The organism is Clostridium sp. CS001 (assembly GCF_020443565.1).
In the GTDB taxonomy this organism is placed as follows: domain Bacteria; phylum Bacillota; class Clostridia; order Clostridiales; family Clostridiaceae; genus Clostridium_AD.
Map to the genome: position 1 here is coordinate 115,344 of NZ_JAIZZN010000008.1, position 53,492 is coordinate 168,835.

Annotated in this window: 43 protein-coding genes (1 of these 43 only partly in view); 32 read left to right on the top strand and 11 right to left on the bottom strand. The window is 30.8% G+C overall.

Annotation, left to right across the window (positions count from 1 at the left end; all coding sequences use genetic code 11):
- From LGK97_RS07730 to LGK97_RS07765, 8 genes are all read left to right on the top strand, one after another.
- Window positions 1-43, top strand: the 3' portion of a protein-coding gene (locus LGK97_RS07730) for a DUF4177 domain-containing protein (protein WP_226259181.1). It extends 137 nt beyond the left edge of the window; the window shows 43 of its 180 coding nt (coding positions 138-180); its start codon lies off the left edge, out of view; it ends in the stop codon at window positions 41-43.
- Window positions 44-138: 95 nt separating this feature from the next.
- Window positions 139-369 (top strand): hypothetical protein, encoded by a 231-nt coding sequence (locus LGK97_RS07735; protein ID WP_226259182.1) that lies wholly within the window; start codon window positions 139-141, stop codon window positions 367-369.
- Window positions 370-554: 185 nt separating this feature from the next.
- Complete coding sequence (locus LGK97_RS07740) at window positions 555-1,307, top strand: exodeoxyribonuclease III (protein ID WP_226259183.1); 753 nt, start codon at window positions 555-557, stop codon at window positions 1,305-1,307.
- A gap of 94 nt (window positions 1,308-1,401) precedes the next feature.
- Window positions 1,402-3,003, top strand: coding sequence for a Stk1 family PASTA domain-containing Ser/Thr kinase (gene pknB / locus LGK97_RS07745; protein WP_226259184.1), 1,602 nt, complete (start codon window positions 1,402-1,404; stop codon window positions 3,001-3,003).
- Between the two features lie 61 nt (window positions 3,004-3,064).
- Window positions 3,065-3,748: a PilZ domain-containing protein gene (locus LGK97_RS07750; protein WP_226259185.1), complete on the top strand. Its 684-nt coding sequence runs from the start codon at window positions 3,065-3,067 to the stop codon at window positions 3,746-3,748.
- A gap of 200 nt (window positions 3,749-3,948) precedes the next feature.
- Entirely contained in the window at window positions 3,949-5,211 is a 1,263-nt protein-coding gene (locus LGK97_RS07755; protein WP_226259186.1) for a hypothetical protein, read from the top strand.
- 572 nt (window positions 5,212-5,783) lie between these two features.
- Window positions 5,784-7,508 carry an arginine--tRNA ligase gene (gene argS / locus LGK97_RS07760; protein WP_226259187.1) on the top strand — a complete coding sequence of 575 codons (1,725 nt, stop codon included), beginning with the start codon at window positions 5,784-5,786 and terminating at the stop codon, window positions 7,506-7,508.
- A gap of 151 nt (window positions 7,509-7,659) precedes the next feature.
- Complete coding sequence (locus LGK97_RS07765) at window positions 7,660-8,367, top strand: ribonuclease H-like domain-containing protein (protein ID WP_226259188.1); 708 nt, start codon at window positions 7,660-7,662, stop codon at window positions 8,365-8,367.
- A gap of 79 nt (window positions 8,368-8,446) precedes the next feature.
- Here the strand turns inward: LGK97_RS07765 and LGK97_RS07770 are convergent, their stop codons facing one another.
- The 3 genes from LGK97_RS07770 to LGK97_RS07780 form a co-directional block, all read right to left on the bottom strand.
- On the bottom strand, window positions 8,447-8,614 hold the full coding sequence (locus LGK97_RS07770; RefSeq protein ID WP_226259189.1) for a FeoB-associated Cys-rich membrane protein: 168 nt from the start codon (window positions 8,612-8,614) through the stop codon (window positions 8,447-8,449).
- 41 nt (window positions 8,615-8,655) lie between these two features.
- Entirely contained in the window at window positions 8,656-10,422 is a 1,767-nt protein-coding gene (feoB, locus tag LGK97_RS07775; RefSeq protein ID WP_226259190.1) for a ferrous iron transport protein B, read from the bottom strand.
- Between the two features lie 91 nt (window positions 10,423-10,513).
- Entirely contained in the window at window positions 10,514-10,738 is a 225-nt protein-coding gene (locus tag LGK97_RS07780) for a FeoA family protein (RefSeq protein WP_226259191.1), read from the bottom strand.
- 279 nt (window positions 10,739-11,017) lie between these two features.
- On the opposite strand from LGK97_RS07780, the gene LGK97_RS07785 reads away from it, so the two are divergent.
- From LGK97_RS07785 to LGK97_RS07850, 14 genes are all read left to right on the top strand, one after another.
- Complete coding sequence (locus LGK97_RS07785) at window positions 11,018-11,653, top strand: ribonuclease H-like domain-containing protein (RefSeq protein ID WP_264174987.1); 636 nt, start codon at window positions 11,018-11,020, stop codon at window positions 11,651-11,653.
- A gap of 590 nt (window positions 11,654-12,243) precedes the next feature.
- Window positions 12,244-13,932: a GspE/PulE family protein gene (locus LGK97_RS07790; protein ID WP_226259193.1), complete on the top strand. Its 1,689-nt coding sequence runs from the start codon at window positions 12,244-12,246 to the stop codon at window positions 13,930-13,932.
- 13 nt (window positions 13,933-13,945) lie between these two features.
- A complete protein-coding gene (locus tag LGK97_RS07795; protein ID WP_226259194.1) occupies window positions 13,946-15,154 on the top strand; it encodes a type II secretion system F family protein in 1,209 nt (402 codons plus the stop codon).
- A 117-nt stretch (window positions 15,155-15,271) separates the two neighbouring features.
- Window positions 15,272-15,658: a type II secretion system protein gene (locus LGK97_RS19770; protein ID WP_264174988.1), complete on the top strand. Its 387-nt coding sequence runs from the start codon at window positions 15,272-15,274 to the stop codon at window positions 15,656-15,658.
- 186 nt (window positions 15,659-15,844) lie between these two features.
- Window positions 15,845-16,966, top strand: a complete 1,122-nt coding sequence (gene pilM, locus LGK97_RS07805; RefSeq protein ID WP_226259195.1) for a pilus assembly protein PilM — start codon at window positions 15,845-15,847, stop codon at window positions 16,964-16,966.
- A gap of 9 nt (window positions 16,967-16,975) precedes the next feature.
- Window positions 16,976-17,548, top strand: a complete 573-nt coding sequence (locus LGK97_RS07810; RefSeq protein ID WP_226259196.1) for a PilN domain-containing protein — start codon at window positions 16,976-16,978, stop codon at window positions 17,546-17,548.
- Complete coding sequence (locus tag LGK97_RS07815) at window positions 17,535-18,800, top strand: coiled-coil domain-containing protein (RefSeq protein ID WP_226259197.1); 1,266 nt, start codon at window positions 17,535-17,537, stop codon at window positions 18,798-18,800. The genes LGK97_RS07810 and LGK97_RS07815 overlap by 14 nt, the downstream gene beginning before the upstream one ends.
- A gap of 16 nt (window positions 18,801-18,816) precedes the next feature.
- Entirely contained in the window at window positions 18,817-19,626 is an 810-nt protein-coding gene (locus LGK97_RS07820; protein WP_226259198.1) for a prepilin-type N-terminal cleavage/methylation domain-containing protein, read from the top strand.
- Between the two features lie 27 nt (window positions 19,627-19,653).
- The gene (locus LGK97_RS07825; protein WP_226259199.1) at window positions 19,654-21,927 is read left to right on the top strand and encodes a pilus assembly PilX N-terminal domain-containing protein; all 2,274 of its coding nucleotides are present in this window, start codon (window positions 19,654-19,656) and stop codon (window positions 21,925-21,927) included.
- 14 nt (window positions 21,928-21,941) lie between these two features.
- Entirely contained in the window at window positions 21,942-22,457 is a 516-nt protein-coding gene (locus LGK97_RS07830; RefSeq protein ID WP_226259200.1) for a PilW family protein, read from the top strand.
- A gap of 48 nt (window positions 22,458-22,505) precedes the next feature.
- Window positions 22,506-26,048, top strand: coding sequence for an Ig-like domain-containing protein (locus tag LGK97_RS07835; RefSeq protein ID WP_226259201.1), 3,543 nt, complete (start codon window positions 22,506-22,508; stop codon window positions 26,046-26,048).
- 448 nt (window positions 26,049-26,496) lie between these two features.
- Window positions 26,497-26,934: a prepilin-type N-terminal cleavage/methylation domain-containing protein gene (locus LGK97_RS19775; RefSeq protein ID WP_264174989.1), complete on the top strand. Its 438-nt coding sequence runs from the start codon at window positions 26,497-26,499 to the stop codon at window positions 26,932-26,934.
- A gap of 303 nt (window positions 26,935-27,237) precedes the next feature.
- The gene (locus tag LGK97_RS07845) at window positions 27,238-28,020 is read left to right on the top strand and encodes a prepilin peptidase (RefSeq protein WP_226259202.1); all 783 of its coding nucleotides are present in this window, start codon (window positions 27,238-27,240) and stop codon (window positions 28,018-28,020) included.
- A gap of 171 nt (window positions 28,021-28,191) precedes the next feature.
- Window positions 28,192-28,830 (top strand): hypothetical protein, encoded by a 639-nt coding sequence (locus LGK97_RS07850; RefSeq protein WP_226259203.1) that lies wholly within the window; start codon window positions 28,192-28,194, stop codon window positions 28,828-28,830.
- Window positions 28,831-28,918: 88 nt separating this feature from the next.
- On the opposite strand, the gene gltX is transcribed toward LGK97_RS07850, so the two are convergent.
- Both gltX and LGK97_RS07860 read right to left on the bottom strand, forming a co-directional pair.
- Window positions 28,919-30,379: a glutamate--tRNA ligase gene (gltX, locus tag LGK97_RS07855; RefSeq protein WP_226259204.1), complete on the bottom strand. Its 1,461-nt coding sequence runs from the start codon at window positions 30,377-30,379 to the stop codon at window positions 28,919-28,921.
- 111 nt (window positions 30,380-30,490) lie between these two features.
- On the bottom strand, window positions 30,491-31,720 hold the full coding sequence (locus tag LGK97_RS07860; RefSeq protein WP_226259205.1) for a 6-phosphofructokinase: 1,230 nt from the start codon (window positions 31,718-31,720) through the stop codon (window positions 30,491-30,493).
- A 331-nt stretch (window positions 31,721-32,051) separates the two neighbouring features.
- Here LGK97_RS07860 and LGK97_RS07865 point away from each other — a divergent pair, with 331 nt between their 5' ends.
- Together LGK97_RS07865 and LGK97_RS07870 are read left to right on the top strand one after the other, a co-directional pair.
- Window positions 32,052-34,376, top strand: coding sequence for a VIT and vWA domain-containing protein (locus LGK97_RS07865; protein WP_226259206.1), 2,325 nt, complete (start codon window positions 32,052-32,054; stop codon window positions 34,374-34,376).
- 97 nt (window positions 34,377-34,473) lie between these two features.
- Window positions 34,474-35,226, top strand: coding sequence for a hypothetical protein (locus tag LGK97_RS07870; RefSeq protein ID WP_226259207.1), 753 nt, complete (start codon window positions 34,474-34,476; stop codon window positions 35,224-35,226).
- A gap of 262 nt (window positions 35,227-35,488) precedes the next feature.
- Here the strand turns inward: LGK97_RS07870 and ltaE are convergent, their stop codons facing one another.
- Entirely contained in the window at window positions 35,489-36,526 is a 1,038-nt protein-coding gene (ltaE, locus tag LGK97_RS07875; protein WP_226259208.1) for a low-specificity L-threonine aldolase, read from the bottom strand.
- Between the two features lie 193 nt (window positions 36,527-36,719).
- On the opposite strand from ltaE, the gene LGK97_RS07880 reads away from it, so the two are divergent.
- Both LGK97_RS07880 and LGK97_RS07885 read left to right on the top strand, forming a co-directional pair.
- A complete protein-coding gene (locus LGK97_RS07880) occupies window positions 36,720-38,015 on the top strand; it encodes a metallophosphoesterase family protein (RefSeq protein ID WP_226259209.1) in 1,296 nt (431 codons plus the stop codon).
- A gap of 57 nt (window positions 38,016-38,072) precedes the next feature.
- The gene (locus LGK97_RS07885) at window positions 38,073-40,925 is read left to right on the top strand and encodes an AAA family ATPase (RefSeq protein WP_226259210.1); all 2,853 of its coding nucleotides are present in this window, start codon (window positions 38,073-38,075) and stop codon (window positions 40,923-40,925) included.
- Window positions 40,926-40,994: 69 nt separating this feature from the next.
- On the opposite strand, the gene LGK97_RS07890 is transcribed toward LGK97_RS07885, so the two are convergent.
- From LGK97_RS07890 to LGK97_RS07900, 3 genes are read right to left on the bottom strand one after another with little or no spacing between them, the layout of a single operon-like run.
- Window positions 40,995-41,387 (bottom strand): hypothetical protein, encoded by a 393-nt coding sequence (locus LGK97_RS07890; RefSeq protein ID WP_226259211.1) that lies wholly within the window; start codon window positions 41,385-41,387, stop codon window positions 40,995-40,997.
- 22 nt (window positions 41,388-41,409) lie between these two features.
- Entirely contained in the window at window positions 41,410-43,077 is a 1,668-nt protein-coding gene (locus LGK97_RS07895; protein WP_226259212.1) for a thiamine pyrophosphate-binding protein, read from the bottom strand.
- A gap of 16 nt (window positions 43,078-43,093) precedes the next feature.
- The gene (locus LGK97_RS07900) at window positions 43,094-43,522 is read right to left on the bottom strand and encodes a hypothetical protein (protein WP_226259213.1); all 429 of its coding nucleotides are present in this window, start codon (window positions 43,520-43,522) and stop codon (window positions 43,094-43,096) included.
- Window positions 43,523-43,845: 323 nt separating this feature from the next.
- Here LGK97_RS07900 and LGK97_RS07905 point away from each other — a divergent pair, with 323 nt between their 5' ends.
- The 5 genes from LGK97_RS07905 (at window position 43,846) to LGK97_RS07925 (ending at window position 48,851) form a co-directional block, all read left to right on the top strand.
- Window positions 43,846-45,843, top strand: coding sequence for a DNA topoisomerase (locus LGK97_RS07905; RefSeq protein ID WP_226259222.1), 1,998 nt, complete (start codon window positions 43,846-43,848; stop codon window positions 45,841-45,843).
- 219 nt (window positions 45,844-46,062) lie between these two features.
- On the top strand, window positions 46,063-46,626 hold the full coding sequence (locus LGK97_RS07910; protein ID WP_226259214.1) for a CD3072 family TudS-related putative desulfidase: 564 nt from the start codon (window positions 46,063-46,065) through the stop codon (window positions 46,624-46,626).
- On the top strand, window positions 46,627-47,457 hold the full coding sequence (locus LGK97_RS07915; RefSeq protein ID WP_226259215.1) for an ABC transporter substrate-binding protein: 831 nt from the start codon (window positions 46,627-46,629) through the stop codon (window positions 47,455-47,457).
- Between the two features lie 3 nt (window positions 47,458-47,460).
- The gene (locus tag LGK97_RS07920; protein ID WP_226259216.1) at window positions 47,461-48,123 is read left to right on the top strand and encodes an amino acid ABC transporter permease; all 663 of its coding nucleotides are present in this window, start codon (window positions 47,461-47,463) and stop codon (window positions 48,121-48,123) included.
- Window positions 48,111-48,851 carry an amino acid ABC transporter ATP-binding protein gene (locus LGK97_RS07925; protein WP_226259217.1) on the top strand — a complete coding sequence of 247 codons (741 nt, stop codon included), beginning with the start codon at window positions 48,111-48,113 and terminating at the stop codon, window positions 48,849-48,851. Before LGK97_RS07920 ends, LGK97_RS07925 begins: the two co-directional genes overlap by 13 nt.
- A gap of 114 nt (window positions 48,852-48,965) precedes the next feature.
- Here LGK97_RS07925 and LGK97_RS07930 read toward each other — a convergent pair whose 3' ends face one another.
- Window positions 48,966-50,708, bottom strand: a complete 1,743-nt coding sequence (locus tag LGK97_RS07930; RefSeq protein WP_226259218.1) for a phosphoenolpyruvate carboxykinase — start codon at window positions 50,706-50,708, stop codon at window positions 48,966-48,968.
- A 345-nt stretch (window positions 50,709-51,053) separates the two neighbouring features.
- Between LGK97_RS07930 and LGK97_RS07935 the strand changes: the two genes are divergently transcribed.
- The gene (locus LGK97_RS07935) at window positions 51,054-51,965 is read left to right on the top strand and encodes a DMT family transporter (protein ID WP_226259219.1); all 912 of its coding nucleotides are present in this window, start codon (window positions 51,054-51,056) and stop codon (window positions 51,963-51,965) included.
- A 37-nt stretch (window positions 51,966-52,002) separates the two neighbouring features.
- Here LGK97_RS07935 and LGK97_RS07940 read toward each other — a convergent pair whose 3' ends face one another.
- A complete protein-coding gene (locus LGK97_RS07940) occupies window positions 52,003-53,253 on the bottom strand; it encodes a D-alanyl-D-alanine carboxypeptidase family protein (RefSeq protein ID WP_226259220.1) in 1,251 nt (416 codons plus the stop codon).
- Window positions 53,254-53,492: the final 239 nt, after the last annotated feature.

Consider the following 53,492-nt stretch of genomic DNA (forward strand, 5'->3'; position numbering starts at 1 on the left):
TGGTTCTATGATGATATTTGTATTTAAGAGAGAAAGGAAGTAAGAATAATTTATGAGCGTAATGTGAAGCACCATTAATTCGCTTTTTTTATAAATTCTGAACTAATTAATATCTAACAAAGAGAGGGAGAGGTTGAAATGAAGAATAAGATAATTGGATTAATTATTGTTGTTATATCTTTATTATTTCACAGCATAAATATTTCTTTAGCAAATATTGCTCTTTATGATAGTGGTGTTCCACATTCTATTACTTTTATTACTGTTATTTCGGTTGTAATTGGTATATATATTATGTTCAGTACAGATGAAAAAGGTATGTTTAAAAGAATAATAGAATCGGTGAAAAAGTGGAGTATAAAAAATTAAATGATATGTAGAAAGTAAATGTTTATGAGAACATAAAAACAAGTATTACTTCGGAATTTTCTTTTAATCCGAACTATCAACAAAGTCATTAACATGTTATACACAGAAAAGAGTATAAAAAGAAAGGAAGTGAGAGTTTAGTGGGCTTACACACTTATTATACAGTGGCCTACTAAACATAAATTATGAAATTAATATCATGGAATGTTAACGGACTTAGAGCCTGTGTTACTAAAGGATTTTTAGAATTCTTCAAAGAAGTTGACGCAGATGTTTTTTGTATACAAGAGAGTAAATTACAAGAAGGTCAGATAAGTTTAGATCTTGAAGGGTATTATGATTATTGGAATTATGCAGAGAAAAAAGGGTATTCGGGCACTGCTATATTTACAAAGAAAGAGCCATTAAGCGTTTCCTATGGAATTAACATTGAGGAGCATGATAAAGAGGGTAGGGTTATTACCTTGGAGTTTGAGGACTTTTATGTGATAACTGTTTATACTCCAAATTCTCAAAATGAGCTTGCTAGATTATCTTATAGAATGAGATGGGAAGATGATTTTAGAGATTATTTAAAGAATCTAGAAAAAACCAAACCAGTAATTGTTTGTGGAGATTTAAATGTAGCCCACAGGGAAATTGATTTAAAGAACCCAAAAGCAAATAGAAAAAATGCCGGATTTTCAGATGAAGAAAGGGAAAAGTTTAATGAGCTGTTGGGTGTAGGATTTATTGATACATATCGCTATTTCAATCCAGACAAAGAAGGAGCGTATTCTTGGTGGTCTTATAGATTTAGTGCAAGGAAAAATAATGCGGGGTGGCGCATTGATTATTTTTGTGTTTCAGATATATTAAAAGACAGATTGCTTAGTGCAAATATTCACTCGGAAATTTTAGGATCAGATCATTGCCCTGTGGAACTTGTAATTGGGTAATGCTTATACATTTGCTAAAGAATTAAAAGTAATGGGGTGCTAAATCTCAGCTATGATATAATAGTGATATGACTATTTTTCATGGGAGGCCAATATGGTAGGAAAGTTATTTTTAAATAGATATGAGTTATTAGAAAAAATTGGTGAAGGTGGCATGGGAGTTGTTTATAAAGCAAAGTGCCATTTGTTAAATAGATTTGTGGCTGTAAAGATATTAAAAGCAGAATTAAATAATGATGAAGAATTTGTAGCTAGGTTCAAAAGGGAAGGTATTTCAGTTGCAAAGTTATCCCATCCAAACATAGTGAATGTCCATGATGTGGGCATAGAAAATAATATTAATTTTATGGTTATGGAATATATAAAGGGAAAAACATTAAAACAAGTAATCAAGGAAGATATTAGACTTAGCGCTGATAGAACCTTAGAAATAACCTTGCAAATAGCAAAAGCACTTGAGTGTGCTCATAAAAACAATATAATTCATCGAGATATAAAACCTGACAATATTTTGATCACAGAAGATAATGTAGTTAAGGTAATGGATTTTGGAATTGCTAAAGTGTTAGATAGTCAAACTGTAACTAATTCCAATAAGGTTATAGGTACAGCACATTATTTCTCTCCAGAGCAGGCTAAAGGAAACTTTGTGGATGGTAGAACAGACATTTACTCCTTAGGTATTGTGATGTATGAGATGGTGACAGGAAAGGTGCCTTATAATGCAGATAGCGCTATTTCCATAGCAATGATGCATATTCAAAAACCTGCAATTCCACCAAAAGAAGTTATTTTAGATTTGCCTCAAAATATAAATCAGTTGATTTTAAAGGCTTTGGATAAAGAACCTATTAATAGATTCCAAACGGCTACGGAAATGGTTGAGATTTTGAATTTAATCAAAGTAGATCCTGATTTTATGTCAAACAATATAGTTTCTGATGCTACAAAACTCATGGATAAAGTAGTGGCGTCTGATGTAGCAAGTGAATTCACAACAGTTATGAGTGAAGCTGCTGGAGCACCAAAAGAACCAGTAATTAAAAATTATAAAAAAATATTAAAAGGGAAGAAGGGGCCAAGTAACAACAAAAGGATAATGATAGTTATGGCGTCAATTATTTTAGTTATGATTATCGGTGGTTTAGGTAAATACATTTCCAAAATCACAACTGACAATACACCGACTATTGTTGCAAAAACTACTCTTCCAAAGGTAAGTGAAAAGTTACCAATAGATGAAAAGAAGCTTGTACCCTCACTTATTGGAAATACTCAAGATATTGCAACGCAGACGATAACTGATAATGGATTTTTACTTGGGAATATTTCAAGTGAATATAGTGATATCAAAGCTAAGGGATTGGTTATTAGTCAGTTACCTAAGGTAAATACACCATATGAAAAGCATGGCAAAGTTGATTTAATTATAAGTCAAGGGAAAAAGATAGTTCAAGTTGCAGTGCCACAATTAAATGAAAAAAACCTAGATGAGGCTGAGATTATTTTAAATGGCCTTAAATTGAAGCTTGGAGTGGCAAGGCCTGTAGATCAAGACAAGAAAGACTTCAAAGGAAAAAAATCTAAAGGTAAAAAATCAAAAGATTACGAAGGTCAAATATTCATGCAAGATATAGAGGCTGGTACTCTTGTAGATGTAGGCACAGAAATCAATGTTTCATATTATGAGGATTGATGAAAGACAGGCAATAAAGTAGTAAATTTACTATACCAAAGTAAGTAAAGGGGTGATACTTATGGATGTTATTGATGTAGAAAATATAAAGGAAAATGATATAATAAAGATCATTAATTCTAATAAAACACTAGCTGTTGCAGTTATTAAAAAGGTGTCAAATGATTGCTTAGGTATTACGATAAATGTAAAACAAGACGCATATGTTGATTTACATACAAAACAGGTTATTGAACTGATTTTAATTTATCGTAATGAAGCTATGAAATGTAGTTCAGTTATTCTTGGGATTAAACAAAACGGTTTTGAACAAGTTATAATAATCACTATACCTGAATTGATTTTTAGGATTCAAAGAAGAAAATTCGAAAGAATAGCTACCATTTTAGATATAGAGTATTCAACGTTGCCAGATGTAGGGATTGAATATAGCAGTTTGAAAAATGTTGAACGAAGATATTTTAGATGCTTTAGAAACTCTTATACAATAGATATTAGTGCTGGGGGAATACAAATTGTTATTCCTAAGGAGGAAATGAATAGTAAGTTTGCGTTAATTAATCTATCAATAAAAGGTGAGAAGATTATAATTCTATGTAGGAAGATGAGATCAGAGGCTATGAATGATTTTAAACATAATAAGGTTGCATTTAAGTATGAAGACATAACAGAACAGCATAGACAGCTAATTTGTGACTTTGTTTCAGAAAAGACTAAAGAAATTAATAAAGATGAAATGGCATAAAGTGAAATCTAATAGAAAAATGCGTAATAAAGCAAAAGCTGAATGATGCATTTTTTTATTAGAAAAGTATTGTAGGTATATAGTATTATGTAAAATAATGTTATAATCTTAGCAAGAGTTATTTGGAAATCATAATTTGTATTACTAATTAATGAGAATTTCAAAGGTAGAGATTTTTAGAAGAAAAGAGAGGCGAAGTTATGAAAAGAGAGTATTTGGAATTAAAAACATGCCGCACAGAAAAAGCTGAATTTATAAGAGGAAAAGAATACATTGTACTTGATAAAACAACTGAATATACATATGAATATGATTTTAAAGTATTGCCTTGCTATATTGTTATAAACGAAAAGGGTGGTGTGGAAATAGTTGAGCCTGAACAAATATTTTATCCAACCAATAGGCTATTGCAATCAATAAAGCACGTAGTATATTCAGGTGTTTTAGATATAGATAGTCTAACGGAGGGTGAAGTATATTCTGTGTTTAAAATGTTTGAAGAAGAAGGTGAATCTGTTTACACAATATTTGATGATTCAAATAAACTAAAAACCTATTCTGTATCTTTGTTTGTTTCAGAAAATCAATATCTTAAAATGACTAAAGAAGAACTTTTTGATTTTAAGAAAGTTAAAAAAGATGAAATATTAGAATTTGAAGATTTGAGAAAAAAAGAAGCACAAAAAGCTTTAGATAAGCAACTAGAAGTTGAGAATGCTAAAAAAAGGGATGCTGAAAAGTCTTTAGATGATCAAAGCAGGCTACAAAATATAAAGGATTTCAATAAGCTTGAAATTGAAAAGGTTAAAGAATTTATAAAAGTTTTAAGACCCAATATTGTGGATAATACTACTCCTGTTATTAATGAGATCTTAAAAATTAAAAATAAAGTTAATAAACTTGCAGTATTTTTTATACTTGGATGTATCATAACAGTTATTTCTTCACTATTTGGTAAGAGTTTACTAAGTTCAATAGTTAATATAATATGTTTAGTTACCGGTGTGTTAAATTACTTGTATTTTAAAAATAAGTTATATGAAAGTGTAATTAAAGATATTCCTGTAAGTAAAAAAACCGATAAAGAAGCATTAAGTCTAATGATTTCCCTGGGTGATGACATATTATTAAAATTAAAAAAGATTGAATTGAATTTATTAATATTAGAAGGTAGCTCTACTGTAAGTAGTGGAACTATCTCACTAATAAGGGAATCGGTATCCTTTTGCTTAGAAAGCTATAAGATTAAAGACACTAATTTGCTAAAAGATATTTGCGTATTTTTAGATAAAACCCTTGAATATATATATAGCTTAATAGATGGAGATAATTTAGAAGAGTTATATATAGAAAAGCAAATCTATAAAAATGTATCTTCTATTATAAGTAGAAACACTGATATTTTCGACCTTATGATTTCTGACAATAAAAAGATTCAAGAAATATTAAGGAAAGAGGAGTAAGATTATTAATAAAGGCTTTTACTATATTTATATATGCATGATTAAATTTAACTAAAGAAATGAGGGATCGGATGTTGATATAGCTATACCAGCAGATGATAAGTACTTGAAATAATTCATAAAATATATTGACAACCATATACTAATAGTAATATAATACAATGTATTATTAAATAAATATATATAATCAAATTCTATGAAGAGGACAGTACTTTCTTATTAATCTTGAAGCGAGCAAGGGCAGAGTGTAAGCCTTGTAAGAAATAAGAAGCTAAACAGGTAACTGTTTGGCAAAATTAACCCAATTAATTTTAGGAAAAGAACCTTGGAGAAGCTGCCTGAACTAGTTGAAAATAATAAATTTTTGACTCTCATAGGGTAAGTCGCTAACTAGCGTTAAAATATTGAGTGGACTTTATAGTCAACTAGAGTGGTACCGCGGAAATATAACCCGTCTCTTTATTTAGAGATGGGCTTTTTGTTATATAATAACATACATGAGTTTCAAGTTAGAAATATAGGAGGCATAATAATTGTTATATGCCCCAGAGAGAAACAGGAGGGAAATTTTTATGGATTATAAAAAGGTAGTTGCGCAGAGAATTAAACAATTGGTGGAGTTAGATATAGAAACTATAGAAAATTTAATTGAGATACCACCAAAACCTGAAATGGGGGATTTTGCTTTTCCTTGTTTTCAATTAGCTAAGTCTATGAAAAAGGCACCAAACATGATAGCAAACGATTTAAAAGAAAAACTTAACAATGAAGGTTTTGAGAAAATAGAGTGTTTTGGTCCCTATTTAAACTTCTTTTTAGACAAAGGTGCATTTATTAAAAATACTTTAGAGAAAGTACTAGAAGAAGGCGACAACTATGGGTCCTCTAAAATTGGGGAAGGTAAGAATATAGTGGTAGAGTATTCATCGCCTAATATAGCAAAGCCATTTCATGTAGGACATTTATTTACAACAGTTATTGGTAGCTCTTTATATAAACTGCTTTCTTTCGAAGGATATAATTGTATTGGAGTTAATCATCTAGGAGACTGGGGAACTCAGTTTGGTAAGCTTATTTATGCTTATAAAAATTGGGGAGATGAAGTTGCTCTAGAAAAGGAACCTATAAAAGAACTATTGAGGATTTATGTTAAGTTCCATGATGAAGCTGAAATTGATCCAACTCTTAATGACCAAGGGAGAATGTACTTTAAGAGACTGGAAGATGGTTGCGAGGAGGAAGTTGCCCTTTGGACTAGATTTAAAGACTTAAGCTTAGTTGAGTTCAAAAAGCTTTACGAAACTTTAAATGTTAAATTTGATTCTTATGCTGGTGAAAGTTTTTACTGCGACAAAATGGATGACGTAGTTAATGATATAACTGAGAAAGGTTTACTTGTAGAAAGTAATGGAGCAAAGGTTGTAATGCTAGATGAGTACAACATGCCGCCGTGCATTATTAAAAAAGCTGATGGAGCTACAATTTATGCAACGCGTGATTTAGCTGCAGCAACTTACAGAAAGAAAACCTATGATTTTTATAAGAATATTTACGTAGTTGGAAAAGATCAAGCTCTTCATTTTAAACAGGTATTTACTACTTTAAAACTTATGGGTAATGAATGGGCAGATGATTGTGAGCACGTAGGCTTTGGTACAGTAAGATTTGCAGATAAGAAGTTATCTACAAGAAAAGGTGATGTTATTTTCCTAGATGAGCTATTAAATGAAGCAGTGGCTAAAACTCTTCAAATAATTAATGAGAAAAATCCTGACCTAGAAAATAAAGAAGAGGTAGCTAAAAAGGTTGGTATAGGTGCAATTATATTCACTTATTTAAAAAACCACAGAGAAAGAGATATTGTCTTCAATTGGGAAGAAATGCTTAGCTTTGAAGGAGAAACAGGTCCATATGTTCAATATACTTATGCTAGAGCTAAGAGCATACTAAGAAAGATTCAAGCAAATACTACTGTAGAGAACGATAATAACATTAATACTAATGCAGAAATTGACTATAATAAGTTAAATTCTAAAGAAGAGTTTGAACTTGTAAAACAATTAGAAGGATTCCAAAATTCAATAATGTACGCTATTGATAAATTAGAGCCATCTATGGTTACAAGGTATGTTATTGAGGTAGCTAAGGCATTTAATAAATTCTACAATCAGCACAACATAGCTAATTTAGAAGATAAAGCTATTAAAAATGCAAGGGTTAAAATGGTAGAAGCTACTTGCGTGGTAATTAAGAATGCATTAAGTCTTATAGGCATAGAAGTTGTCGATAGAATGTAAACATGTACCTTTTTCTGTGAGTTGCAATAACCATGTTTTTAATGTATTATTATGATATAGAAAAATGTAGAACATATTAAAAATTATTATACAAATAAAAACACGGTTATTGTAATATGTACTTTTCGTTTTTTATAGATTAGGGGGAACTATGTTTATCAAAGAATATGAAATTGAAGTTATTTTACCTAGTGAGATTTTTAAAAAATTTAAAATGGATACTATCGCATATATAGATGTTGAAGCTACAGGTTTTGATTTGGAAAATGATAAGATAGTACTGATATCTTTGGGATACTACCTAAAGGAAAATCAATTTAAAGTTATTCAATATTTTGGAGAGACACCTTGTGAAGAAGAAAGTCTTTTAAAAGAGTTTAAAAAAGCAATGGGCAATTTTAGAACATGGTGTTCTTTTAATGGTACATCCTTTGATGAACCTTTCATAATTAAAAAGATGAATAAGTTTAATCTTAATTTTAGGATGCCTAGTCACCACATAGATTTATTTAAGATCATAAGACCATTTTACAAAAGAATGGGAATGAAGGGCTGTAGTTTGAAAAGTGTTGAACAGTTTGCTGGAATTAAGAGGGATGATGAAATAAGTGGAGCTAAGAGTGTTGAGCTATATAATGAATATCTAGTAAAACATGATGAAAAGCTAAAGGAAATTCTTATGCTTCATAATTACGAAGATGTTGCAAACTTACCTAAGATTTTCAAGGTGATTAACACTATTGAGAATGATTTGGATGTTAAAAGGCAAGAAAAGCTTGCGAAAAAGCAAATGTTGCTTTCAAAAAATAATAAAAATATAAATGAGCCACTAAAAATAGTTAATAGTCTGTTATCATAATGGAATGCTAATTTTAGTAGTGAAGTTACAAAAATATAAAAGAAGTGGTATAGTCTATTTACAGACTATACCACTTCTTTTATTGAATTTTGTTATTATCCTTAACCGATTGTTTTACCTCGCAGCTATGACCGCAGCCTTCGCAACCATTTCCACAACCACAATCACCACTTGCTTGTTTTTTTATATTTTTATACAAGATATATCCAGCTAGAACAACGATTACACCAACAATAATAATTTCCATTGGCACATCACCTCTTTATATTTTATACTATAATTTTTTTATTATCCTATTATAAGGCTACCTACATTAAATACTATGAAAGAAACTATCCATGCTAGGACTAATTGGTAGGTCAAAGAGAATATTGCCATCTTATTGCCGTATTCTTTTCTCATTGTTGCTATTACAGATACACAAGGCGTGTATAGCAATACGAAAGTGAGGAAACTATAAGCAGATAAAGGCGTGAAATAATTAGCTAAAATATGTGTTAAATCACCACCATATATGACGCCCATAGTACCAACAACTACTTCTTTAGCCATAAGACCAGTTAATAGTGCTATGGAATTTTGCCAAGAAGCAAATCCTAATGGAATAAATAATGGATTTATAAACTTTCCAACAGCTGCAAGGAAACTTGAATTTATATCTACCATGCCTGTAGTGTTGAAATTTGATAAAAACCATACTATTACGGAAATTGAGAAAATTATAGTTCCAGCTTTCTTTAAAAATCCTTTCCCTTTTTCCCAAGTATGTAGTAATAGGGCTCTTGGTTCTGGTAATTTATATTCTGGTAATTCTATAATAAAAGGTTCTTCATCCTTTTTAAACAAAGTGTTTTTAAATAGTAATCCAATTCCAAAGGCTAAGCCAATACCCATTAGATACAATGAAAATACAGTAAAGGTTTCTCTTCCAGGGAAAAATACTGATGCAAACAGTGCATAAACTGGAAGTCTAGCATTGCAAGACATAAGCGGAACAAGTAGTGCAGTTAATTTTCTGTCTTTATCGCTTTCTAAAGTTCTTGCAGACATAATGCCGGGCACAGAACATCCAAAACCAACAATTAAAGGAATGAAGGCCTTGCCTGATAATCCCATCTTTCTCATTACTTTATCCATTATGAAAGCAGCTCTTGCCATATAACCACTATCTTCTAGGAATGAAATACCAAGAAATAATGCTAAGATAACTGGTAGAAATACTACAACAGAACCTACACCACCTATGATACCATCTAATAGTAGAGAGGAAAACCACGGGCTATTACTTGCAAGTAAATTACTTAGAAATGGAATAAAAGAATTATTAAGTAGATCGTCTAGAAGATCGGCTAAAGGTTGTCCTACCCAATTGAAAGTAAACATAAAAATTAAAAATAAACTTCCAAAGAACAAGGGATAAGCAAGAAGTCTATTTAGTACAATTTTATCAATTTTTTCTGAAACGGAAACCTTATTATCATTATTTTTATTGGTGCAAGATTTTAATAAAGATTCTATATATGCATAAGTTTCTTTTTCATCATTAAATTTTAAACTATTTGAAGTGGTGGTAATGTAATTCTTTTCTAGAATACAATCTTTAACATCAGAAATACCCTTACCTTTTGATGCTACAATAGGTATTATCTTTACGCCTAATTTTTGTGATAAAAGATCAAAATCAATATCTAAACCTTTTGATATTGCTACATCTAACATATTTAATACCAAAATTATTGGTTTGTTAAATTGTTTTAACTGAGTTGTAAGATACAAATTTCTATCAAGACTTGATGCATCAACAATATTTATAATTACATCTACATCACCATTTTGTAAAAACTCCTTAGAAACTTTTTCTTCATTTGAATAAGTGTCCATGGCATAAATACCAGGCAAGTCTACAATTTTGATTTGATTATTACCTATATAACCTTCTTTTTTCTCTACAGTTACTCCAGCCCAATTACCAACGTATTGATTAGAGCCTGTAAGTGCGTTAAATAAAGTTGTTTTACCAACATTTGGATTACCTAATAAAGCAGCAGTAATCATTTAAAAGCCTCCTTACCCATTGCAAGTGTGTTTCTTAAAGTAAAACAGTATAACATTGCTTTACTTTTTATAGTCTTTTAGGGCATGTTAATTATGCCTTTATTATACTTATATTTTTAGCATCATTTTTTCTAATTGCTAAGTTAAAACCACGTAAGTTTATAATTATAGGGTCACCTAGGGGAGCAGTAGCTTTTAAAGTTACTTCAGTACCTTCTATGCAACCTAATGCCAATAATCTTTTAGCAAATTTCTCATCGCCATAAATTGATTTTATTAATGCTTTATCTCCTGGTTTCATATCATAGATGCTCATAATAATCACTCCTTAATGAAAACAATTCTCAATAACATATTAACATCTTTAGAAAGCAGTGTCAATAAAAAATAGTAGTATAATTATTAAATTTTTTAAAATGCTTTTAAATGATAGTGTAACTGTGATAACATATAAGAAGAGCAAAGTTTTAAATTACAGGGGAAGATTTACGGGTTTGCTTTTTAAAAAAAATTATTAAGAAAATCAGTAAAATTAGTAGAAAAGAGTGATATTGTGATTACAAAATTTAGTAGTGTCAGTGTGGGAGAAATTTCAATGGAAAACTCACTGGACATAGACGGAAATACGAAGCTCTTTAAAGATGCATTGTTTTTTGATTTAGAACATTACATTTATAAAAAGCCTATATGCATTGGAGTTTTTGGGTGTTGTTACTATGATGAAATTTCAAATGAGTTAAAGGTTACTCAATATATGGCAGAAAATAAAAAAGATGCTATAGAAATATTATGTTTATCCAAAGATTATTTTGAAGAAATGAAAATGAAGTATGGCAAAAAATATATCGTTACATTTTCAGGAAACAACGACTTTACAGTTATAAACTATTTATTAAAAGAACATGAAATAAATTTTATACTAGAAGGGTATTTTAAGGAAATAGATCTACAAAAATGTTACGAAAAAGCTGAAGGGGCTTGCATAGGTCTCAAGGCGCTAGAAAAGAAATTTGATATTAATCGCGAAAGTGAATTAATGAGTGGATCAAATTTAGCTAAGACTTTTGGCAAAATAGTAAAAGACGATGATTATATAAATAGAATGCCACAGGAGAAAAAGGATAAAATACTTTTATATAATCAGCAGGATGTTGTAAGTTTGTTTTATATTTATGTGGATTGGTATAATAAGATACAATTAAAGACAGAAGAAATCATAGCACAGCAATAGCTGTGTTTTTTTGCGTAAATTTCATAAGTGGATGAAAATGAAATAGCTAATGTATAGAAACAAATGTTGTGTTATTACATTTTAATGTATTAAATTTCAAATTATAAAATTCGTTGTCGAATATTGCCGAGAAAGAATATATTAAAACTAAATTTTATATCATTTTAGATTTGTTTATAAATAACGAACATAGGAGTAATAAAATATGTTTACTATAAGGCAATGCAATGGATTTAAAACCATTGTAGGCAAGATAGATTTATGTTGAAATTATAATAAATATGTTTAATTATAAATATTATTAAATTTAAAAAGTGATAAACAAGTATTTTACTTAGAGAAAAATCGCTTATTTATTCCATGAAAATACAATTTTATTTAAAATTAAATTGAAATTTTTCTAAAAGTGGAATATACTGAGTTTATATTAAATAATACATTAATGGTTGAATTGCGAAGTGAATTTATCACTACATTCTTAGTTAATTGAAATTTAAAAAAGATATAAAAGATGATGATTATTATACACAAATATTTAAAATAAATCGAATGAAAAAAACATGAAGAATACTAATAGAGGAGCGCAGCTGATGAAGAGTATATCAAAAAAGAGATTGGGAGATTTATTAGTAGATTCTAGAAAGATATCACCAGAACAACTTAAAAAAGTGCTCATAAAGCAGCAAGGCTCTGGAAAAAGGCTAGGAGAAATCCTTATTGAAGATGGTATTTTGAGTGAAGAAGATATCCTAGGCGTTTTAGAGCAACAATTATGCATAAATAGAGTATATCTAGATATGGAACATATTGATCAAAAAATTACTCAAGTAATTCCAGAAAGTATTTCAAAAAAGTATAACTTAGTTGCTTTTGGTATGGAGGATAATAAGCTAAAGGTTGCAATGTCTGACCCATTAAATATATTTGCAATTGATGATGTAAAGATATCTTCAGGCTTTGATGTTCAAATATACATTGCATCAACGAAGGATATTAAAAAGGCAATTGATATATATTATGCCAGTCAAAATGCTAAAAAAGCTGCTGCTGATTTATCAAAATCTCAAGGCACAAATGAAGCTAAGGAAGAAGATAAAGCTCAATTAGATGATATAAAAAGTGCTCCAGCAGTTAGGCTTGTTGATTCTATCATTAGTGATGCAATAAAGCTAAAAGCTAGTGATATTCATATAGAACCTTTTGAAAGTCATATAAAAATAAGGTATAGAATAGATGGTAGTTTAAAAGAGATATCAAAATACAGCAAAGATATCTATAATGCATTTATAACTCGTATCAAAATACTTGCACAGTTAAATATTGCAGAGAAGCGAATTCCACAAGACGGTAGAATTTTGACAGTCATAGATAATAGAAAGGTAGACCTACGGGTATCCACTTTGCCGACCATTAACGGTGAAAAGATTGTTATTCGGGTACTGGATAGGGAAAACTTTTTAGTTGGGAAAGAAAAACTAGGAATGAATGAAGATGACTTAGAAAAAGTAGAAAGAATACTTAAAAATCCTTATGGAATAATTTTAGTTACAGGACCTACAGGTAGTGGAAAATCAACTACGTTATATACATTATTAAATGAGCTTAATGATAATACTAAGAACATTATAACTGTAGAGGATCCTGTAGAGTATGTAGTTGATGGAATAAACCAAGTAAATGTAAATGCAAAAGCAGGATTAACCTTTGCATCGGGCCTTAGATCAATTTTAAGACAAGATCCTGATGTTGTTATGATAGGTGAGATAAGGGACAATGAAACTGCAGAAATTGCTACTAGAGCATCTATAACAGGGCATATAGTACTAAGTACAATACATACAAACGATGCACCTTCAGCTATTATAAGACTTATAGATATGGATATACAACCCTACTTAGCAGCTAGTGCCATAGCAGGAATTATATCACAAAGACTTGTGAAAAGAATATGCCCAATGTGTAGTGAGATTTACACCTCAACTGATTTCGAAAAAGAAATTTTAGGAATTGATTCCAAAGAAGAATTATTGCTTCATAAAGGTAAAGGCTGCGGACACTGCAACAATACCGGGTACTCAGGAAGAACAGGTGTATATGAAGTAATGGAAGTAACTCGTAAACATAGAGAATATATTATGCGTAACGCTAGTGTAGATGAAATAAGAGATATAAGCATAGGAAATGGAATGAAAACGCTAAAAATATCCTGTACTGATTTAGTGCTAAAGGGGATTACAACCATAGAAGAATTGGTTAAGATAGCATTTTTGAAGGAATAATGGGGGTGAGTACTTGATTACATTTAAGTATAAAGTTATGAATCATAAGGGTGAAAAAATAGAAGGAACTTTTAAAGCTAATAGTAAAAATGAAGTATTAGCTATGATAGAGGATAATAATTACTATGCTATAGAAATTAAAGAAGTATTAGAGCGTGAACAGCAGGATTTATTTGAATCTTTTGCAAAAGTTAAAACAAAGGACTTATACATTTTTTGTAGACAGTTTCACACTATGATAAATGCAGGGGCTAATATTTCTAATGCACTAGATGTATTAAGAAAACAAACTACAAATAAGAAATTAAAGAAATGCTTAAGCGAAGCGCATGATGATGTTCAAAAGGGTATATCTCTTTCAGAGGCACTTGGAAAGCATAATGATGTGTTTCCAGATTTACTGATAAATATGATTAATACTGGGGAAGTCAGTGGTAACCTAGATGTAATAATGAGTAGAATGGCTTCACATTACGAAAAAGAAAACAAAATAAATAACCAACTTAAGAGTGCTATGGTTTATCCTGCAGTACTAGCAACATTATCGGTGGTAGTAGTTATCTTTCTTTTAACTTTTATAATGCCTACTTTTGCAGGAATGTTTGAAGGCTCAGGAGTAGAGTTACCAGGTCCAACAAAAATAGTTATGGGCCTTAGTAAATTTATACAAACTAAATGGTATATTCTAATTGTAGTTATAGGTGGGGGAGTTTATGGTATGAAGACTTATGCTAAAACTCCAGTTGGTAGACTATCACTAGATGGATTGAAATTAAGATTACCCATAATTAAAGATACTACAGAAAAAGTAATAGTATCTAGGTTCACTAGAACTTTAGCTACAGTACTTGCTAGCGGGTTAGCTTTAGTACAAGCCCTGGATGTAGTACAGAAAGTAGTTGGAAATAAAGTAGCAGAGAAAAGTTTAGAAATAATTAAAGAAAAAGTTCTAAAAGGTGTTTCCTTAGGTGAGGCATTAGGGGATGAAAAGATATTTCCAATGATGTTACATTCTATGATAAAGATTGGTGAAGAATCAGGTTCATTAGATGATATCTTAGATAAGACAGCAAACTTTTATGATGAGGAACTAGAGGCAGGACTTAAGAGAATGACTACAATGATAGAGCCACTTATGATAATAATTATGGGTGTTGTAATTGGATTTATAGTTGTTGCAATGATGTTGCCTATATTTGATATGAGTAGTACGGTCCAGTAATTGTTTGATAAATATGATAAAACTATAAAATGTACATAGAAATATTATTAATATGAAAATTTTGTAGTTAAATCATTATTATATATTTAAATATCAATTTATAAGGGGGAATTATTAATGAAAATGGATTTAATTAAGAAAAAGAAGAAGGGGTTTACGTTAATTGAGCTTATTGTTGTTATTGCGATAATCGGTATTTTGGCAGCAATTGCTATTCCAAAATTTAGTGGTATCCAAGAAAGTTCTAGGGTAAAGGCTGATGCTGCTACTGCAAAAGAAATAATCATGTCTTTGAGGATGTATGAATCACAGAATGACGCGGCTCCAGGTACAGCAACAATAGCAAATATTTCTACTTTAATGGCTGTTCCTGCTACTGCGCAATCAGGTGGAAGCTTTGTACTTGTTAACGCAAATCCTGCTGATTTGCAAATAACATGGGGTCCTACAACTAACTCTAATTACTCCTTGACTGAAGCCGGAGTTTTGGATAGCACCAAGTAACAAAAATAACTTCTAGTTCTTGTTACTACCTAAGGTTAAGTAGCAATAACTAGAAGACAATATTAAGCGGCACATAAAGTGCCGTATTAAGGACTTCAGAAGGGATTTTATACCCTTATTTAAATTTTCCTTCTGAAATGTCGTTTAATATTTCAACTAAATAAACTAAAAAAGAGGTGACTCACCATGTTCAACTCAAAAGTATTATCCCTAGATATAGGTTCAAAAAACACAAAAATAGTTCTAGGAAGTCAAGGTAAAAAAAATATTACAATAGAAAAAGCCATCACCATGATTACTCCAGTAGGATGTTATAATGATGGGAATATTTTAGATATAACTAAATTTAAAAGTGAAATTTTAGATGTATTGCAAGCAGAAGATATAAAATGTAGGAATATTATTATAACGTCAAAAGGCACAGCTGTTATAACTAGAGATATTGATATACCAGTAGCTAAAAAAGAAGATATGGACGCTATAATTAAATTTCAGATGGAAAGATACCTGCCAATTATGTTTGATGATTATATAATGCAATATAAAGTATTAGAAGAGTTTGAAGAGGAAAACGTAAAACAAGCTAAGGTTACAGTAGTTATGTACCCTAAAGTCATGGCAGAGGGATATTATAATTTAGTGAAAGAATTAAAGGGACAAGCAGTAGCATTAGACATAAGTTCAAATAGCATTAATAAATTATTTGTTAAAGATATAAAAGTTAACGATGAAAGTTACAGTTTAGAAGAAACTGTTGCAGTTATAGATTTTGGACATGATTTTATAAACGTAAATATTATTTCTGGTGGAAATGTTCAGTTTACTAGAATTATTAATTATGGAGGCTCGCATATAGATATTGAAATTTCTAGACAATTATCTATTTCAGAAGAAGAGGCGGAAAGTAAAAAGCTTGAGCATTGTAATTTAGATGTAGATTCTACAGGTGATTTACAAAGTTCACTTATAAATGATATAGCAAAAGAACATGTGAGAAACTGGATTCAAGAAATAGAAAGAATGCTTAACTATTATAAAAACAAAGATAAAGATAAAGGAAATAAGATAGATAAAATTTATATCTATGGAGGAAGTTCAAATATAAAAGGTATAGAATCATTTATAAAAGATGCATTGAATTTGCCTGTCACAAGAATACAGAGTTTAAGCAATGTAAACAGCTCTAAACTAAGTACATCAAAGACAGAACTATCTAAGATAGATATATCCAAATTAGGTGGTTCTAAGCTAGATGAGGAATTAAGCAAATATCTAAATGCTGTAGGAGCAATAATAAGACTGAGGTAGGTGAAATGTATGAAAGATTTTAACTTTTTTGACTTTTATGAAGAAGCTGGTAAAAGTAAGAGAATATCTTTACTCTACGGTGTACTTGTAGTAGCTGTTGCAAGTATGGTTGTGATATCTGTTTTTGGACTTAATTATATAAAGATAAATAAGCTTAACAAAGAGATAGTTGCAATGGAGCAAGTGATTAATTCCAGTGAGAATAAAATTAAACTTAAAGAGATTGAAGAGGAAGATATGAAGATATCTATTATGAAAAACTACTATACAAAAGTTGAACCTATAGATATTAAAATAGCAGAACAAGATGTTCTAAGTAGTAAGTTAATAGGTAATGTATCATCCTGTATACCAAATGATATATATTTTAAATCCATTTCAATGGACCCAAATTCAATTCAAATATTAGGAGATGGAATAAATAGAATTGCAATAGCCGACCTTGAACATAAGCTTAAAGCTTTAGATGCAGTTGAAAGTGTTCATATTGCAAGTATTAGCAAAGTCTCAGAAGAGAAACAAACATATGGGTTTTCTTTAAAATGTATGTTAAAGGATGTTGTGAATAATGAAGGTAACTAAAAGAGAAAAAATATTACTTATAGTTTTATCAGTTATATTACTAGGTTTTCTTTATAATAAATTTGTTCTAACAAAACAGAAGGAAAAGATAAGTGCACTACAAGAGCAAAGAGATGAATATGTTAAAAAGATTAGTGAAATTCAAGCGAAAATTGATTCTAAGGATAAAAAGCAAGCGGAAATAAAGGTCTTAAACTCAAAGATTATTGATAAAACAAGTAAATTATTCCCTTCAATAGAGCAGGAAAGAATCATTGTGATGTTGAACAAGATGCTTGAAAATGCTAAATTACAGGGTGATGTTGTTAGTTTCTCAGAAATTAGTGATGATAAGCTAATATTTGAAAAGAAAAATGTTGTAATTTTAGATAATGAGTTAAGCAAATTAGTGGAGCAGTATAATAATATTGGGTCGGACAAAAAAGCTATAGAAAAGCAAATAGACAATAAAGAGACGGGAAATATTACTAAAGAAGATACCACTAAAGAAGATACCACTAAAGAAAATACGACTAAGGAAAATAAAGATACAGGTATTGCAACCACAAATAAAATGCAGGTTACTGTAAGCTTCAAAGGAAATTATCTTCCATTTTTAGCTTTTATAAAAGAAGCAGAAACCTTCGAAAAGAAAATTATTATAAGCAAAATAAATTTAGTCGCGTCAGAGGAAAATGAAATTTCAGGGAATATATTATTGGATTTTTATGCTATTCCAAAGTTTAATAAGGAAGAGTATTTTCCATGGAAATTTGATATGCCAAGTGGAAAGGAGAATCCTTTTGAAGGAGCAGTCACTTCTACTAATGCAACCCTAAAGAAAAAGGTTGAGGTTAAGAATGATTTTGTAATGAGCGCGAAACCTATTACCTCAGATTTGCCAACTATAAGAATAGGAAGGGCAGAAGATAATTCTATGAGCTCATATGTATATGCTGATAACAGGGGTATAGAGGAAGTGGAATTTCACTTTAGTAAAAAGAATGATAAGTATTATTATATGTATAAAACAAGTATAGAATCGTGGCCTAGAGACTTTAATACAGTTAACGAATTTGTTCCAGCATCAGGAAATATTACTCTAGAAGTTTTTTCTCAAAAGAGAGGTCTAGAAACGGATCTTGCCAGTGCAAATGTAAAAATATTTAATGATACTGATAAAACTGTTGTGGTAAATGTTCAAAATGATGATTCAGTTAAACCAAGGGTTAATGTATTAAAAGAAAAAGGCAATATTTTGGTTAATAGATAGTAAATGAGGAGAGACTATGAAATTTATAAAAAATAAAAAAGGTCTTACTTTAATCGAAATTATCATAAGTTTAGCAATTCTATCAATAATTATTGCTCCTATTTTGTCTTTAACCTTAAATAGTGTAAAAATAAATAAAAAGTCAGATGAAAAGATGGAGGCTTTATCCTTAGCACAAACGAAGATAGAGGAAATAAGGTCTCCTAAGTATAAAATTGATAAAAGTAGCTATACTCAAATAGGAAATGAGCTAACTAGAAATTATACAGAAGGTGCTTATAAAATAACAGAAACGTTACTCATACCTTCTCAAAGTCAAGTAGTTGGTGAGTTTAATATTATTACTGACAATCAAGCAGATATTGTGGTGAAATTTGATGGAGCAAATATAGGGGTTTATGACAAAGACAATGGTGCATTAATTAAAGATCTGGGTGAGATTAAAGAAAGTTCAATTATTGAAGTTAAATGCGACAATAGTAAGTTAATTTTAGGACTAGATGGAGATTACCAATTTAACATAGCTTCAGCGAATAACTTTGAAATAAATATGAAGATATACTCTCCCAATATTAATTTGAGAATGAATGTTATGAATTTTAGTGATAACGGGAAATTAAAGCTACACTTTATAAAGCAAGATGAAAGTTCTCAATTTACATTTAATAAATTTATTGGGAATATAGAATATTATAGCATTAATTCATCTGATTTACCAAATAACAATGGAGATACATATAGACTTTACGAAGTAAAAGTAAAGATTGAAAAGATAAGCACCGGTGAAATACTTCAAGAATTAAAAGGATATAAAAAAAATTTTTAAATTTATAGAAACTATGGGGGTGATAATATGATGAGAAGATGCAAAAGGGGTTCTTCATTGATTATAGTTTTAATACTATTTTCTGTTTTAAGCATATTAGGCACAGCCATTTTAGGGTTAACAGTGTCTAATTATAAACTTAAGATTGTTAAAGGACGAATAAAAGAAAATCTTTATGCTTCCGAAGCTGGAATTGATGAGTCGTATAAAATCATTAGTAAAGTAATAGATACTGCAATCAATGAGAGTAATATAAAAATTGATGAATTCACTAAAGAAGAAATGAACAAAGAAATTGAAAAAGAGAAAACAAAGCAGGAGTTAAAAGCAAAAGGGGAAATTAATGATGATATAGAGGAAGCAGAGTGGGATATTAATAACAAAGGTAGTGAATATATTACTGTAGATTCAAATGGAATATTTATTACTGATGAATTAGAAAATCAGCAGAATATAAAATTTAAAGAGTATTACAAGAGTTATATTGAAAATAATCTGTTTAAAGAGAATGGAAGCACTATTACTTTAAAAGATGATTATATATATGAATTATCAAGGATAAAACCTAGTGTCACCATAAATGGAGCAAAACCAAATTTTGAAGAGGTTTCATCAAATAATTATTTATTAAGTATAAATCTGAAATCTAGCTTTAAGGATAATAAAGGGATAGAAAAAATAATAGAAGCTATCTATGAGGTTTCTGTTCCAGAGTATGGGCAGGATTACAAGTTTAGCACTAATACTATTAGAATTCCCAATATGGTTTGGTCAAAAGCTTTAGCGGTAGATGGAAATATGTTTGTTAATGAAGGGAACTTAACTGTAGGAGAGGAAAAAGAAGGAGTGGATATTCCAGCAGATATATATGTTAAAGGAATAAACGGAGTAAATGGTGGAATAAATTTTAATGTTGAAAAGTCTAATACAAATATAATAGGGAATATATCTACGGCAGAAGATTTTATAATAAACAAGGGGAGTACTAATATCATAACTGGGAATATATTCAGTAGAAATGTAATTCTTAATGATACAGCTATTGGATCTACTTTAACAGTCAATAAAATTCAAAGCGATGCCGAGAGTGGATCTGTATATACTACTGACGATTTAGAATTAAATGCTGATAGGAGTAGGATTGATATTAAAGGCAGTTTTTATGGAATTGATGATGGTAGCTTCGAAGATATACAAGAATTCAATAATAATAAATATGGAAAGGCCAATAAGTCTAGTACTATTATTATAAATGCAGATTTAAATAGTGGTTCAACCTTAACAATTGCTGGCGATAGTATTATTACTGGAGTTGGTTACATTGATGTACCTTATGTAAACTTGGTTACAGGGGAAACTGGGCAATATCAAACTGGTGAATCAGTAGCCATAAAGGGAAATTACAGAGCATACACATTTCCACTTACAGGTGATGTTAATGCAAGAGATAATATAAGCCTTAATGAAAAAAATGTAACCCTTGAGTATTTTGAGCCATTGATATTGGCATCAAGTCTTAATAATGAAAAAAGAGCTTTATTTGCACAAGAGAAAAGCAAATATTTTGAAGCTTATAATAATGAATATAAAGATAAAGGTGGAAGTAATTTAATGCTTAATGGAGTGTCTTTAGGCGCTAATACATTTAGTACTGGTGCAATTGTTTCAAATGGAGAGATTAAGCCACAGCATATCCTCATTGAAGAAGGGGATATAATTAAAAAGAGAAATGTATTTAATAAGATGGTTAATAATATGGGAGTTAAGGTTAAGATTTCAGCAAGCGAAAAAGAAAAGAATGATACTTATCCAAGTGTGCCTAATAAGATATTTGGAAATAAAGATAACAATCCAGATGAAGAATGCAAATTAGATATTAGTAAATTAAAAGAAGTTAATGAATTAAAAAATGGAGAGTATACTTTTATAAAAAAAGGAGATGCCACTTTAGATTTCAACACTACTTCAAAGGGTGCCAAGAAAGGTATAATAATCGTAACTGGGAATTTGACAATAAAAGGGCAGATGGATTTTACAGGCACTATAATTGTTGGAGGAAATTTAACTTTTGAAGGTCCAGAAGAAAAGAAAATTAAATATGACAAAGGATATATTGGTGAACTAATAATTAGTAATTACTATGAGCTATTTAAAGATGTATTTATTAATGACAATATTAAGAATGTAGAAGAGTCATGGAATACAGTTATTAATGCATCTTATGGATTAGAAGTTAATGGAGATAAGCTCATACAAAAGAGTCAGCTAATAAAAACTAGAAATTGGACAATAAGCAAATAGGAGTAGTGATAGGAATGTATAGAAATAAAAAGGGGTTTACACTCATAGAGATTATCATATCTATGGCAATTTTTTCAATAGTTATGATTGCTATATATTCCTTCTTTCTTACTAATTATAAATCTTTAAACAGAGTATCTTTAGAGGCAGAAATTCAGAGTCAAGCTCAAGTGGCTATGGATAAGATAACAAATATTGCTATGGAATCTAGTGACGTTGTTATTAGGACTGAAGGTACAGATGGAAAAATAGATAAAAGCACTGAATATATAAAGTTATCTAAAAATGCAGTAATAAACTATACTTTTACTGTGGATGATAATAAGTTAATGTTAGCTACAATTGATAATGGGACTGACAAAGGGAAAACTCAGATAGCAGATTGTGTTGAATATATTATCTGCAAAGAAATTTCAATAGGTGATAGTGGAACAAAGGTTATAGGAATAGAAATTGAAATGGCTTTTGAAAAGGGGATTAAAGAGGGCGTAGATAAAGTTGTAAAAAATGAAATTTACTTTAGAAACTAGACTAATTATATAAAATGTACAAAAAAATATTAAAGGAGGAGAGTATCTATGAAAAGTAAAAATTTTAAAAACTTCACGGTTTTATTTACTGCAATTTTTATACAAGGTTTATTGTTTGGTCAATTACCGAAGGTTGCGTATGGAGCTGCACCTAATGTTACAATAAATGTTAAGGATGGAACAGGGACAAAAGATAGCCTCGCAATTCAATCCAGCAGTGTAAATAAATATTTAGATCCAACAATTCTTCAAGGGACTTCTTATATGGACGTAAATGTTAATGGGGCATATAATTTTTTCAAGTATCAATTTATTAATCAAAGCGCAATACCCGTTAACATACCAACAGGTGGGTGGAATAATTTAGATTTGACTTTGAAACAACAAGTTAATAATGATGATGTAATTACAACTGAGCCAGGTAAATTAAACTGGAGAGGGTATGATGTAAATCATTTGCCAACCGTAACGAATACCGATGCTTGGCAGAATTCTGATATTGTTTTTAAATATCCTTCTGCTGCAACAAACTACAAATCTGCTAGTGTATCAACTTCATGGGGTACATATGGTGAAATGCAAAGTGTAGTACCATATACTGTTACAACTGTTGATAATAAGAGTGTTACAGTAACTAAAAAATGGGTAAGTAATACAATGTTTATGACAGGTAAAAGTGCCAATACTGATTTAACAGCAAATACTAGTCCTGATGCTGCTAATTATAAAGAATCTTCTAAGTTTTGGGGTTATATGAATGTACCAACAGATGGAAAGTATTATTTTGGACTTAGGTCTGATGATGGATCTAATGGATCACTGACTGTAGATGGAGTGACAACAAAATTTACAGATATGTTTAAGGTTCAAGGTACAACATGGGGAAGTACTGGAAGAGGCTTTGATTTGAAGGCGAAAAATGCAGATGGTACAAAAAGATATTATCCAATATATTTGGAGTACTTCAATTGGGGTGGAGCTGCTAATTTTGAAATGAAATATTATATGGGTACTAATAGTAATTCAATTAATAATTTTACTAAAAGTGGTTCAGGTGGAATGCAAGCTCCTTCAACTTGGTTCTATCCATCAAAAAATGTTACTCCAGGAGAATATGCTACTACTACGTTTACGGGTAGTAGTGGTGTGCAATTTCCTACAAACCCTGGAGATTATTACATCGCTTATCAAACAGGAACAGGAAGTACAGTGGGTAGTCAAGGTTTTTATGGACCATTTACTATTGAAGGTAAAAGTATCATAAACGTTTCAAAAGAAGTTATAGGTGGGGTTAATAAAGCAACAGAAAAGAGTCCATTTACATTGGAATATACAATTCAACCTCCTGCTACAATACCGGCAACAAATAACTTTAAAGATACGGATGGAAGATATAAGTCAACAATTACACTTACAAATATAATGTTGCAAGATGTTTTTCCAGCAGGCATAAACATTAATACAACCAGTACGGATATAGCGGTATCTAATCAAAGTATGGTTATGACGGCACCTAATATTGTTTATACCTATAATGGTAATGAATATGCAGTAAGTCTCTCGCAAACGCAAGTGAAAAAGCAAGTTAGTTTAACAGCAAGTAGCTCAGGAAATTATATGCTGAGCAGTTTAGGAAGTTCAATATTAACTTTTTCAGATGTAAATATAATACCAACAAATGGTCAGGTTGAGGTTCCTTCAATTTTGGTAAATGTGGTGCCTAAAGCTCCTGTGATAAATACACCGACTTCAGGAAGCACTATAAATATTAATAAACCATTAATAACTGGAACGTCTAATCCGAATGTAGCCGTAAATGTATATGTAGACGGAGTTAAGATCTCCACAGTAACTGCAAATGGAAACGGATATTGGACATACACGCCAACTATTTCCTTGAGCGATGGGAAGCATAATATAACTGCCACAGCAACCGATTCACAGGGAAATACAAGTATAACAAGTGCATCAGTTGAAATAACAATCAATACAGGAAAACCAGCATTAGGTTCTGTAATGATAAAATCCAATAATGAAAACCCTATTTACGCAAAGGTAGGAGATATTGTAACTTTAAACTTTAAAGAAGCAAATGGAGTGTTACTTGGTAAAAATGAAGTTACCATAGCTGGGCATGTTGTTAAAGCAACAATTGGAACCGATAATGCATATACTGCAACTTACCAAATGCTAAGTACAGATACTGAAGGAATTGTTCCATTCACAATAGATTTTAGTAATACATTAGGAAGTGTAGGAACTCAAGTTACAGCATCCACTGATAGTAAGAATGTAACTTTTAATAAGACGAATCCAACATTAACTCCAGTAACTATAAAATCAAACAATGTAAATCCTTTATATGCAAAAGTTGGAGATAGTATAAACTTAAGTTTTACTGCTAGTGAGGCATTGTTAGGATTGCCTGTTATTACAATTGCGGGACATAGTGTAACGGCAATACAGGGGGTTGGAAATAGCTACACTGCAACCTATCTAATGTTAAGTACAGATAATGAGGGAATTGTACCATATACAATAGATTTTAAAGATTTAGCAGGAAATATTGGGATACAGGTTATCAGGTCAACAGATCATACAAGCGTAACCTTCGATAAGACAGCTCCAACAGCAAAGATAACTTATAGTAAAAACCCTGCAAAGGCTGGTGAGGTTATAATTACTGCAACTTATTCTGAACCTGTTAATATCAATGAAACTCCACAAATATCAATTGACCAAAAGGGCACACTTGATATTAATAACCAGAACATGGAAGTTGGATCTGACAGGAGATCATGGACATTTAAGTACACCGTTAATACCAATAATGGTGGAACTTATATAGACGGTGAAGCAATTGTAGGATTATCATGGGTACACGATGCAGCAGGAAATACTTCTGCTAAACCAACAGAAAATACATTCACAATTGATACCATTCCGCCATCTAAACCAATTATAACAGCTGATATAACAGCACCAACAACTGGAGATATAAAAGTAACAATAGTTTACCCTAATGATGCTGTTATAAAAAATTATAGAATAGGCATTTCAGGGAATTGGTTAACTTACAATGGATTGATATCGATAAATACTAATTGCACCATATATGCTCAGTGTGAAGATTTAGCTGGCAACGCTAGTGAAATGGGTATCTTAGCAATTGGTAACATTGATAAATCCATAATTAAAACAGGGTTATTTATAAATAATAAGTTTAGTGAGCAAAACACTGTAAGTATAGTTAAAGGATTTAATACCAACTTAGCAGTTCAAATTACAAATTTAATAAAGCAAGAAGTTACGCTAGAAATGAGCGATAGTGATTTTGTTAAGATTTCAGATATAAAAGTATATGCTATGGCAGATTTGAAAAACCCAATTGATACAGTAAAAATAATTCCAAGTGGAAATATTTTTACTATCAAAAACCTAACTAATGCTAGTAATAATTATTTGTTTGTATTAAAAACTACGGCGATTGACGTAACAAAAGCACCAATTAATAATATTATTAAGGTTAATGGGTTCATAAGACCTGAAAAGCATTATATTAATGTAGTTAAATTACCACAATTACAATAATAAATTAACGTGCAATTTAGTATATAGTGGATATTAGGTATTTAAGATGGAAGAACGGCTGTAAAAGCTGTTCTTCCATTTTTTATTTTTTTGTAAATCTTAAAAGGCATATAAAAGGCCATTAGAATACTTTACATTAGAATTTGTATAAAACTATGTATAATACTATCCATATAAGGATAATACTTTTATATTGCCATAACATTAAAATTATGTTGATTTATATAGGTTAGCTGATTATTCATGGAGAAAATACAAAAGATAATAGGTAGGCCTTATAAGAGAGGATACAAAATGCTAACTATAAAAATCACAGGAATATTAATGTATGCTATTTAATTACACATAAGGAGGAATGGAGGGAACAATGAATTTGAGTTTTTGCGAAAGATATTTTATCTTAACAGTATTTAAAGTGAAAATATAAGAAGAGGAGATGTAAAAAGTAATGAAGAAGATTAATAAGAAAAAAGGATTTACCCTAATTGAGCTTATAATTGTAATTGCAGTAATTGGTATAATAGCGGCAATTACGGTTCCTAAGTTCGGAAACATTCAAAAGGATGCTAAAATAAAAGCTGATATTGCTACAGCAAAGGTTATTGCTGATGCTACAACGATTCTTATTGGTAAAGATGAGATTAAAGACAGTTATAGTGCTGCAAAACCTTTAGAAAGTGATATACTGGGTTACCTTCAAACAGTTCCCACTGGCAAGGCGATAAAAGATGGTGTATTTCTTGTTAAAATTGATGCTAATACTGGCAATGTTGAGGTTAATATTAAAAACCCTGCGGAGGGAACCGCTGAAAATCCTATTGTTTATAAATTGTATCCTACACAGAGTGGTATCTATGCACCACCTACACCTACACCTACACAATAAGTTAAGTTAGTTATAATAGGTGGAGTGCGGCCTAAACTGAGATCCACCTATTTAGTTAAAGTAGTCATTATTAACAAAAGCTGCTGCTCATATCTTTAGATAGACAAAGTGTTTAATTTTCTACTGATATTTTTATTGTTTCATTGATTATAATGAAGATTTATAATACAATGCCTTAGAAAGTGATTAATTCTAATAGCTTACCTCTACATGTAATAATGAGTGAACTATTAATAAATATAGATTCTATATGGATAATAAGATAAAATATAGATGTATAGAATATTAAAAGAGGTGATTCCAATGGAAACCATATTCGCAATTATAATTTTTATCCTAGGCCTATTAATAGGAAGTTTTTTAAATGTTTGTATATACAGAATTCCCAAAGGAGAGAGCATAGCATTTCCGCCATCTCACTGTGGCTCTTGTGGAAACAATATTAAGCCATATGATCTTATACCAGTAATTAGTTGGATCTTTTTAAGAGGCAAATGCAGAAGCTGTAGCGAGAAGATATCTATGAGATATCCATTGGTGGAATTTATAACAGCTTTACTCTTTATATTAACTTATTTTCAATATGGAGCAACTATTTACCTACTTAAGTATTTACTCCTTATACCTTTTTTAATTGTCATAGCTATGATAGATTACGACACTATGGAAGTTTATACTATGACCACATGGGCAGCTATAGCAGTAGGGATTCTTTTTTTAGGAGTCCAGTTTTATCTTAGTGAACCAGTTCTTAGCTATATTTATGGCGGATTATTAGGGGCCGGAACCATAACTTTTATTATTTTACTTACAAAACTTATTTTAGGACAAGAGGGTATGGGCTGGGGTGATGTGGAGATTTGTGGACTTTGTGGTTTGCTTTTAGGTTTTAAACTAGCCTTTATGATGATGTTTTTTTCTTTTATAATTGGTGGAATCATTGGTGTTTATTTATTGAGATTTAAGAAAAAGAATGGTAGATCAGAAATGCCATTTGGACCATCTATAATAATGGCTACCTTTATAGTAATGTTGTGGGGCGATAAAATTTTGAACTGGTACTTGAAGGTATTTTATTATGTATAATTTCTATTTTATGCAAGTTACCCTCTAAACTTGAGGACTTTAACGGAAACTAGAGGATGCCTTCAATAGTTTCAATAAGCGTTAATCTATCTAGAATGGCTCTACTTGGCTATTTCAAGGAATAGTTGTATAATATATATATTAACGAATAGGTTATGAAGGGTTGATAAAATGCAAAATGTGTTGCAAAACATGAATAGCAGATGGAAGGAAAAAACCATAAAGCCAAAAAAAAGTGATTATCTTCAAAAAATTTACGAGAAGAATACTAGTACTGGAAACTATGTTATACAGGTAGCATTAGATAAATATAATGATATATTTAATGACTGGGATCGAGCTCCTTTTAGAAAGAGAGATATGGACCCTGATCTAGCAATTTTTCTTGAAAACTGTTTTGAAGAGATACCCGCCAAACATGGGGTGGATATATGCTTCTACTTACCGAAAGAGGAAAAAGACGTAAACAGAGAAGAATCCTTAATTGCAGGGATTAAAACCTACTACTCCTTTTATTTGCATCAAGAGATTAAAGTTCTAAAGGAAAATTATCGTAAGATGTTTAAATATTTAGTATCATCGCTTGGTCTATTAGCAATATCTGTTTTTTTAAATGCATCTGTTGGCGATAATATATTCCTTGGAACTATACAACAGGGATTTAATATAGGCGGATGGGTGTTTTTATGGGAAGTTATTTCAATGGTATTCTTTAGAGGACGCGAGGTTAGTTCTGAAATTAATAAGTATCAAAGGTTTTTGAATTCACTAATTTATTTTAAGTATGGCAATGAGAATCCATTAACTTAGCAAATAACAAAGCACTATGAAAAATTTTTCATAGTGCTTTGTTAATATTGCAGCATCGCAGATGATGATTTAATTATATTTTCTAAAATTAAACTTGGCTATTTTTAAGCTTTTCAATTCCGATTTTAATTCTTTCTAAACTTTCCCCTTTTCCAAGAATTTCAGCAATCTCAAAGGCACCACCAGGAGTAGAGGCTTTACCAGTTAAAGCAGTTCTTATTGGCCATAACATCTGTCCATTTTTAATTTCCAAAGTTTTAACTAATTCCATTAAAGTATCGTGCAGAGTACTAACAGACCAATCAGTTACAGTTTCTAGTATCGGTAATGCTTTTTCTAGGCTTTCCAAGGAATTTTCAGGTGTAGTTTTCATTTTTTTATGAACATACAAATCAATATCATATTGTGGCAAAGTTTGTATAAAATCAATATGACTAGGAACTTCTGTTAGGAGTTCAACTCTTGTTTGGATAAGAGGGCTTATTTTCATAAGATCTATATTATCGCTGGTTATCATATTTTTGTAATATGGCATAGCCATAGCATGGAACTTTTCTAGTGGTAATTTCTTAATATATTCTCCATTCATCCATTTTAGCTTTTTAGTATCAAAAACTGCTGGAGATTTACTCATGTTCCTATAATCAAAGGATTTAACTAGTTCATCTAAGGTAAATATTTCTTCATTAGTACCAGGATTCCAACCAAGTAAAGCTATGAAGTTAACTATTGTTTCCATCAAGTATCCTGCTTCTAATAAATCCTCAAAAGAAGAATGACCACTTCTCTTACTTAACTTTTGATGCTCTTCATTTGTTATTAGTGGACAATGCACGTATACTGGTATATCCCAACCAAAAGCCTGATATAAGCGATTATACTTTGGAGAGGAGGATAAATACTCATTACCGCGAACAACGTGTGTAATCTCCATTAAATGATCATCAACTACATTGGCAAAGTTATATGTAGGTAAGCCGTCAGACTTTAATAAAATCATATCATCAAGTTCTGTGTTATTTACTGAAATTGATCCATAAATTGCATCTACAAAAGAGGTAAAACCTTCAGTAGGGTTATTTTGTCTTATTACATAGGGAACTCCGTTAGCTAAGTTATCAGCAATTTCTTCTTTTGAAAGTGTTAAGCAGTGCTTATCATATCTAAAGTTATTTTCATCTACTTCGGATCTTAGCTTATCTAGACGCTCTTTTGTGCAAAAACAGTAATAAGCCTCACCCTTTTCTACTAATTCTTTTGCATATTTAACATAGATATCTCTTCTTTCACTTTGCACGTAGGGACCGTGATTTCCACCTAAGTCTGGACCTTCATCGTGATGAAGACCTGTAAGATTTAATGTATTGTATATTATATCAATAGCACCTTCTACTAATCTTTCTTGGTCAGTATCTTCTATTCGAAGTAGAAAATCTCCATTTTCATGCTTAGCTATTAAGTAAGCATATAGTGCAGTTCTTAAATTACCAACATGCATTCTTCCAGTTGGGCTTGGGGCAAACCTTGTTCTTATTTTGTTACTACCCATTTATCTCACTCCTATTGTTTAATTTTTGTTTCATATATAATATATTTAGTTCATAAGATACACTGATATAAATTCTGGAACTAAAACAAAAGTACTTATTCTAAAGCATAATTAGAATCTAAAAGCTTCTTCTAAAAATGTGTATTTTGGAAGACCGTTTTCTATTAAAATCTTTGGCTCACCCATTATCAATGGCAAAGTATACTCATAGGCCTCTTTAGTAACATTGTTACCTTCCTCGTTAATCCATTCCAAGGGGAAGTATTTAATGTTATTGGCAACCTTAGAAGTTTCAAGGACAAAAGTCTCAGAGGTGTATGGTGAATTAGAAAGTCTTCTTATACCTACCATATTTCCACTTATTCCATTTATAGAGTAAGTAGCTGCAGCTTTTCCAACTTCAAAGGCTTCATCAATATCTGTTTGAGATGCACAGTGCATTGCGCAGCGCTGAATTGTAGAAAGTTCTAAAACTCTAACCTTTTGCGCAGTATTCGTACTTAAAATTAAATCCTTAAGATTAGCACAAACACCACCTAACTGAGCATGGCCGAACTTATCAAGGCCAGTGCCGGAGATTTCACCTAAGAATTTACCTTCCTTAGTTCTGATGCCTTCAGAAACTACTACAAAGACATGATTTTTTTCAGTGAGTTTCTTACTTATATCCTTTAAAAACTTATCTGTATCAAAGGCTATTTCAGGTAGATATATAAAATCAGCAGCAGGTTTTCCGTTAATAGTTGCAATACAGGCACTAGCTGCAAGCCAACCAGTATCGCGGCCCATAGTTTCAAGAATAAATACTCCTTTTGAAGGGTAAACACTAGCATCTAGGAAGTTTTCAAGAACAGATGTAGCAATTAGTTTAGCTGCACTTCCAAAGCCAGGAGTATGGTCCATAATTGGCAAGTCATTATCTATGGTTTTAGGTATACCGATAAACTTTACGTCCAAATTATGTTCCTTTGCGTAAATACTAAACTTGTGCACAGTATCTTGTGAATCATTACCACCAATATAAAAGAAGGTTTTAATTTCATATTCCTCTAATATTTCAAAAATTTTAACATACTCCTCTGTGCTTTTTTCAGAGGACTGTAATTTATATCTACAAGAGCCAAGACCTGAAGATGGAGTATATTTTAATCCTTTTATCTCATCATAGGGTATATCGGATATGTTTATAATATGTTTATTTAAGATACCTTGTATTCCATTTATACCAGCATAAACATTATCATAATATGGAGAATCAATATTTGCTTTAAGAACTCCCATTGCGCTAGCATTAATTACGGAAGTAGGACCTCCTGATTGTGCTACTATACAATTTCTCATTTAAGAATTTCCCCTTTCTATAGGAATTTAATTTAAATTATAACAGCTTATTATTTATTCTTATATCAATAGATAGCGTTGCTATCCACTGGATTTACTAACTTATTATAATATATAAATTCAAGTTACTCAAGGTGAATGAGGTTTTTAATCAATAAATTTAGCATATACTAATAAAGGACTTGAAATTGGAGATATTGAGGAAATAGACAAATTATCAATGGAAATTAGTAAAATACTTCAAAAAATCCTAAGACTAATTATGGTTTTAGTGATATAATATTATAAATATTCTGAAAAATATTTGATGTATAAAATCAGGAGGGATACAATGATAAGCTATGGTAGTAACCAGGTAAAGGAATTTAAAAACAACATAATTTTGAAGGAAGTTAATGTGCGGGGAAATTTGTGTGGAGAATTCGCTGAGTATACTATTGACCATGTATATGAGAACAAAGGGAGCAACGATGTTGAAGCAATATATACTTTTCCAATTCCAGAGATGGCAGTTATATCAGGATTTGAGGCTGTTCTTGGGGGAAGGACTATAAAAGGATTAATACAAGATAAAGAAGAAGCCAATAGAATATATAATAATTTTAAAAATAAGGAGAATAACACTTTTCTGCTGGAAGAATTTAATGATAATATATTTAGAATAGTTATAGGAAAAATAATTCCTAATGAAGTTGTGAAAATAAAAGTTTCTTATATAGAAGAGCTTAGCTATGAAAATAGAAACTTAAAATTAGTTATTCCAACAATAATACCACCAATAAATCTATCAAATGATACTACATTAACCTCAAATGAGGATGATAACATTAATACAGATTATAAGTATAAATTTACTTTAAGGTTATTGGTTGAATCTTTGACAAAGTTAGAATTTAAATGCTCTTCCCACAAAATAAAGGTTGAGTACGAAGAAAATAATTTATATAAAGTGACTTTAGATGAAAAAAATCAAAGAATGGATAAAGATTTAGAAATTATACTAGAAGAGCAAGAGGAATTAGAGACTACAGGAATGATATACGAGTATCCGAGAGATGATAAAGGAATTTTATATTTAAGGTTTATACCAGAGATTGAAGTTGAGCAAAAATCATCGGGAGCAAATTATATATTTCTTTTAGATATATCAGAATCAATGGATGGTAACAAGCTAATTCAAGGCAAAAATGCACTTCAGTTATGTTTAAGGAACTTAATATTGGGAGATACCTTTAACATTGTGGCTTTTGGAGATAAACTTCATTACTTCTCTAAAGAGTCAAAAGTTAATTTTAATGAAGAAAGTTTAAGTGCTGCAAGTAAGTGGATTGAAGAAATTAAAGCAGAAGAAGATGCAGTGGTTTTTGATGCAATAAAGTATGCACTGCTTGGCAAAGATGAAAAAGAAGAAAATATAATATTCTTATTTACAGATGATTTAGTTGAAAATGAGAAAGAAATATTAACTTTTGTAGAAGAGAATATTAAAGAAAGTAGAATTTTCCCCTTTGGAATAGATACTTCAGTAAATAGTTATTTTATAAACAAGTTAGCTCGTATAACTTATGGTGTTGCAGAAGTTATGTACCCTGGAGAGAGAATTGAAGATAAGGTGCTTAGACAATTTAATAGAATTAAAAACCCTCAAATTACTGATATTGAAATTGATTGGGGTAAAATGAAGGTGGAAACAACATTCCCAAGAACTATTGAGTATATGTATGATAAAGAACCATTTTCAATTTTTGCTAAGGTAAATGGAGAAATCAGTGGGGCTGTAACTTTAAAGGGTAGGGTTGGGAAAAATAGAATTCAAAGGATAATCATGCTAAATGGGCTTGAACTAGAGGAGAATGTTAATTTAATTGAAAAGATATGGTACAAAAAGCGTATAGAGTCACTTCAACATAGGGTTAAGTATGAACGCGGAGAACTTCAAGAGGCAATGAATAATAAAATCATTGAAATTTCTAAAAAAGTCGGTATAATATGTAAAGAAACCGCATTTATTCTTTATGAAGAAATGGAAGACCCTATACTGGGAATAAGAATAAGAGAAATACTCCCTGTTAAAACAAGAAAATCATTGGAAACTTCCTATGAACTGCTAGATGAAGAAGATGAATCTACCTCACTTTATTATAAAGATATATCAAAACTTATGGAAAATCACGAGAAGTATGCTAGTTTTCAAAGAAATGAGTTGTTAAGGATTATTGCTTCAAATCAATTCGCTAGTGGAGCCTTTGGTATCAGTATTTTAGATAGTGTGGAGAGTAATGTACTTTATACTATAAAGGCAATGTTAGCATTCTTAGTGGGAAATGAAAATGTTAAAATATATACTAATCAGTTAAATAAATCTTTAGAGTTTCTAAATCAAGCATCTAAAGACTTTGATTTAGGTTTATCTAAGGAAGAATATCTAAATTTATTATTAGTTTTAAAACTATCAATTAAAAAAGATGTTACACTATCTTTCTACAAAGAAAGTATTGAAAAGAAGATTCTTGAAATTCAGAAGAAGTTTGAATTACAAGATACTGATATAATTGAAATTCAAAACACATTTATTAAAGATTTAAAAGAAGGATGCAATGAGTCAAAAGATACATTTAACTTTATAATTGATGCGGCTATTTTAAAAGCTAACTAATATTAGATACATTTTAAAAATATAAGGCATATGAAAATAAATAGACGGTAAATAAGTCTATTTATTTTTTTAGGTACTAAAATAAGGAAGTACAATAATGACAATGGATAATATAAAAGACTTAAAATATAACAAAGAAGAGATAATTGAAAAAAGGAATAGCATAAGAAATAAATTTATAAGTAAATCTAAAAATGTGAAAACTGGAGATTTAAAATGTATATCAAATGAGGATTTGAAAATTTTATTTTATTTATATGATGAAGAGTTTTTTAAAGATTATTTTAGTAGAAACTTCAAGGGAACTTTAAAGTTCTCCCTATCCACTAGAATGACCTCTGCTGCAGGAAAAACTATATATAGTAAAAAAATAAAATTATTACAAGAATCAGAGGAAAGTTATGAAATTAGGATGGGGATAAAATTCTTTTTTCAGTATTCCAAGGTAGGAAGAGACAAAATGGTGTCTGGGATAAATACAAAGGACTCCTTAGAAGCCTTTCAAATAGTATTTGAACACGAGTTATGCCATTTAGTGGAACTACATCTTTATAAAGAATCTAGCTGCAAAAAGCTCAGGTTTAAAACAATGGTTAATAATATGTTTGGACATACACAGGTGCATCATCAGCTGCCAAGTGAGCGTGAGATAATATCAGAAAAGTATGGATTAGGAATAGGACAAAAGGTAAGCTTTATAAGTGAAGGTAAAAAGTATAATGGGTTTATCTATAAAATAAATAAAAGGGCAACTGTTATGACTTCAAATAGTAAAGGCACTTATAAAGATAAAGAGGGAAATACATATTCTAAATGGTATGTTCCCTTTGAACAATTAATATTGAAATAAAATTTTAGATTATGTGACTCTTAAATTTATGAAAAAGTAAAAATGCAAGATATTATATAAAGTAATTCAAATAAACGACAACCTTTTAGGCTGATATTTATTTGAAGAGCCCTATAATAACTTGCATTTTAACCCTAGGGGTTTTTGATAACCTAAGGCAGTATGAGCTATAATTTATATCATCCTAGCTCAATTGCTTTAGATTATCTATTAAACTTATTGTATGCTTTTTTGAATTTAATATACTAGCAGGTACAAAAAATTATTTTTGACCAAGTATTTCTTTAAAGGAATCTATGACAAACTTAATATTCTCCCCTGAGATCCAATTGTGAGTAACAAAACGCATTAAGCCTTCTTCTTCACCATTAATTTTTATACCTCTATTGTAGAATTCTTCTACTAATTTATCAGGATTAAAGCCAGTGTTTTTCATGTCAAAGAATACCATATTAATATGGGTATCTTCTTTATTTACTATAATACCTGGTATTTTTGATAGTTCATCACCTAAAATTATAGCATTTTTATGATCTGTTTTAAGTTGAGGAAGCATTTCTTTAAGTGCTATAAGACCTGCAGCAGCCAAAATACCGGATTGTCTTAGACCTCCACCTAGAAGTTTTCTTTTCTTTCTTGCTTTATCAATGAAAACTTTATCCCCTGCAAGGATAGAACCTACAGGTGCACACAGAGCTTTTGAGAGACAAAACATTACAGAGTCACAGTACTTAGTGATTTCTTTTGCATCCACATCTAAATAAGCAGCAGCATTAAAAAGTCTTGCTCCATCTAAGTGAACTGGCAATTCATGTTCTTTTGCCAAATCATAGATTTCTTTCATAGTATCTAGGGGTATTACCCTACCACCTGAATGGGCGTTTTCTAGACATATAAGGCCTGTGCTAGGATAATGAATATCTTCTTCTTCCTTTCTGATTCTTTTTGCGATTTCTTTAGGATCTAATTCGCCTTTATTGCTAGTTATTGTTCTAAGCTGAACACCAGCAATGATGGATGCACCACCAACTTCATGATTTACTATATGACAATCATCACCAAGAATCACTTCATTACCTCGAATGCAGTGGGTAAATAGTGCTAATTGATTTCCAAAAGTACCACTAGGTACAAACAGTGCAGCTTCTTTTCCAACAAGTATGGCAGCGTATTCTTCAAGGGATTTTATAGTTGGGTCATCACCGTAAACATCATCTCCAACCTCAGCTGTAAACATAGCTTGTCTCATATTTTGGGTAGGTTCAGTTACTGTATCACTTCTTAAATCTATAAATTTCATTTGTATTCCCCCTCACTGAAGTACATAATAAGTTTCAATTATTATGCCTCTTAAGATTTCCTTTTTTCAATTACTACTGTGAATATTTATAATCCTATTATAACTTAAAATTTATTTGTATTGTAGTAAATTATAAAATTTGAATTTTATATGGTAAAATATATATACAAGTAGATTAGGTGGTGGAGAAATAATGAGTGAAACATTTAAATTTATTCATGCTGCAGATTTACATTTAGGCTCCTTTCTCAATATAAATGGAAAACCACAAGAGTCCATACAAATGCTGTGTAACAGCGCCGTATATGATGCTTTTGAAAGGATATGCAGTAATGCTATTTTGTATAAGGTGGATTTCATATTGCTGTGTGGAGACGTTTATGATAGTTATCTACGATCTGTACGGGGAAATAAGTTTTTTGTCAATCAATGCGAAAGATTAAATGAAAAAGGTATATATGTATATGTTATTTATGGTAATCACGATGCAATAGAAGTAAAGGAAGAATTGTTTGATATGCCGCCAAATGTTCACATTTTAAGTCCAAACAAAACAGAAAGTTTCGAGGTTTGTAAGGATGGGGAAGTGGTAGCTAGAATTGTTGGAAGATCATATAAGCATAGATCCGAAAAAGAAAGGATTTATGAAAGCTATTCACTAAGCAACGAGGTGTTTAATATAGCAATGCTACATACTGCCCTAGAGGGAGATAATAAAAATTATGTTCCTTGCACTGTAGATGAGCTAAGAAACATACCTAACATTGATTATTGGGCACTAGGACATGTTCATAAAACCAAAATTTTAAGTGAGAGAAATCCTGTTATAGCCTTTCCAGGAATTCCTCAGGGGCGTGACATGGGAGAACAAGGAATTGGTGGCGTGTTCTACGTTGAGGTATGTAATAAAGAAGTTGTTTGTATGGAATTTTTACCTATAGCAACGGTTATATACAAAAGCTTAGAAGTAATAATAAGTGAAGAGGATGAAATAGAAAATTATAGCGACTTACTGCAAATGATTTTTGAAAAAGTAAGTAGTTTAAAATGTGATATTAATAAGGTTAAAGGCCACATTGTGCAGTTAATAATAAGGGGAAGAACTAAGCTGCATAATAAAATAAATGATATGAGGGAAGAGGATTATAAGAGTTTTATAGAAAGCATAAATGAAGAATTTGCATTAGAAAATAACTTTATGTGGGTAGATTCAATAATATTTAGAACTGCTCTCCCTATGCAGGATTTTGAAAGCTTAAAGATGCAAAATTCTATTTTCCAGGAACTAGAGGACGTAATTAGATTATACAGCTTGGATTACCAACATAAAAAGCAGCTTGAAGGAAACTTGGGAGCCATTTGGAAGCAGCAAATTTACACCGAAAGCATTGAAGAAGATAAGTTTGATTTTGATGAAGAAATTTTAAGTGACATAATATTGCAAGCGAAAGAGCTTATTATTGAAAAGTTAGCAGAGGCTTTAGAATAGTGCCACCCACGTGGAAAGTGGCAAGTTTTCTTAACAAATAACATAGGTGGTGATAATTTGAAGATAAAACAGCTGGATATTAGAGATTTTGGGATATTTCAAGGTGAAAAGCTGAAGGACTTAGGAAATGGAATAATAGTTATTGGTGGGGCAAATAGGTCAGGTAAAACTAGCTTAATGCAGATACTTAGGAATATTCCCTATGGGTTTCCTAAAGGTGGAAACCTGCCGCCGCCTAAATTTCAATATGACGTACGTTGTGATTTGGAAATAGAAGCAGGTAGCGATGCAAATGTATTATTAAAAGGGTTTAGTAACCCTGAGATAGTTTATAATAATACAGCCACAGGCAACACAAGTAAAAACTTATATAGCATTGACAAAGCAACTTATAGGGAACTGTTTACCATAAGTCTTGATGAGCTCAATAGGAGTTCAAACAAGGATGATAGTAATCTTCAGTCTATGCTTCTTGGTGCAGGATTTAAGCATATTGTAAAGATACCTGGTATGGCAAAGGAGTTAAGAGAAAAGGCTAACATAATTGGCGGTACAAGGGGAAATCCAGCTACTAAAATGTTTAAGCCCTATACGGAAAACATTAAAAAAGGCGTAGAAGGAAGGAAAAAATCTATCTCATTGTTAAACACCTTTGTGGAAAAGAAAGATATATTAGCACAACTTGAAGATACTATTATTTCAAGGGAACTAGAGATTCAAGATAAGAATGATAATGTAATAAAATTAGAAGTTTTAAAACATAATTATAATCTTAATGAAAATAAGAAAGTCTTGGAAGAAGAGCTAAAAGAATATTCGTTTAGTTTTTACGATGAAAAGGAATATAACATAGAAAAAGCTAAAACTCTAAAAGAGCAATATGTTAAAGAACTAGAAAAGTGCAATAATGATAACTATGAATTTCAAAGAGAAGCTTCAAGTGATGAGAGCGTTAAAGAACTACTTATTGAGAATAAAGCTTCTATTAGTAGTTTTTATAATGGATTATCAGGAATTAAAGAAATGAGCAAAAACATGAGTACACTGCGAAGTGAGTACTATGAAAAATCACAACTACTAATGAATAAAGTTAAAAAATCTAACGATAACTGGACTAGTTTTAAAAGTGTGTCAGATATTAGCTGTGATGAGGTGCAACAAGAAATTTTAGCACAGGATGTTGAAAAGTTTAGAAGCATAGAGGCTAAGGTAGTAAGTGCCAATAAAAGAATTGAAGATTTTAAAATTCAAAAGCAAGTGTTTGAGAAACAAACACAAAGTCATGACTGCGTAGACCCTATGAAAAGGTATTTTTATTTAACTTTATCCTTTATGATTCTCGGAATTATATTATTTTTTATAGATAAGTTTTTGGGAGCCTCAGTTATAATAATTGGAGCTGTTGGTATAGCGTTATATCTATCTATAAATTACTCAAACAGTAAGCTAATTAAAAATAGAAATGTAGAAATCAAAGCTCAAATGGATAATATTGAGATTGAACTTGCCAGGGCACTTTTGGAACTAAAAATGTTAGATAAAGATTTAGTGGAAATAAACAATATAATGGATGAGTACAGGGATATTTTAAAGCTTGATGGAAGAATTTCAGTAGATGGCATTAAAGATTATTTTAAAACAGCGGCTTATTTAAAGGAAGAAATATATCAATATGATAATTTAAAGAAAAAACTAATGAGTAAGTACAGTGATCTTAGGGAATCTTTAAGTAATATTACCAATGTGATTGATAAATTCCATAATTTAAATTCTAAAAATACAGAAGATATAAATATAGAGGAAATAACCATCGATAATGCTCAAAGTATTTGCAATGATATTTTGATAAAAGTAGAAATATTATATAAGCAATTGCTACTAGGAGAAAAATCGAAAGAGAGCTTTTCAAAATTAAATAGGTTAGAAGAAGAAATATTTAAGTTTCTAGGAATAAATCACTCAGAGGATATAGTATTATCCATAGAAAAGTATATTAATCAAGGGGAGAAGTATACAAAATATAAAGATAAGCAGTTGGAGCTGAAAATTATTAAGGAAAAGCTATTACAAGCTGTGAAAATTCAGCGAGTAAAAGAGATACTGTATAAGGATAAAGAAAGCGAAAGTTTACTGCATGTCGAAGATTCTAAGTTACTAGAAGTCCTTGAAGATTTATACCATCAGTATGAAAGTATTGATAAGTTGAGTTATGCTTATGAGGATTTGATTACGGAGGTTAAGGAATTAGAAAAAAATATAGAAAGTCTAAAAAATAAAAAGCAAAGCTTAAAAGATGAAATACAATCTTTGGATTCTGATGAGAGGTTATTGCAATATGAGAAAGAAATTAGAAAGGCAAGAAGTGACCTAAGACCCCTAGCGCAAAAATATGCCATTTATAATACTGCAGCATTATTCTTAGAGAAAATCAGAGAAAATTTCTTGATAAACACTAAAGATAAACTATTGAAGGGAGCAAGTGATGTTTTAAGTGAAATAACCTCTGGTGAATACAAAGACATTATGCCTATGGAAGATTTAATGCAGATGGATTTTAAAACTGTGCTACAAGACGAAAGTATTAAGGAGAGTACAAATGAGCTAAGTAGAGGGACGAAAGAACAATTATTTTTAGCTGTTCGAATAAGTAGAATTAAAGAAATTAATCCAAGCTTACCAGTAATAATTGATGATTCCTTCGTTAATTTTGATATAGCACACACTAAAAACACTGTAAAAGCATTAGCAAAACTTTCAAAGACACATCAGATTTTTGTGCTTACTTGTCATGCAACACTGGTGGATCTAATAATGTCTAATGCGCCAGAGGCACAGTATTTTAAATTGGAAAAGGGTAAGTTTACGAAGAGCTTAGGAATGGATCTAAAAGAATATCTGAATAAACTATAAGGACAAGATAAGTGCCTCTTAAAAATCATATACTTTTTAAGAGGCACTTATCTGTATATAACTAAGATACTATTTTTTATAACCTTCAGATTCTAACCAGCTTATTGCTTCTACTTTATTATCAAACATTTTAGGATTTACAACATTTCCAGCACCACGGTTCATTTGCATTTTAACTACTGCACTGTTAAGAATTATAGCTGCATTAGTTAAACCTAAATCAGCCGCCCATGCAATATGTGACTGTATTTCTGTTGCAATGGATGATGTTTTATATTCTGTTAAGTCAGAACATTTTGCCCACTTTTTACCCTTAATTAAAGGTGCAACTTTTGAAATATAATCAGCTTGAAATCTTTTAAAATCCTCAACCGTCCAGAATCCCTTTTGCATCTCGTGCACTATAGTCCCATTAGTATTAACCTCGATTGTGTACATATCTTTTATATCTGTTATTTTCATTTGAATTTCCTCCTCGTCATTTTTATTGTTTTTTATTGATAAGTGATTTAAATCTATCTGCAACCGCAGGTGATTCTGAACCATCAGTGATTAATTCTACTACTAATGGACCATCCATAGTTTTCATTAACTGTTTATGCATATCCAATTCTTCTAAATTAGTCACAGCTACGGCTTTAACTCCCATTGAATTTGCAATATCTTTGATTGAAACTCTCTTTTGTTTTAAACCAACTAGAGGTCTGCCAAAGATATATTTATGACCATGTTCTACATAACCCAACATGCTGTTGTTAATTACAAAATATATTATTGGTATATTATACTCTCTTGCAGTTAGTATTTCAGTGCCATTCATGAAAAATGCACCATCACCTACTATAACTGCAGTGGTAGTATCTTTATTTGCTAATGCAGTGCCAATTGCGCCACCTACCGCTACACCCATTGCCCCATAATTCAAGCTTATACTGAAATTACTCCTCTCACCAATGGGTAAATACTTAATTACAAAATTCATGTATTCACCTATATCGGAAAGTAAATGATGATTTTCAGGTAGTAGTTCAGGTAGTTTTTCTAAAAATAATCTAGTAGATAGGCCAGTGTGGCCACCTTCGATATAAGGTGCATTTAAAATAGAATTATCTATTGAACATACAACATCTTTTTCTAAGCAATCCCTAATTAATAAAGCTAAAGCTTCCTTTAAACTATAAATAATTGCTAAATCTACATTAAATACTTTATTAAGCTCATTTTTATCCCAATCAATATGAATTACTTTCCTACCTTTTATAAGTACATCATTATAATTCCTCGTAGCTGATTCACCTAAGCTTGTACCAAGAATCAATACGCAATCTATGCTCTCATTTTCAATGTAATTAACCGCCAAATCAGAACCAGAAAAACCATAACTACCTAAATTGTACTTAAAACTAGTTGGTATTATACCTTTTCCTTGTGGGGTTGTTATTATAGGCCAACCTAGTTTTTCACTTAGAAGCATAGCTTGATCTCCTACGTGAGTACACCCTCTACCAACTAAAATTAAACCTGTTTGACTTGAATTTATTAAGTTTACCGCTTTTAACAATGTTGATTTAGTGTAATTAGAAGATGCTATATTCGATAAATGCAATCTACTAACATTCGAAGACTGTATAAACTCATTAAACACAGCATCAGATACAGGACTCATTTGTACATCTATAGGGATTGAAATATGTACAGGACCATAAGGGGGAGTTAGTGCAATTTCTATTGCATTCTTGATATCATTTAACACATCATTTGGGTTTGTAATTGTTTTACTATACTTTGTTATTGGTTTCACTATATTCTCTGTATTTAGTTCTTGAATAGCACCTTTACCTATTTGATGGGTATTCACATAGCCACTAAGTATAAGTACAGGCAATTTTCGTCGGTGTGCATCAGCAATGCCATTTATAGCGTTATTTAATCCTACCGCACCAGCCAATATAGATACTCCTAGTTTATCAGATGCATCTGCATAATTTGTGGCCGCATATAATGCACCAGCCTCATTTTTTGATGTTATTGGTTTTATATTTGTGTCATTTATAGAATCCCATAGAGAACTACAAGTTCCTGATGAAATTCCGAAAATATACTCTACTCCATTTCTTTCTAGAGATTTAGTTATACAAGTTGATAGCTTCATTATTTATGACCTCTATTCACTCAAAAATATATGTGAATTTTTTAATTGCTAGTTCACATTCTAGTATTAACTCATCTTTTAGACTATTTACCGTTCCAATAGACACTAAGGGTATTACCCCTACAACTTCATTAGCTATTACTATTGGAAACATATAAACACTATGTACTTCAAAAAAATCCATGTCATTAGTGCTTGATAAAGATGCATCTTTTATATACACTTTTTTCTTAGAGCATAATAATTCAACCAACATAGGATTATTAGCTACTAATACAGGATTATCTGTATGTTTTTTTATCCATTCATCTTGGGTTATCTTACCATCGTGGCTTTTTATAACTGGTTGAAGCCTATCTAAAAAAATGCGGTGATAGCCTATATCCTCTATGCCTGTGAGATTAGTTAATATGTCACATAATACATAAAATGACTTTTTGTCCATTAGTTCACCTCCTTATTGTATTATTGTAGCATGTGAATCATATTATGTCAAAATATCACAAGGATTTTTTCTTGATTTTAATTTGAAAGTTAATTATATTAAAAGTTTAATACAAACAAAGTAATAATTTATGCAGTAATAAATAATTTTTAAAAATAAGTATCTTACAATTTTCCACCTTGTATTTATTTACATGTGCCTAGGTGGATAAATAATGGTATAATAGATTATTAAAAGTCGTTAATTGTAGCTCTAATGGAGATGAGTTAACAGGCTATTATAAGAAATATTAGTGTAATCTAATAGAAAGTGAAGTGATACTTATCAGTAAGGCATTATTTATTACGGAAAAACCAAGTGTTGCTGCAGAGTTTGCAAAAGCCTTAAAAATAAATGGTAGAAAGCAAGATGGATTTATAGAGTCTGACAGAGCAATTGTAACATGGTGTGTGGGTCATCTTGTTAATATGAGTTATCCAGAAAAGTATGATGAAAAGTTGAAAAAATGGTCCTTGGCTAATTTACCATTTTTGCCTAAAGTATATAAATATGAAGTTATAGATGGAGTAAAAAAACAATTTAATATTGTAAGAAATCAATTAATTCGGAAGGATATTGATAGAATTTATGTTTGTACAGACTCGGGGCGAGAGGGGGAGTACATATATAGATTAGTGGATGATATGGCTGGCAATCCCAAAAAAGAAAAACGAAGAGTTTGGATAGATTCGCAAACAGAAGAAGAGATAATTCGTGGTGTTAAAGAAGCAAAGGATTTAAAAGAGTATGATAATCTATCAGAAGCGGCTTATTTAAGAGCAAAAGAGGATTATCTAATGGGAATTAATTTTTCAAGGCTTTTAAGTCTTGTCTATGGCAAAACTGTAAGCAATTATCTTGGAAAGAATTATATAGTTATTGCCGTGGGCCGAGTAATGTCTTGTGTACTTGGAATGGTTGTTCAAAGGGAAAGAGAAGTTAGAGAATTTGTTGTAACACCTTTTTATAAAATTATAGGAAGTTTTAAAGTAGATGAAGAATCTAGCTACGACGGAGAATGGAAAGCTGTAGAAGGTTCTAAGTACTTTGATTCACATATGCTATACAATGAGGGTGGATTTAAGACAGAAGAGGCAGCTCAAAAGTTAATAGGAGAGTTAAGAGATTATAGCTTAGATGGAAAAGCCCTTGTAGAAGCTGTTACTAAGAAGAAGGAAAATAAAAATGCTCCGCTACTGTTTAATTTAGCAGAAATGCAAAATGAATGTTCTAAAAGGTTTAAAATAAACCCAGAGCAAACCCTTGGCCATATTCAAGCCTTGTATGAGAAAAAGATGCTTACATATCCAAGAACGGATGCCAGGGTATTATCTACAGCTGTGGCTAAGGAAATAGATAAAAATATAAAGAAGCTACTAAACCTTAAGGGCGATGCAGAGATAAAGAATATAGTAGAGAATATTCTAGAAAAAAAATGGTATAACAATTTGGCAAAAACTAAGTATGTGGATGACAGCAAAATCACAGATCACTATGCTATTATTCCAACAGGTGAGGGTCTTTCGAATTATTTATCATTAAAAGATATTGAAAAGAAAATCTATGATTTAGTGCTACGACGGTTTTTAGCTATATTTTATCCACCTGCAGTATTTAGCAAAGTTTCAGTAATAACAAAGATTGATGTAGAAAGATTTTTTACTTCAGATAAAGTTTGTGTTGAGCAAGGATACCTAGAGGTGCTAAAACCTGACAGTGATAATAATGAAAGTGGTAGTAAAAATATGAAATTCTTAAGCACATTAAAAAAAGGTCAAAGCGTAATGCTAGAAGATTTATTTGTAAAGGAAGGCAAAACATCACCACCTAAAAGATTTACCACGGGGTCAATAATTATAGCCATGGAAAATGCAGGTAAGCTTATTGAAGATGAAGAATTAAGAGAGCATATAAAAGGATCTGGCATTGGAACAAGTGCTACTCGTTCAGGTATTCTAACAAAGCTTGAGAAAATAGAATATATTAAATCAAATAATAAGACTCAAGTGGTTATGCCTACGCTCCTTGGAGAAATTATCTACGATGTGGTAAAGAACTCTATACCCACCTTGCTAAACCCAGACTTAACAGCTAGTTGGGAAAAAGGATTAACAATGGTTACGAAGAATGAAATAAAAGGTAATATATATATGGATAAGCTTGAAAATTATATAATCAAAAACTCTGATAGAGTACTTAAACTCAATAATGCATCGAGGCTTAAAAACAATTTTGATAGGGTTAGTGGATTTTATAGAAATCCTCAAATTGAAGTGGAATAATTTAAAAAAAGAATCGTATATTTTATAGAAAACTTACGAATAAGTCTTACAGTTACCTGACTTACTCATATGTTTTCTCAATAATATATGATTCTTTTTTATTTTATAATTAAATTACAAGAATCCAATAGATGGTAAACTAACCATAGATAATAACTATTAGACAAAACAATGCATATTATTTATTATTATATTTATATGTGTTGAAAGGAGAATTAAATGCAAAGAAAGAAAGAAATGGTCCTATTGTGTCACTGCATAGTAAATTGCAATTCAAAAGTTGAGGGGTTAGCCCTTTATAAGGGTGCACAGGTAGACCTTATTAAATATCTTATTGAAAAGGGATACGGCATAATTCAGCTCCCATGTCCTGAAATGAGTATGTACGGGATAAAAAGATGGGGACAAGTTAAAGAACAGTTCGACACCCCCTATTATAGAAACAACTGTAAAAAGATACTAGAACCTATTCTAGAGCAAGTTTTAGACTATACTCGAAATGGATATAGCATTAATGCCTTAATTGGAGTAGATGGAAGTCCCAGCTGTGGTGTTAATAAGACATGTTCTTCATCTCTTTGGGGTGGTGAGATAGGATTTGAATATGGCATTGAAAAGAAGATTAAGAATGTAATCACTATCAATGCAAAAGGGGTTTTTATAGAGGAATTAGACATGCTACTGGCACAAAACAATATCAAAATTAAATTTATAGCAATTGATGAAAGCAATCCTAATTCTTCAATTGAATATATTATAAATAGTTTGGAAGGAGATTATTAAATGATAAAAAATAAAGCTAAAAAATTTACTATGGTAGCAATAGTTTCAATTTTCTCAGTTGCATTTATAATGGGGGGATGTGGAAAAAAACAGGAAGTAGCAACAAAAAAAGATACCACTCAAGAGGTAAAAGAACAATCATGGGATAAAGTAAAACAAAAGGGAGAGCTCACAGTAGGACTTTGCGCAGAGTTCGCACCCTTTGAATCAAGAAACGAAAAGACTGGTGAAATTGAAGGTTTTGATGTTGACATGGCAAAGTCACTTGGTGAAGAATTAGGAGTTAAAATTAAAATTGTTGATGCACAATGGGAAGCCCTTGTAGGTGGAGTTGAAAAAGGAGATTATGATGTACTTATAACTTGTATGTCTAAAAAAGAAGCAGCACAAGGAAATATTAATATGACTGATGTATACTATAATCTTAATGATGTAATTGTTGTGAATAAAGACAATAATTCCATAAATTCAGCTGATGATTTAAAAGGAAAGGTTGTTGGAGTACAAGCAGCCAGCAGTAGTGAGCAAGCTGTAGATGCGCTTAAGGAGCTTAAAGAAGTAAAAAGATATAATAGAAATCCAGAGGCATTTATTGATTTGCAAAATAAGAGGATAGAGGCCGTTGTTGTTGGATATGCTTATGCAGCAACTCAAATGAAACAAGCAAAAGATATTAAGATAATAGATAAACCTATAGCAACACAAGAAATTGTCATGGTATTGAAGAAAGGAAATGATTCTTTAACTACTAAACTGAATGAGGGGTTAGGAACGATTAAGAAAAATGGTAAATATGATAAAGTTATAACTAAATGGCTTAAGTTAAACTAAGGTATGGATATAAAGTTTGATATTATTATAAATAGCTTACCATATTTACTTAATGCAACATTAGTAACTATAAAATTTACGATTGTCTCATTTATATTTGCCCTAATCATTGCTTTTACAGTAGGAATACTAAGAAGTCTTAAAATACAAAAAATAATTGATATAATTCTTAGAGGGTATATGGAGATATTTAGGGGAACGCCACTTATAATTCAATTATTTTTTATCTATTATGGACTTCCTACAGTTGGAATTGTATTAAATTGCAATACTGCGGCAGTAATAGGACTTGCTTTAAATAGTGGCGCATATATGTCTGAAATTATAAGGGCTGCTATTTTATCTATAGATAAGGGGCAAAGTGAGGCTGGTTTTTCTCTAGGGTTTAATAAGTTTCAAACTATTTTATACATTATAATGCCACAGGCTATAAGAAACTCAATACCACCACTTATGAATGCATTTTCAGGACTGTTAAAAGATAGCTCATTGATATCTGTAATTTCAATAACAGAGCTAACAAGAAGTGGGAATCTTATATATTCGAGGACTTCAAGACCTTTTGAAATATATATTACTCTTGGATTATTCTACTTTGGCATGACTTATGCAGTTTCTCTTATTTCATATCAAATTGAAAGGAGGAATAATAGATGGAACAGCTAATTGAGATTAAAGACGTTTATAAATCATATGGAGATATTCAGGTTTTAAAAGGAGTTTCTTTAAACATTAGCAAAGGTGAGATTGTAGCCATTATAGGTATAAGTGGTTGTGGTAAAAGTACTCTTATAAGGTGCATAAGTGGGTTGGAGAGAATACAATCAGGAGAAATACTAGTTAGTGGTACACCTATTAATGGAAAAGAAAAAAGATCAAAGGAAACAAGAAAAAAAATAGCAATGGTATTTCAGAGCTTTAACTTATTTCCACACTATACTATTTTGGAAAATATAATGAAGCCTTGCATTATAGTTAATAAGATAGATCGGGAATCTGCAAAAAACATTGCTATAGCTCTATTAAAGAAAGTTAGACTTGAGGATAAAATCGATTGTTATCCTTATAGTTTATCAGGAGGTCAAAAGCAAAGGGTAGCTATTGCAAGAGCGCTTGCCATGGATCCAGAAATAGTTCTATTTGATGAACCTACCTCGGCACTTGACCCTGAAATTGCTTATGAGGTACTGGATACCATAAAAGCTTTAGGGGAAGAGGGACTTACTATGGTTATAGTTACTCATCAAATTAAGTTCATAAGGAATATAGCAACCAGGATAGTTTTTATAGATGAAGGAGTTATATGCGAGGATGGCTCTCCACAGGAGGTTCTTGATAATAGTAATAATAATAGACTTAAAAAGTTTTTAATGAGACTTGATGAAAGTCTGTAGAAGTAGGATTGTTAAAATAAAAATGAAACATATATATTTAGTAGAAAACATATGAATAAGTCTTAGGATTAATTGACTTACTCATATGTTTTCTTGATAATATGTGATTCTTTTTTATTTTATAATTAATTCAAATAATTTCTTGGCTGCCTTTTTAGGACCATCTTTCTCTTGTCCTTCTATACCTAAGGAAGTTCTAATTTGACCAACTTTTACTCCTGTTTTAAAGAATTCTTCAAAATATTGTACTAAGAGTACATCTACTAATTCTTGCTTTTGTGCAGGTCCAAAAGGATTTGCAAAATAAGAGTTTACAAGACCTAGTTCTGTAGTAGTACCTTTTGCCATCCTTGCTCCTCTTTTGCAGACATCAATAGCATCATTTGGATTTGTAAAGAAGTCTATTTCCTCTATACCTTCTTTTACTTCTTCATAATTATTTGCATAAAGGAATAAATCTATAGGATATCCTTTAATTATATCTTTGTAACTTGCTACAGGCATAACAAGTCTTGCATTTATTTTATCGGGGTTCATGAAGATACTTCTATCAATTTCTTTAAATGCATAGCCAGCATCTAAATCATCAAGGCGTACAAAAGCGCCAATTTCTGTTCCAAAGGCCAATGGTTTGCCACCGTCATTCATTGTCAGAACACCCATATCATCAAAGACAATAGTCATGTCACTTATATAATCTTCACTTAAACTTCTAAAGGCTTCTAAGCTTTCAGACTTACCAGCACCACTATCACCCATAATAACAACATTTGCACTGTTGCCGTTATTCATAACAATGTTTACCATTGCACCATGAATTGGTAAATGACCTCGTTTAATCATGATTAGGTTATGCAGAGTTAGAGTCATTTTTTTTACATATCCGAAATAATCAATTTCTTCACCATAACTCACGTAACCAAGCATAATTTTATTTTCTATATCATCATAAAATACTGTTTTGACTTTTGGAGCTCTATCGTTAGCACCAAAAACAAAAACCATATCTGGTTTAATTCCTCTATATTCGCTTTCCCTTGCCATTTCAAATAAGTTACAAAGAGTAATTGCATGAGCCATAAAATCTCTGTGGATATAAATGAATGCAAGCAAGGAGCCAACTTTAGCTGGATAGCAAAACCAATGATCTGTTGTTAGAGTGCAATCTTTTAATGGGTTCTCAAAACATTCTTTAAATATTCCATCTCGAGTGTTCTTTTTAGGATAACTTATATAAGGTAAATCAAGAATTATTGAATCAATAAAAGGAATATCCTCCAGTTGTTCATATTCTTGTGGTGCATGCCAATTTACATTATTAACAATTATACCAGCATTACCACCTGCAGGAAGCTGTCTATAAACAGTGGGTTTGTGTCCAACAATATTCTCTTCAATTTTTCTGTATAAATTGAGAATAAGCATTGAAAAATCATTGTTAGCTTCAACAAATCGTGTTTTTTCTAAACCTTCATTAATTTTATTGTTTTGGATTACAGTATATCTTTCAAGCTTTCTCCAGAAACCATAGAAATCTTCTATAAAATCTATAAATTTATCCTTGTTGTTTACAAAGGAACTATACTTAGTATTTAAGTTTATAATTTCATCTACACTTAGTACAGATAAGAGCTTAAATAAATGTATAATAAAAACATCTAAATCACCATTATCTGTGCTTGCATTTTGAGTTAAATATTTATAGATATTTGAATTTTTCTTTTTTATTTTTTTAAGATATGCATTAAAAACTCTTCTGAAGCCTTCACTTTCTAATAGTTTTTCAGGACTATTGCAGTACTTAGCGGTAAAATTTATCATTACTTTATCATTGCTTAGAGAAAATTCTTTTTTCATTGGGCACCTCCATGTGTTAAGTTGTATGTCGCAATTAGGAAAGTGAAACTTTTACAAGGGAATGATAGCATAAACAGCAGTAAAAATTTCAATTCCATACTATAATACTTCAAAAATGAAATACTGGCAACAACTAAATTGCAATAGTCGCATTTTAGTATATTTTTATTCTAATGATATATTATATTAATTTGGACTTTACAATAAGATTATGGTGTAGTTTTTAAAAGCTATAAGCTATAATAATAGTATGTGCACGAATGTAAATAACAAGTCATGTATTAGTGAATTGTAGCTTGTTATTTATTTGAATATAAGGTGTAGGATAAGTAAAGGAGTGATATAGTGAAAAGTAAAAAAGCACCTCACTTAATGGCGATTATGTTAATGGTTATGTGGAGTCTGTCTTACTTAAGTATAAAGGTTATAGCGGCAGAGGTAAGTCCAACATTATCAGCATTTTATAGGTTTGCATTAGCTGCAATAATTTTAATTGTTATATTAAAATTAAAGTATCCGCAGGAGAAAATTTTAAAAGAAGATAGGTTGAAATTAGCACTGGGTGGAATTTTTGGAGTGGGTGTATATTTTATTTTTGAAAATTATGCGGTGGCATATACATCTGCATCAAATGTAGCAATTTTAATTGCGTCTATACCTATATTTACTCTTTTTTCTCAAAGGATAATTTATAAAGAGAAAATGACCTATGGAAAAGTATTTGGGGCTACGTTAAGCTTAATCGGAATTATTATAATAGTTATGTCTAAGGAAAGAGTAAGTCTATTTTCAAAGGGTAGTATAGGAGACCTAATGACTTTGGGGGCAGTGTTTTCTTGGATAATTTATAACATAGTTTGTAGCAACTTTAAGGGCAATTATAAAAGCATTACCATAACTACTTATCAAATTGTATGGGGTGCACTTTTTTTAAGTCCTTCAATATTTTTTAGTGCTTTGCAAATGCCTTCTACAAAGGTTGTATTGAATATAGTATTTTTATCAATTTTTTGCTCATGTATTGGTTATATAGTATATGTGTATTGCCTAAAAGAACTTGGAGCAACTGTCATTACTACATATATAAATCTTCAACCTATTATGAGCATAATTGCTGCAGCAATCATTTTAAAGGAAGCTATAACTATTTGGCAAGTAATAGGGTGTGGTGTAATAGTAATAGGAGTAACTTTAGCTAGCCTTGATGGCAAAATTGATATTATTTATAAGAAAGATAAAGGGCACTCCATTAACTAGAAAGTTAATAGAGTGCCTTAAATTTTTAAACAACAATTTAAAATCTACCTCTTCTACCACGGCTATTTTTGCGCCTATTGATAGAAACAATTAGTAACATAAGTAAAACTAAAACTACAATTAATATAATTACTGCTGCAGCATAGATAACTATGTTGTCTTTAATAAGTGTAGATTTTGAAATCATTGGATATAATTTATAAGTTTTTTGTGAATCTCTTTGTTTAAAATCTAAGGTTCCAATAGAAGTTTCTTTATTAAGTTTCCATGCATTTATACCATCAGCTTTGATTGAAGTTTGAGCTTTTACATCATTATTATAAAAAGTTATATCTTCTTTTGATTCTAGTGGAATATTAACTGTTCTTTCTGGTCCTATAAGTGGAATAACCTTATAAGGGACAGAGATTGTTTTGATTGCAGTATCTTTTTTATGAAGGACGTCTTTTTTAGCGCTATAACTATAATCTATTAGCTTTTGCATATCTTCAAAGACTTTCGTATCCTTTGCGTCATTCTCAGAATTCATAACAACACCTATGATATGTCGACCGTTACGTTCATATATAGAAACTAAACATCTTCCAGCCTTTAATGTATAACCAGTTTTGCCACCTACGTTACCAGCTACGCCAAGGAGTTTATTTCTATTTTCAACCACAGCAGTAGGTCCATTAGTAGATTTAATTGTACTAGTTTTTTTAGCCATGGATTGTTTTACCCGATCATTCTTATAAGCAGCCTGACCTAAGATAGTTAAATCGTAAGGAGTTGTATAGTGATTATTATTTATGTCATCTAAACCATTTGGGGTGATAAAGTTAGAAGCTTTCATTCCTAGGGCAGCAGCTTTAGCATTCATCATTTTAGCAAAACTCTCGGCATCACCTCCAACATTATCTGCAATCATATAAGCTATATCATTTCCAGAATAAAGAAGAAGTGCATCCATTACATTATCAGCAGACATTGTATCGCCGACTGCTACAGGGTGAATATTTAAATTATAAGAGTATGCTGGTTGTTTTTTTGCAGTTTCTGTATAGGTCAAATTGTCTGTTGTAGCCTTATTTTCAGCAAGTAACAAGGCAGTAATAAGCTTTGTAATACTTGCAGGGTACATCTTATTATCAATATTTTTAGTATAAATAATTTCATTAGTATCCATATCTACAGAAATAGCAGCTTTACCAATTAAGTCTAGTGGCTTGTCAGCAGCGAAAACAGTTGTAGAAAAGAGTAAAGTAAATGTTAGTGTAAGTATTAAAAGTCGATTTTTTATTTTCAATTTTCATCTCTCCCTTAAATATCTAGTGTAGCGTACGCTACACCGATTGATTTTTATTCATTTATACATAGACTACATATAATCTATGTATAAACTATTTTATGATTATAATTAGTGCACAATATTCTAAAGATGCGTCTAAGCTGTAAGTACAGATTATGCTCATATCCTCGCCAATATATATGAATTTATATCGCGATAAGTGTTTTCAATTCATTTATAAAACGACAGACATGAAA

Excerpts from the sequence above, each read along its gene's own strand:
- LGK97_RS07735 (WP_226259182.1), top strand. The coding sequence starts at position 139 with ATGAAGAATAAGATAATTGGATTAATTATTGTTGTTATATCTTTATTA.
- LGK97_RS07740 (WP_226259183.1), top strand. The coding sequence starts at position 555 with ATGAAATTAATATCATGGAATGTTAACGGACTTAGAGCCTGTGTTACT.
- pknB (WP_226259184.1), top strand. The coding sequence starts at position 1,402 with ATGGTAGGAAAGTTATTTTTAAATAGATATGAGTTATTAGAAAAAATT.
- LGK97_RS07750 (WP_226259185.1), top strand. The coding sequence starts at position 3,065 with ATGGATGTTATTGATGTAGAAAATATAAAGGAAAATGATATAATAAAG.
- LGK97_RS07755 (WP_226259186.1), top strand. The coding sequence starts at position 3,949 with ATGAAAAGAGAGTATTTGGAATTAAAAACATGCCGCACAGAAAAAGCT.
- argS (WP_226259187.1), top strand. The coding sequence starts at position 5,784 with ATGGATTATAAAAAGGTAGTTGCGCAGAGAATTAAACAATTGGTGGAG.
- LGK97_RS07765 (WP_226259188.1), top strand. The coding sequence starts at position 7,660 with ATGTTTATCAAAGAATATGAAATTGAAGTTATTTTACCTAGTGAGATT.
- LGK97_RS07770 (WP_226259189.1), bottom strand. The coding sequence starts at position 8,614 with ATGGAAATTATTATTGTTGGTGTAATCGTTGTTCTAGCTGGATATATC.
- feoB (WP_226259190.1), bottom strand. The coding sequence starts at position 10,422 with ATGATTACTGCTGCTTTATTAGGTAATCCAAATGTTGGTAAAACAACT.
- LGK97_RS07780 (WP_226259191.1), bottom strand. The coding sequence starts at position 10,738 with ATGAGCATCTATGATATGAAACCAGGAGATAAAGCATTAATAAAATCA.
- LGK97_RS07785 (WP_264174987.1), top strand. The coding sequence starts at position 11,018 with ATGGAAAACTCACTGGACATAGACGGAAATACGAAGCTCTTTAAAGAT.
- LGK97_RS07790 (WP_226259193.1), top strand. The coding sequence starts at position 12,244 with ATGAAGAGTATATCAAAAAAGAGATTGGGAGATTTATTAGTAGATTCT.
- LGK97_RS19770 (WP_264174988.1), top strand. The coding sequence starts at position 15,272 with ATGAAAATGGATTTAATTAAGAAAAAGAAGAAGGGGTTTACGTTAATT.
- pilM (WP_226259195.1), top strand. The coding sequence starts at position 15,845 with ATGTTCAACTCAAAAGTATTATCCCTAGATATAGGTTCAAAAAACACA.
- LGK97_RS07810 (WP_226259196.1), top strand. The coding sequence starts at position 16,976 with ATGAAAGATTTTAACTTTTTTGACTTTTATGAAGAAGCTGGTAAAAGT.
- LGK97_RS07815 (WP_226259197.1), top strand. The coding sequence starts at position 17,535 with ATGAAGGTAACTAAAAGAGAAAAAATATTACTTATAGTTTTATCAGTT.
- LGK97_RS07820 (WP_226259198.1), top strand. The coding sequence starts at position 18,817 with ATGAAATTTATAAAAAATAAAAAAGGTCTTACTTTAATCGAAATTATC.
- LGK97_RS07825 (WP_226259199.1), top strand. The coding sequence starts at position 19,654 with ATGATGAGAAGATGCAAAAGGGGTTCTTCATTGATTATAGTTTTAATA.
- LGK97_RS07830 (WP_226259200.1), top strand. The coding sequence starts at position 21,942 with ATGTATAGAAATAAAAAGGGGTTTACACTCATAGAGATTATCATATCT.
- LGK97_RS07835 (WP_226259201.1), top strand. The coding sequence starts at position 22,506 with ATGAAAAGTAAAAATTTTAAAAACTTCACGGTTTTATTTACTGCAATT.
- LGK97_RS19775 (WP_264174989.1), top strand. The coding sequence starts at position 26,497 with ATGAAGAAGATTAATAAGAAAAAAGGATTTACCCTAATTGAGCTTATA.
- LGK97_RS07845 (WP_226259202.1), top strand. The coding sequence starts at position 27,238 with ATGGAAACCATATTCGCAATTATAATTTTTATCCTAGGCCTATTAATA.
- LGK97_RS07850 (WP_226259203.1), top strand. The coding sequence starts at position 28,192 with ATGCAAAATGTGTTGCAAAACATGAATAGCAGATGGAAGGAAAAAACC.
- gltX (WP_226259204.1), bottom strand. The coding sequence starts at position 30,379 with ATGGGTAGTAACAAAATAAGAACAAGGTTTGCCCCAAGCCCAACTGGA.
- LGK97_RS07860 (WP_226259205.1), bottom strand. The coding sequence starts at position 31,720 with ATGAGAAATTGTATAGTAGCACAATCAGGAGGTCCTACTTCCGTAATT.
- LGK97_RS07865 (WP_226259206.1), top strand. The coding sequence starts at position 32,052 with ATGATAAGCTATGGTAGTAACCAGGTAAAGGAATTTAAAAACAACATA.
- LGK97_RS07870 (WP_226259207.1), top strand. The coding sequence starts at position 34,474 with ATGACAATGGATAATATAAAAGACTTAAAATATAACAAAGAAGAGATA.
- ltaE (WP_226259208.1), bottom strand. The coding sequence starts at position 36,526 with ATGAAATTTATAGATTTAAGAAGTGATACAGTAACTGAACCTACCCAA.
- LGK97_RS07880 (WP_226259209.1), top strand. The coding sequence starts at position 36,720 with ATGAGTGAAACATTTAAATTTATTCATGCTGCAGATTTACATTTAGGC.
- LGK97_RS07890 (WP_226259211.1), bottom strand. The coding sequence starts at position 41,387 with ATGAAAATAACAGATATAAAAGATATGTACACAATCGAGGTTAATACT.
- LGK97_RS07895 (WP_226259212.1), bottom strand. The coding sequence starts at position 43,077 with ATGAAGCTATCAACTTGTATAACTAAATCTCTAGAAAGAAATGGAGTA.
- LGK97_RS07900 (WP_226259213.1), bottom strand. The coding sequence starts at position 43,522 with ATGGACAAAAAGTCATTTTATGTATTATGTGACATATTAACTAATCTC.
- LGK97_RS07910 (WP_226259214.1), top strand. The coding sequence starts at position 46,063 with ATGCAAAGAAAGAAAGAAATGGTCCTATTGTGTCACTGCATAGTAAAT.
- LGK97_RS07915 (WP_226259215.1), top strand. The coding sequence starts at position 46,627 with ATGATAAAAAATAAAGCTAAAAAATTTACTATGGTAGCAATAGTTTCA.
- LGK97_RS07920 (WP_226259216.1), top strand. The coding sequence starts at position 47,461 with ATGGATATAAAGTTTGATATTATTATAAATAGCTTACCATATTTACTT.
- LGK97_RS07925 (WP_226259217.1), top strand. The coding sequence starts at position 48,111 with ATGGAACAGCTAATTGAGATTAAAGACGTTTATAAATCATATGGAGAT.
- LGK97_RS07930 (WP_226259218.1), bottom strand. The coding sequence starts at position 50,708 with ATGAAAAAAGAATTTTCTCTAAGCAATGATAAAGTAATGATAAATTTT.